This is a genomic window from Aquitalea pelogenes (assembly GCF_001515305.1).
GTDB classification, from domain to species: Bacteria; Pseudomonadota; Gammaproteobacteria; order Burkholderiales; family Chromobacteriaceae; genus Aquitalea; species Aquitalea pelogenes.
Genome location: NZ_LNQV01000009.1, coordinates 56,857 through 112,669, shown reverse-complemented (window position 1 = coordinate 112,669; position 55,813 = coordinate 56,857). Strand labels below are relative to the sequence as shown.

52 protein-coding genes, 4 tRNA genes and 3 pseudogenes (1 of these 59 cut by a window edge) are annotated in these 55,813 nt (G+C 60.6%); 22 read left to right on the top strand and 37 right to left on the bottom strand.

Annotation, left to right across the window (positions count from 1 at the left end; genetic code table 11):
* Together AWT75_RS05880 and ubiB are read left to right on the top strand one after the other, a co-directional pair.
* Positions 1–303: pseudogene (locus AWT75_RS05880) on the top strand (sterol-binding protein); the annotation flags it as partial.
* Positions 304–322: 19 nt separating this feature from the next.
* Entirely contained in the window at positions 323–1,849 is a 1,527-nt protein-coding gene (ubiB, locus tag AWT75_RS05875; protein ID WP_045845479.1) for a ubiquinone biosynthesis regulatory protein kinase UbiB, read from the top strand.
* 79 nt (positions 1,850–1,928) lie between these two features.
* Here ubiB and AWT75_RS05870 read toward each other — a convergent pair whose 3' ends face one another.
* From AWT75_RS05870 to AWT75_RS05850, 6 genes and pseudogenes are all read right to left on the bottom strand, one after another.
* Positions 1,929–2,609, bottom strand: coding sequence for a CoA transferase subunit B (locus tag AWT75_RS05870; protein WP_062788139.1), 681 nt, complete (start codon positions 2,607–2,609; stop codon positions 1,929–1,931).
* 2 nt (positions 2,610–2,611) lie between these two features.
* Positions 2,612–2,791, bottom strand: a complete 180-nt coding sequence (locus AWT75_RS23940) for a CoA-transferase (protein ID WP_275575689.1) — start codon at positions 2,789–2,791, stop codon at positions 2,612–2,614.
* 104 nt (positions 2,792–2,895) lie between these two features.
* Positions 2,896–3,324, bottom strand: a pseudogene (locus tag AWT75_RS23935) (CoA transferase subunit A); the annotation flags it as partial.
* Positions 3,325–3,343: 19 nt separating this feature from the next.
* Positions 3,344–4,120: a 3-hydroxybutyrate dehydrogenase gene (locus AWT75_RS05860; protein WP_062788137.1), complete on the bottom strand. Its 777-nt coding sequence runs from the start codon at positions 4,118–4,120 to the stop codon at positions 3,344–3,346.
* A 61-nt stretch (positions 4,121–4,181) separates the two neighbouring features.
* Positions 4,182–5,573 (bottom strand): GntP family permease, encoded by a 1,392-nt coding sequence (locus tag AWT75_RS05855; RefSeq protein ID WP_045845482.1) that lies wholly within the window; start codon positions 5,571–5,573, stop codon positions 4,182–4,184.
* Positions 5,574–5,866: 293 nt separating this feature from the next.
* Positions 5,867–7,282, bottom strand: a complete 1,416-nt coding sequence (locus tag AWT75_RS05850; protein WP_275575688.1) for a sigma-54 interaction domain-containing protein — start codon at positions 7,280–7,282, stop codon at positions 5,867–5,869.
* 132 nt (positions 7,283–7,414) lie between these two features.
* On the opposite strand from AWT75_RS05850, the gene AWT75_RS05845 reads away from it, so the two are divergent.
* Positions 7,415–7,774, top strand: coding sequence for a carboxymuconolactone decarboxylase family protein (locus tag AWT75_RS05845; RefSeq protein ID WP_062788132.1), 360 nt, complete (start codon positions 7,415–7,417; stop codon positions 7,772–7,774).
* A 75-nt stretch (positions 7,775–7,849) separates the two neighbouring features.
* Here AWT75_RS05845 and AWT75_RS05840 read toward each other — a convergent pair whose 3' ends face one another.
* The gene (locus AWT75_RS05840) at positions 7,850–8,218 is read right to left on the bottom strand and encodes an Mth938-like domain-containing protein (protein ID WP_045845718.1); all 369 of its coding nucleotides are present in this window, start codon (positions 8,216–8,218) and stop codon (positions 7,850–7,852) included.
* A 245-nt stretch (positions 8,219–8,463) separates the two neighbouring features.
* Here AWT75_RS05840 and AWT75_RS05835 point away from each other — a divergent pair, with 245 nt between their 5' ends.
* The 9 genes from AWT75_RS05835 (at position 8,464) to AWT75_RS05795 (ending at position 17,281) form a co-directional block, all read left to right on the top strand.
* The gene (locus AWT75_RS05835; RefSeq protein WP_062788162.1) at positions 8,464–9,693 is read left to right on the top strand and encodes a pyridoxal phosphate-dependent aminotransferase; all 1,230 of its coding nucleotides are present in this window, start codon (positions 8,464–8,466) and stop codon (positions 9,691–9,693) included.
* Between the two features lie 136 nt (positions 9,694–9,829).
* On the top strand, positions 9,830–11,140 hold the full coding sequence (locus AWT75_RS05830) for a homoserine dehydrogenase (RefSeq protein WP_045845485.1): 1,311 nt from the start codon (positions 9,830–9,832) through the stop codon (positions 11,138–11,140).
* Positions 11,141–11,192: 52 nt separating this feature from the next.
* On the top strand, positions 11,193–11,540 hold the full coding sequence (locus AWT75_RS05825) for a hypothetical protein (protein ID WP_131355684.1): 348 nt from the start codon (positions 11,193–11,195) through the stop codon (positions 11,538–11,540).
* A gap of 67 nt (positions 11,541–11,607) precedes the next feature.
* Positions 11,608–13,017, top strand: coding sequence for a threonine synthase (gene thrC / locus AWT75_RS05820; protein ID WP_062788128.1), 1,410 nt, complete (start codon positions 11,608–11,610; stop codon positions 13,015–13,017).
* Positions 13,018–13,189: 172 nt separating this feature from the next.
* Positions 13,190–13,864 carry a flagellar basal body P-ring formation chaperone FlgA gene (flgA, locus tag AWT75_RS05815; protein ID WP_062788126.1) on the top strand — a complete coding sequence of 225 codons (675 nt, stop codon included), beginning with the start codon at positions 13,190–13,192 and terminating at the stop codon, positions 13,862–13,864.
* A gap of 70 nt (positions 13,865–13,934) precedes the next feature.
* Positions 13,935–14,234: a flagellar biosynthesis anti-sigma factor FlgM gene (gene flgM / locus AWT75_RS05810; RefSeq protein WP_062788124.1), complete on the top strand. Its 300-nt coding sequence runs from the start codon at positions 13,935–13,937 to the stop codon at positions 14,232–14,234.
* Between the two features lie 24 nt (positions 14,235–14,258).
* Complete coding sequence (locus tag AWT75_RS05805; RefSeq protein WP_045845490.1) at positions 14,259–14,723, top strand: flagella synthesis protein FlgN; 465 nt, start codon at positions 14,259–14,261, stop codon at positions 14,721–14,723.
* A 98-nt stretch (positions 14,724–14,821) separates the two neighbouring features.
* Positions 14,822–15,742: a CobD/CbiB family protein gene (locus AWT75_RS05800; protein ID WP_045845491.1), complete on the top strand. Its 921-nt coding sequence runs from the start codon at positions 14,822–14,824 to the stop codon at positions 15,740–15,742.
* A gap of 120 nt (positions 15,743–15,862) precedes the next feature.
* The gene (locus AWT75_RS05795; RefSeq protein WP_062788121.1) at positions 15,863–17,281 is read left to right on the top strand and encodes a DEAD/DEAH box helicase; all 1,419 of its coding nucleotides are present in this window, start codon (positions 15,863–15,865) and stop codon (positions 17,279–17,281) included.
* A 121-nt stretch (positions 17,282–17,402) separates the two neighbouring features.
* Here the strand turns inward: AWT75_RS05795 and AWT75_RS05790 are convergent, their stop codons facing one another.
* The 4 genes from AWT75_RS05790 to AWT75_RS23395 all read right to left on the bottom strand — a co-directional run bounded on the left by AWT75_RS05790 (position 17,403) and on the right by AWT75_RS23395 (position 21,548).
* A complete protein-coding gene (locus tag AWT75_RS05790; RefSeq protein WP_062788119.1) occupies positions 17,403–17,969 on the bottom strand; it encodes a LutC/YkgG family protein in 567 nt (188 codons plus the stop codon).
* A complete protein-coding gene (locus AWT75_RS05785; RefSeq protein WP_062788117.1) occupies positions 17,966–19,366 on the bottom strand; it encodes a lactate utilization protein B in 1,401 nt (466 codons plus the stop codon). The genes AWT75_RS05790 and AWT75_RS05785 overlap by 4 nt, the downstream gene beginning before the upstream one ends.
* Entirely contained in the window at positions 19,363–20,118 is a 756-nt protein-coding gene (locus AWT75_RS05780; RefSeq protein ID WP_045845495.1) for a (Fe-S)-binding protein, read from the bottom strand. Before AWT75_RS05780 ends, AWT75_RS05785 begins: the two co-directional genes overlap by 4 nt.
* Before the next feature lie 104 nt (positions 20,119–20,222).
* Entirely contained in the window at positions 20,223–21,548 is a 1,326-nt protein-coding gene (locus AWT75_RS23395; protein WP_204376887.1) for a methyl-accepting chemotaxis protein, read from the bottom strand.
* A gap of 402 nt (positions 21,549–21,950) precedes the next feature.
* Here AWT75_RS23395 and AWT75_RS05770 point away from each other — a divergent pair, with 402 nt between their 5' ends.
* A complete protein-coding gene (locus AWT75_RS05770) occupies positions 21,951–22,415 on the top strand; it encodes a hypothetical protein (protein ID WP_131355670.1) in 465 nt (154 codons plus the stop codon).
* 207 nt (positions 22,416–22,622) lie between these two features.
* Here the strand turns inward: AWT75_RS05770 and AWT75_RS05765 are convergent.
* From AWT75_RS05765 to AWT75_RS05755, 3 genes are all read right to left on the bottom strand, one after another.
* Positions 22,623–22,717: transfer RNA gene (locus tag AWT75_RS05765), tRNA-Sec, on the bottom strand.
* Positions 22,718–22,739: 22 nt separating this feature from the next.
* Positions 22,740–24,653, bottom strand: coding sequence for a selenocysteine-specific translation elongation factor (gene selB / locus AWT75_RS05760; RefSeq protein ID WP_062788113.1), 1,914 nt, complete (start codon positions 24,651–24,653; stop codon positions 22,740–22,742).
* Positions 24,650–25,588: a cation diffusion facilitator family transporter gene (locus AWT75_RS05755; RefSeq protein ID WP_062788110.1), complete on the bottom strand. Its 939-nt coding sequence runs from the start codon at positions 25,586–25,588 to the stop codon at positions 24,650–24,652. The genes selB and AWT75_RS05755 overlap by 4 nt, the downstream gene beginning before the upstream one ends.
* Positions 25,589–25,756: 168 nt before the next feature.
* Between AWT75_RS05755 and AWT75_RS05750 the strand changes: the two genes are divergently transcribed.
* Entirely contained in the window at positions 25,757–26,101 is a 345-nt protein-coding gene (locus AWT75_RS05750) for a GlpM family protein (RefSeq protein ID WP_476726746.1), read from the top strand.
* Here the strand turns inward: AWT75_RS05750 and selA are convergent.
* Both selA and AWT75_RS05740 read right to left on the bottom strand, forming a co-directional pair.
* Positions 26,098–27,516 carry an L-seryl-tRNA(Sec) selenium transferase gene (gene selA, locus AWT75_RS05745; protein WP_062788107.1) on the bottom strand — a complete coding sequence of 473 codons (1,419 nt, stop codon included), beginning with the start codon at positions 27,514–27,516 and terminating at the stop codon, positions 26,098–26,100. The two genes, AWT75_RS05750 and selA, sit on opposite strands and share 4 nt — an antisense overlap.
* 9 nt (positions 27,517–27,525) lie before the next feature.
* Positions 27,526–27,753, bottom strand: a complete 228-nt coding sequence (locus AWT75_RS05740) for a hypothetical protein (RefSeq protein WP_062788105.1) — start codon at positions 27,751–27,753, stop codon at positions 27,526–27,528.
* Between the two features lie 97 nt (positions 27,754–27,850).
* Between AWT75_RS05740 and AWT75_RS05735 the strand changes: the two genes are divergently transcribed.
* A complete protein-coding gene (locus tag AWT75_RS05735; protein ID WP_062788103.1) occupies positions 27,851–28,843 on the top strand; it encodes a serine/threonine protein kinase in 993 nt (330 codons plus the stop codon).
* A gap of 21 nt (positions 28,844–28,864) precedes the next feature.
* On the opposite strand, the gene AWT75_RS05730 is transcribed toward AWT75_RS05735, so the two are convergent.
* The 13 genes from AWT75_RS05730 to fdnG form a co-directional block, all read right to left on the bottom strand.
* Positions 28,865–30,076 (bottom strand): EAL domain-containing protein, encoded by a 1,212-nt coding sequence (locus AWT75_RS05730; protein WP_062788157.1) that lies wholly within the window; start codon positions 30,074–30,076, stop codon positions 28,865–28,867.
* A 14-nt stretch (positions 30,077–30,090) separates the two neighbouring features.
* Positions 30,091–31,152, bottom strand: coding sequence for a protein-glutamate methylesterase/protein-glutamine glutaminase (locus AWT75_RS05725; protein WP_062788101.1), 1,062 nt, complete (start codon positions 31,150–31,152; stop codon positions 30,091–30,093).
* The gene (locus tag AWT75_RS05720) at positions 31,149–31,664 is read right to left on the bottom strand and encodes a chemotaxis protein CheD (protein WP_045845504.1); all 516 of its coding nucleotides are present in this window, start codon (positions 31,662–31,664) and stop codon (positions 31,149–31,151) included. Before AWT75_RS05720 ends, AWT75_RS05725 begins: the two co-directional genes overlap by 4 nt.
* Before the next feature lie 68 nt (positions 31,665–31,732).
* Positions 31,733–32,251, bottom strand: coding sequence for a chemotaxis protein CheW (locus AWT75_RS05715; RefSeq protein WP_062788099.1), 519 nt, complete (start codon positions 32,249–32,251; stop codon positions 31,733–31,735).
* Complete coding sequence (locus AWT75_RS05710) at positions 32,244–32,819, bottom strand: chemotaxis protein CheW (RefSeq protein ID WP_082695974.1); 576 nt, start codon at positions 32,817–32,819, stop codon at positions 32,244–32,246. Before AWT75_RS05710 ends, AWT75_RS05715 begins: the two co-directional genes overlap by 8 nt.
* A gap of 10 nt (positions 32,820–32,829) precedes the next feature.
* Positions 32,830–34,440 carry a methyl-accepting chemotaxis protein gene (locus tag AWT75_RS05705; RefSeq protein WP_082695973.1) on the bottom strand — a complete coding sequence of 537 codons (1,611 nt, stop codon included), beginning with the start codon at positions 34,438–34,440 and terminating at the stop codon, positions 32,830–32,832.
* A complete protein-coding gene (locus AWT75_RS05700) occupies positions 34,437–36,575 on the bottom strand; it encodes a chemotaxis protein CheA (RefSeq protein ID WP_153013251.1) in 2,139 nt (712 codons plus the stop codon). Before AWT75_RS05700 ends, AWT75_RS05705 begins: the two co-directional genes overlap by 4 nt.
* Positions 36,562–36,852 (bottom strand): STAS domain-containing protein, encoded by a 291-nt coding sequence (locus tag AWT75_RS05695; protein WP_062788087.1) that lies wholly within the window; start codon positions 36,850–36,852, stop codon positions 36,562–36,564. Before AWT75_RS05695 ends, AWT75_RS05700 begins: the two co-directional genes overlap by 14 nt.
* A gap of 9 nt (positions 36,853–36,861) precedes the next feature.
* The gene (locus AWT75_RS05690) at positions 36,862–37,230 is read right to left on the bottom strand and encodes a response regulator (protein WP_062788085.1); all 369 of its coding nucleotides are present in this window, start codon (positions 37,228–37,230) and stop codon (positions 36,862–36,864) included.
* Between the two features lie 239 nt (positions 37,231–37,469).
* On the bottom strand, positions 37,470–38,399 hold the full coding sequence (fdhE, locus tag AWT75_RS05685; protein WP_062788082.1) for a formate dehydrogenase accessory protein FdhE: 930 nt from the start codon (positions 38,397–38,399) through the stop codon (positions 37,470–37,472).
* Positions 38,396–39,025: a formate dehydrogenase subunit gamma gene (locus AWT75_RS05680; protein WP_045845510.1), complete on the bottom strand. Its 630-nt coding sequence runs from the start codon at positions 39,023–39,025 to the stop codon at positions 38,396–38,398. Before AWT75_RS05680 ends, fdhE begins: the two co-directional genes overlap by 4 nt.
* Positions 39,022–39,897, bottom strand: a complete 876-nt coding sequence (gene fdxH, locus AWT75_RS05675) for a formate dehydrogenase subunit beta (RefSeq protein ID WP_062788080.1) — start codon at positions 39,895–39,897, stop codon at positions 39,022–39,024. The genes AWT75_RS05680 and fdxH overlap by 4 nt, the downstream gene beginning before the upstream one ends.
* An 8-nt stretch (positions 39,898–39,905) precedes the next feature.
* The gene (fdnG, locus tag AWT75_RS05670) at positions 39,906–42,962 is read right to left on the bottom strand and encodes a formate dehydrogenase-N subunit alpha (RefSeq protein ID WP_153013250.1); all 3,057 of its coding nucleotides are present in this window, start codon (positions 42,960–42,962) and stop codon (positions 39,906–39,908) included.
* Between the two features lie 194 nt (positions 42,963–43,156).
* Between fdnG and fdhD the strand changes: the two genes are divergently transcribed.
* The 5 genes from fdhD to AWT75_RS05640 all read left to right on the top strand — a co-directional run bounded on the left by fdhD (position 43,157) and on the right by AWT75_RS05640 (position 45,722).
* On the top strand, positions 43,157–43,981 hold the full coding sequence (fdhD, locus tag AWT75_RS05660; protein WP_062788073.1) for a formate dehydrogenase accessory sulfurtransferase FdhD: 825 nt from the start codon (positions 43,157–43,159) through the stop codon (positions 43,979–43,981).
* Between the two features lie 201 nt (positions 43,982–44,182).
* Positions 44,183–45,409: an aspartate kinase gene (locus tag AWT75_RS05655; protein WP_045845515.1), complete on the top strand. Its 1,227-nt coding sequence runs from the start codon at positions 44,183–44,185 to the stop codon at positions 45,407–45,409.
* A gap of 59 nt (positions 45,410–45,468) precedes the next feature.
* Positions 45,469–45,562, top strand: a tRNA-Ser gene (locus tag AWT75_RS05650).
* 6 nt (positions 45,563–45,568) lie between these two features.
* A tRNA-Arg gene (locus AWT75_RS05645) sits at positions 45,569–45,645 on the top strand.
* A gap of 2 nt (positions 45,646–45,647) precedes the next feature.
* Positions 45,648–45,722, top strand: a tRNA-Glu gene (locus AWT75_RS05640).
* A 150-nt stretch (positions 45,723–45,872) separates the two neighbouring features.
* Here the strand turns inward: AWT75_RS05640 and AWT75_RS05635 are convergent.
* Complete coding sequence (locus tag AWT75_RS05635) at positions 45,873–47,087, bottom strand: DUF1615 domain-containing protein (protein ID WP_062788071.1); 1,215 nt, start codon at positions 47,085–47,087, stop codon at positions 45,873–45,875.
* Positions 47,088–47,240: 153 nt separating this feature from the next.
* Here AWT75_RS05635 and AWT75_RS05630 point away from each other — a divergent pair, with 153 nt between their 5' ends.
* Positions 47,241–48,164 (top strand): 2-hydroxyacid dehydrogenase, encoded by a 924-nt coding sequence (locus AWT75_RS05630; RefSeq protein ID WP_062788069.1) that lies wholly within the window; start codon positions 47,241–47,243, stop codon positions 48,162–48,164.
* Here AWT75_RS05630 and AWT75_RS22660 read toward each other — a convergent pair.
* Positions 48,158–48,448, bottom strand: coding sequence for a M23 family metallopeptidase (locus tag AWT75_RS22660; protein ID WP_239689479.1), 291 nt, complete (start codon positions 48,446–48,448; stop codon positions 48,158–48,160). The genes AWT75_RS05630 and AWT75_RS22660 overlap by 7 nt on opposite strands.
* A gap of 486 nt (positions 48,449–48,934) precedes the next feature.
* Here AWT75_RS22660 and AWT75_RS05620 point away from each other — a divergent pair, with 486 nt between their 5' ends.
* Positions 48,935–49,180 (top strand): CDGSH iron-sulfur domain-containing protein, encoded by a 246-nt coding sequence (locus tag AWT75_RS05620; protein WP_045845519.1) that lies wholly within the window; start codon positions 48,935–48,937, stop codon positions 49,178–49,180.
* Between the two features lie 58 nt (positions 49,181–49,238).
* Here the strand turns inward: AWT75_RS05620 and ettA are convergent, their stop codons facing one another.
* The 6 genes and pseudogenes from ettA to AWT75_RS05590 all read right to left on the bottom strand — a co-directional run.
* Positions 49,239–50,906, bottom strand: coding sequence for an energy-dependent translational throttle protein EttA (gene ettA, locus AWT75_RS05615; RefSeq protein WP_062788067.1), 1,668 nt, complete (start codon positions 50,904–50,906; stop codon positions 49,239–49,241).
* Positions 50,907–50,988: 82 nt separating this feature from the next.
* Positions 50,989–51,473, bottom strand: a pseudogene (locus AWT75_RS05610) (DUF456 domain-containing protein).
* Between the two features lie 87 nt (positions 51,474–51,560).
* Positions 51,561–53,618 (bottom strand): polyphosphate kinase 1, encoded by a 2,058-nt coding sequence (ppk1, locus tag AWT75_RS05605; RefSeq protein WP_062788065.1) that lies wholly within the window; start codon positions 53,616–53,618, stop codon positions 51,561–51,563.
* Between the two features lie 68 nt (positions 53,619–53,686).
* On the bottom strand, positions 53,687–53,959 hold the full coding sequence (locus AWT75_RS05600; protein ID WP_045845523.1) for an oxidative damage protection protein: 273 nt from the start codon (positions 53,957–53,959) through the stop codon (positions 53,687–53,689).
* 96 nt (positions 53,960–54,055) lie between these two features.
* A complete protein-coding gene (argA, locus tag AWT75_RS05595; protein WP_045845524.1) occupies positions 54,056–55,363 on the bottom strand; it encodes an amino-acid N-acetyltransferase in 1,308 nt (435 codons plus the stop codon).
* Between the two features lie 153 nt (positions 55,364–55,516).
* A protein-coding gene (locus AWT75_RS05590; protein ID WP_045845525.1) for a S41 family peptidase crosses the window boundary here: on the bottom strand, positions 55,517–55,813 show its 3' portion. It continues 1,116 nt past the right edge of the window; the window shows 297 of its 1,413 coding nt (coding positions 1,117–1,413); its start codon lies off the right edge, out of view — the gene reads right to left on this strand; the stop codon is at positions 55,517–55,519.

The window sequence follows — 55,813 nt, the reverse complement described above, 5'->3', positions numbered from 1 at the left end:
GGTGGGCCGCTTGCTGGCCGCCTGCGCTGGGATGCCGGTGAGGATTTGTCCCGGCTGGTGGGCGATGTCGCCGCCAATCGCCTGCAGCGTGTGGCGCGTGCCTCGCTGGGCTTCAAGGGTGAGATTGCCTGGCGCCTGCTGGAAAACTGGGTGGAGCACCTGCGGGAAGAAGCCCCCATGCTGGCCAGCCGTCAGGCAGTAGGCGGCTTTGTGGCCGCAGTGGATGGCCTGCGTGACGATGTGGCGCGCAGCGAAAAACGACTGGCGCTGCTGGAAGCGGCGCTGGCGCAAACCAAGGAATAAGGGCAAGCCCGTTCTCATTATGCGGATTTCGCGTTTTTTCAAGATTGTTTCCACGCTGTACCGCTATGGCCTGGATGATTTTTTCCAGGGCCATTCCCGGCTGGGCTTTGTCCACAGTTTGCTGAAACTGTGCCCGGTGCCGCGCGATGTCAGTGCACCGCTGCCTGAGCGGGTCAGGCTGGCGCTGGAAAGCCTGGGGCCGATTTTCGTCAAGTTCGGCCAGGTGCTGTCCACCCGGCGCGACTTGTTGCCGCCGGACTATGCCGACGCGCTGGCCCATTTGCAGGACCGTGTCGCCCCGTTTGATGGTGCACTGGCGCGGCAGGTGATCGAACAGAGCTTCGGCCAGCCAGTAGAAAATTTGTATGTCGATTTTGAGATCACCCCGGTGGCCAGTGCCTCGGTGGCTCAGGTACACAAGGCCTGGCTGAAACAGCCGGATGGCAGCCGTGGCCGCGAAGTGGCGGTGAAGGTATTGCGCCCCGGCATCCAGCCGGTGATCGAGCAGGACCTGGCCTTGATGGCCACCCTGGCGGGCTGGGTGGAACGCTTTTTCATCGACGGCAAGCGGCTGAAGCCGCGCGAGGTGGTGGCCGAGTTCGACAAATACCTGCACGACGAACTGGACATGATGCACGAGGCAGCCAATGCCTCGCAGCTGCGCCGCAACTTTACCGGTTCGGACATGCTGATCGTGCCGGAGGTGTTTTACGACTACAGCAACCGGCAGGTGCTGACGCTGGAATGGATGCACGGCACGCCGGTGGGCCAGATTGAGCGCCTGCGCGAGCAGGGCGTGGACCTGCGGAAGCTGTCGCGCTTCGGGGTGGAAATCTTCTTCACCCAGGTATTCCGTCACGGTTTTTTCCATGCAGACATGCATCCGGGCAATATCTTCGTGGCGGAAGATGGCCGCTATATCGCGCTGGATTTCGGCATCGTCGGCAGCCTGACCGACGAGGACAAGCATTATCTGGCGGTCAACTTCCTGGCTTTCTTCAACCGTGACTACCACCGGGTGGCCACCGCGCATATCGAATCGGGCTGGGTGCCGAAAGAAACACGCGCCGAAGAGCTGGAGGCTGCGGTGCGCACGGTGTGCGAACCCATCTTTGAAAAGCCGCTGTCGCAGATTTCCTTTGGCCTGGTGCTGCTGCGCCTGTTTGAAACCAGCCGCCGCTTCAATGTGGAAATCCAGCCGCAGCTGGTATTGCTGCAGAAAACCCTGCTCAATATCGAGGGCCTGGGCCGCCAGCTGGATCCGGAGCTGGACTTGTGGGACACCGCCAAGCCCTTCCTCACCAAGTGGATGAACGAGCAGATCGGCTGGCGTGGCATGTTGCGCACACTCAAGCAGGAGGCCCCGCAATGGGCCACCACCCTGCCCACGCTGCCGCGCAAGCTGAACGAGGCCTTGTCGGCAGCCAAGAGCGATTTGCTGGTGGAGGGTTATATGCATCTGATGCGCGAGCAGAAACGGCAGAACTTCCTGCTCAGCCTGATTGCCATCCTGCTGACCGCCTTGCTGGTCAAATCCTTGCTCTAGCCCTTACGGGCCGGCAGTAAAAAAAGCACGCCTCTGGCAATCAGACGCGTGCTTTTTTCATGGCTGATGTGAAGCTGACTCAGCCGGCGATGGCGCTTTCCCTTGCGTGCAGGGCGGCCGGCACATGCAGTGGGGCGGCGGTGCGGGCGCGGATATCCACCACGCTGACATCCGGTGCCAGCTCTTGCAGATGCAGGCCGTCTGCTTCCACCCGGATCACGCCCAGATCGGTGATGATCAGGCTGACTACCCCCACGCCGGTCAGGGGCAGGGTGCAGCGCTCCAGCAGCTTGGCTTCTTCCGTGCCGTCCTTTTTCTTGGCCGTGTGTTCCATTAGCACCACCACCTTGCCGACACCGGCCACTAGGTCCATAGCCCCGCCCATGCCCTTGACCATCTTGCCCGGAATCATCCAGTTGGCCAGGTCGCCATGCTGGCTGACCTGCATCGCGCCGAGGATGGCCAGATTGATCTTGCCGCCGCGAATCATGCCAAAGGAGTCGGCCGAGCTGAAAATGGCCGAGCCGGGCAGGGTAGTGATGGTTTGCTTGCCAGCGTTGATCAGGTCCGGGTCTACCTCGTCCTCGGTCGGAAACGGGCCAATGCCCAGCAGGCCGTTTTCCGATTGCAGCCACACTTCCATGCCGTCCGGCACATGGTTGGCCACCAGCGTGGGCAGGCCGATGCCCAGGTTCACATAAAAGCCATCCTGCAATTCCTGTGCTGCCCGTGCAGCCATTTGTTCGCGTGTCCAGGCCATGTTCATGCCTCCGTCAGGGCGGCAGCGCGCACGGTGCGCTGCTCGATGCGTTTTTCGGGATGGGCATTCAGCACCAGTCGCTGCACGAAAATGCCGGGGGTGTGGATGGCGTCAGGGTCCAGCATGCCGTTTTCGACAATTTCTTCCACTTCGGCCACGGTGATGCGTCCGGCCATCGCCACATTGGGATTGAAATTGCGCGCGGTGCGGCGGTAAACCAGGTTCCCGGCCCGGTCGCCTTCCAGGCCTTGACCAGGGCAATGTCGGCAAACAGGGCTTGTTCCAGAATGTGCGGGTGACCGTTGAATTCGCGCACCTCCTTGCCTTCGGCCACCAGTGTGCCGTAGCCGGTGCGGGTGAAGAAGGCCGGAATACCGCTGCCGCCGGCGCGCAGTTTTTCTGCCAGCGTGCCTTGCGGGGTGAATTCCAGTTCCAGTTCGCCGCTCAGGTACTGGCGTTCGAACTCCTTGTTCTCTCCGACATAGGACGACACCATCTTGCGGATTTGCCGGGTTTGCAGCAGCAGGCCCAGGCCAAAGCCGTCCACCCCGGCATTATTGGAAATGGCAGTGAGATTGCGCACGCCGCTGTCGCGCAGTGCAGTGATCAGCGCTTCGGGAATGCCGCACAGGCCGAAGCCGCCCACGGCAATGGTCTGGCCGTCGGCCACAATGTCCGTCAGTGCGCTGGCGGCATCCGGGTAAAGCTTGTTCATCGTATTGTCCTTGCTTTGCTTATTGGGCAGTCCAGCCGCCATCCATGGCCCAGGCGGCACCGCGTACCTCATCGCCAGCCGGGCTGCACAAAAACACCGCCAGTGCTCCCAGTTGCGCCGGGGTGACAAACTGGCCGGAGGGTTGTTTTTCGGCCAGCAAATCGTGCTGGGCTTGTTGTGGGCTGATGCCCTGTGCGCTGGCGCGGTCGGCAATCTGCTGTGCCACCAGCGGGGTGAGCACCCAGCCGGGACAAATGGCATTGCAGGTGACCGGGCTGTGGGCAGTTTCCAGTGCCACGGTCTTGGTGAGGCCCAGCACGCCATGCTTGGCTGCCACATAGGCGGACTTTCCGCTGGAAGCCACCAGCCCGTGGGTGGAGGCGATATTGATGATGCGGCCCCAGCCGCGCTGGCGCATCAGCGGCAGCAGCAGGCGGCTGGTATGGAATACCGCGCTCAGGTTGATGGCCAGCACCTTGTCCCACTGGGCGGGCGGAAAGGCTTCGATCGGGGCTACATGCTGGATGCCGGCATTGTTCACCAGAATGTCCACGCCGCCGGTTTCGTGCGCGGCAAAGGCGCACAGCGCGTCAATCTGGGCCGGATCGGACAAATCGGCCGGATGATGCCAGGCCTGCACGCCATGGCTGCGGATCAGAGCCAGAGCAGCTTCGATGTCGCCAAAGCCGTTGAGCACGATATCGGCCCCCGCTTCGGCCAGTGCCAGGGCAATGCCCAGACCGATGCCGCTGGTGGAGCCGGTAACCAGCGCAGTTTTGCCTGCCAGTGTTGTCATGTTGATCGTCCTGTCTGGCCCTGCGTAGTGCAGGGCCGGTGGATGGGATTACCTGATGGAATCAGACCAGCCCGGTGAGATAGAAAACGGTAATCACAAAGAACACCGCCAGCGTCTTGATCAGGGTGACGGCAAAGATGTCGCGGTAAGCCTCGCGGTGGGTGAGGCCGGTGACCGCCAGCAGGGTGATCACCGCGCCGTTATGCGGCAGCGTGTCCATACCGCCACTGGCCATGGCCACCACCCGGTGCAGTACTTCCAGCGGAATGCCCGCCGCCTGGCAGGCGCTGATGAACTGTTCGCCCATCGCTGCCAGCGCAATGCTCATGCCGCCGGAAGCCGAGCCGGTGACGCCGGCCAGCGTGCTGACCGTGACCGCGGCATTCACCAGCGGGTTGGGAATGCTCTGCAAGGCATGACCAATCACCATGAAGCCGGGCAGGGCGGCAATCACCGCACCAAAGCCGTATTCCGAGGCGGTGTTCATGGCGGCCAGCATGGCACCGGCAATCGCTCCCTTGCTGCCTTCGGCAAAGCGCTCCTTGATGGCGGGCCAGGCGGTGAGGGCGACAAAGGCAATGCCCAGCAGCAAGGCGGCTTCCACCGACCAGATGGCGGTGACGGTGGAAATCTGGGTGGTGACCGGCTTGGCCATGCCGGCCAGATGCAGTTCGTGACTGCTGCCGTACCAGGCGGGAATCCAGCGGGTAAAGGCAAAGTTGCTGATGCCGATCAGCAGCAGCGGGGCAATGGCCAGCCAGGGCGAGGGCAGGCTGCTGGTGTCGATGTGTTCCGGCTCGTTGCGCAAATCGGTGCCATAGCCTTCGCCCTTGGCCATCAGGCTGCGGCGGCGCCATTCCAGATAAGCCAGCCCCACCAGGGTGATGAACACCGCACCGCAAATACCCAGTGCCGGGGCCGCCCAGGCGGTGGTCTTGAAAAAGGTGGTGGGGATGATGTTCTGGATTTGCGGCGTGCCGGGCAGGGCGTCCATGGTGAAGGAAAACGCGCCCAGGGCCACGGTGCCGGGAATCAGCCGCTTGGGGATATTGCTCTGGCGGAACAGTTCGGCGGCAAAGGGGTAGACGGCAAACACCACCACGAACAGCGATACCCCGCCATAGGTCAGCAGTGCACATACCGCCACGATCACGGCGATGGCGCGCTTTTCACCGATAAAGCGGATGACGGCGGCAACGATGGATTTGGAAAAGCCGGACATCTCCACCAGCTTGCCGAATACCGAACCCAGCAAGAACACCGGGAAGTACAGCTTGATGAAGCCCACCATCTTGTCCATGAACAGTCCGCTGAATGCGGGTGCCACAGCGGAGGGGTCGGTCAGCAGCACTGCGCCCAGGGCGGCCAGTGGTGCCATCAGGATAACGCTGTAGCCGCGATAAGCGGCCAGCATCAGGAAGAACAGGGCCAGCAAGACCACGATAAAGCTCATGGTGTTTCTCCTCAATCATTGTTGTATGGCCTGTGCAAGACCGGACGATCATGGGGTTGCCCCATGTCGGTGCGTTGATATTGCAGGAAGCGTGCCAGATTTGCTGTTTGTTTTAAATCAATGACTTGCCGTGATTTCAGGGCGGGAGGCTGGCTTGTTGTCTCGATTTGGAGACGAACTGGACGGTACTGCACGGCAGGAAAGCCTTGTGGCAGCAGGAAAAGCGGGGAAGTCTCGATTTGTAGACGCCGTCTCTGTTTGGAGACGGCTAGCGGGAATGGTCGGGTTGTGTTTCAGAAATCACTTGGGTTGATGCCCAGTGCAGCCAGCTTTTTGTACAAGGTGGCGCGGCCCATGCCCAATTGCCGCGCGGCGCTGGGCACATGGCCCTGACAGGCTTGCAAGGCCTGGCGTAGCAGCTGGGCTTCATAGTGGGCCATTTGCTGCTGGTAGCTGGCACCGACCGGGGCAGCAGCAGTGCTCGGCTTGCCCAGCAGGGCGTTGATGTCTTCTTCGTCCAGCAGGCTGCCGCGCCCCAGCATGCTGGCACGTTCCAGAATATTGCGCAGTTCGCGCACATTGCCGGGCCAGTGATAGGCGGCCAGCCTTTGCAGGGCGGCATGGCTGATCTGCTGGCGCGCCACATGGCCGTGCCGCGCCAGCTGGGCGAGCAACGACTCGGCCAGTTCCGGCAGGTCTTGCAAATGGGCGCGCAAGGGCGGCAACTGGATGGTGAGTACGTTCAGCCGATAGTAAAGATCGGCACGGAAGCTGCCAGCAGCCACTTTTTCTTCCAGCCGGGCCGAGGTGGCGGCAATGATGCGGATGTCCGCCCGCAGCACGCGGTTGGCACCCAGCTGTTCGAATTCCTTGTCCTGCAGCACGCGCAGCAGCTTGGCTTGCAGGCTGGCCGGCATGTCGCCTATTTCATCCAGAAACAGCGTCCCGCCATCGGCCAGTTGCAGCTTGCCGATGCGGCCTTTCTTGTCCGCGCCGGTATAGGCATTGGGGCTGGCACCAAACAGCTCGGCTTCCAGCAGGGTGTCGGGAATGGCCGCCATATTGAGGCTGACCAAGGGCTTGCCGGCGCGGGGCGAGGCAGCATGAATGGCATGCGCCAGCACTTCTTTGCCGGTGCCGGTTTCGCCCAGCAGCAATACCGCACCTTCCAGCGGGGCGGCCAGCATGGCCTGACGCCGGACTTCGCTGATCTGGCTGCTGTGGCCGACAAAATCGTCAAAACTGTATTTGGCACGCCGCGCCTGCGCCAATGATTCGCGCGTGGCCGCCAGCTCCTCGCCCAGCCGGGCAAACTTGGCCACCAGCGGTGCCAGTGATTGAATCTGGTCGAACAGGGCAAAGCCCACCGCACCGATGATCTTGCCCTGGCCATCCTTCAGCGGCAGCCGCATCACCACCAGCTGGTCCTTGCCGGTGGGCATGATGTCCAGCAGCATCGGCACGCCGGTTCTCAGCACTTCGCGCATCTGGCTGTTGGGGATGACGTTTTCCACCGGCTGGCCCAGCGCAGCGGCCGGGTCGGCAAAGCCAAAGCGCTCGGCATAACGGGCATTGATCCAGATGATGCGCGCCTGATCGTCCACGATGACCGTGCCCTGATAGCTGTCGTCCATGTGCTGGAACAGCGACTGCATTGCCCATTGGCGTACATGATCGTAGTCGGCCAGTGCGGTGGGAGTGTGGGACACGGGTCATCCTCGGGCGAGTGCAAGGCAGCCAGATTACCATGCCTGCATTTTGTGCTGGCGCGGTTCCAGCATGCCTTGCAATGATATATAAAAATATATAATATTAATTTGTAACTTATTGGGAGAGCAATAATGAGCCACGATTACACCGCACTGGCACAAGACTTGGGCAGCAAGCTGGCCGAATTCCGTCGCGAAATTCCTGACACCATGAAAGGCTTCGGCCAGATGAGCCGCGCCGCCCATACCGAGGGTGCGCTATCCAACAAGACCAAGGAGCTGATTGCGTTGGCCATCGGCATTGCCAGTCGTTGTCAGGGCTGTCTGGCCTTCCACAGCAAGGCACTGGTGGAGCTGGGCTGTACCCGGGCGGAATTCATGGAAATGCTGCAAGTGGCGGTATACATGGGCGGGGGTCCGTCCTTGATGACGGCTGCCGAAGCCTTGCAGGCGTTTGAAGAGTTTGGCGGCGAGAAAGCTGCGGCTGCCTGAATCCAGCTGCTTGCCAGATACAAGCAAAAGCCCCGCATGACAGCAATGCGGGGCTTCTTTTATGGCAGGACCGGTTCAGATGGCCAGAATGGCGGCAATCACCCGGCGGTCTTCCGCCATCAGGATATTGAAGGTGCGGCAGGCGGCCTGGGTGTCCATCACATCCACACCGATACCGGCATTGGTCAGGGCTGCCATCAGTTTGGGGTGGAAAAAGCGCAGGCTGGCGCCGGAGCCGAACAGCACCACCTCCGGCTGCATCTCCAGCAGCATGCTGAAATGCTGTTCCGTCAGGCTGGCAAAATCGGCCACGCCCCAGGGCTGCACGCTGTCCGGGGTGACAATCAGGTTGCCGTCATGGCGTTCGGCATTGATCAGCACATGGCCTTCGCCGTAGCCGGTAAACAGGTTTTTGCCCAGTCCCAGGGCCTGATGCATTTTCATGGAGTGGATTTCCCGCAAGGAATAAAAATCAGCACGCAGCGCTGTTGCAGCCATGCCGGTATGGCGCGCACGTCGTCATGCAGTGCAACACGGATTGGGATAGCATTATACCCTGACCAGCCGCCAAGGTACGCTTTGCCCGTGGCCGGGACAGACAAGGGACTCCAATGAAAGACAACAAGCCGCGCCGCCGCCAGCACACCGCCAAAGCCGGGGCGCGGTCCGTGACGGAAAAACAGGCCACCATGCAGCCAGTACACAAATCGCAGAAGCTCGCCAATGTCTGCTACGACATCCGTGGCCCGGTGCTTGAGCATGCCAAGAAGATGGAAGACGAAGGCCATCGCATCATCAAGCTGAATATCGGCAACCCGGCGCCGTTCGGTTTCTTTGCACCGGATGAAATCATCGAAGACGTCATCGTCAACCTGCCATCCGCCTCTGGTTATTCCGACTCCAAGGGCCTGTTTGCCGCGCGCAAGGCCATCATGCATTACGCGCAGGAAAAACACCTGCCCAATGTCAGCATGGACGACATCATCATCGGCAACGGCGTGTCCGAGCTGATCGTGATGGCCATGCAGGCCTTGCTGGACAATGGCGATGAAGTGCTGGTGCCGGCACCGGACTACCCGCTGTGGACGGCTGCAGTCAGCCTGGCTGGTGGCAAGGCGCTGCACTATGTCTGTGACGAAGAGCAGGGCTGGTTCCCCAGCATCGACGACATCCGCGCCAAGATCACCCCCAATACCCGTGCCATCGTGGTGATCAACCCCAACAACCCCACCGGTGCGGTGTATCCGCCGGCGCTGTTGCAGCAGATTGTCGATCTGGCGCGCCAGCACCAGCTGATCATCTACGCCGATGAAATCTACGACAAGGTGCTGTACGACGAAGTCAAGCACACCTCCATCGCCTCGCTGGCGCCGGACCTGCTGGTGGTCACCTTCAATGGCTTGTCCAAGAACTATCGCGCCTGTGGCTACCGCGCCGGCTGGATGATTCTGTGTGGCGAGAAAAATCACGCGCGCGACTACATCGAAGGCCTGAACATGCTGGCCTCGATGCGCTTGTGTGCCAATGTGCCGGCACAGTTTGCCATCCAGACCGCCCTGGGCGGTTACCAGAGCATCGACGACCTGGTAGCGCCAAGCGGACGCCTTGCCCGCCAGCGCGACCTGGCGCACAAGCTGCTCACCGACATTCCGGGTGTGACTTGCGTCAAGCCGCAAGGGGCCTTGTACCTGTTCCCGCGCTTGGACCCGAAAATCTACCCCATCAGCGACGACCAGCAGTTCATCCTGGAACTCTTGCAGGAAGAAAAAGTGTTGCTGGTGCAGGGCAGCGGGTTTAACTGGATTGCGCCGGATCACTTCCGCGTGGTATTCCTTCCTAACTCGGATGACCTGATCGAAGCGATAGGCCGCATTGCCCGATTCCTGGCGCGTTACCGCCAGCGTCACGGCACCGCCTGATGCTATCCAGCCGACGGATACACATCCGTCGGCTGGGTTTTTCAGAGTGAAGACCTCCTGGCAAGCCGGCTAGCGCCGTTTTGCCAAGAGGCCGTCGGCCCGGGACAAAACACTAGAGACAGACATGGAGAATGTTATGAAGCCGATCAATATTGGCCTGATGGGAGTGGGGACAGTCGGTGGCGGTACCGCCACCGTACTCAAGCGTAACGCCGAGGAAATCAGCCGCCGCGCCGGTCGCCCCATCCGCGTATGCATGGCCGCCAACCGCGATGTAGCCCGCGCCCGCGAAGTACTGGGCGAAGGCGTGCCGGTGGTGGATGACGCCATGCTGGTGGTCAACAATCCGGAAGTCGACATTGTGGTCGAACTGATCGGTGGCGACACCATCGCCAAGGAGCTGGTGCTCAAGGCCATCGAAAACGGCAAGCACGTGGTGACTGCCAACAAGAAGCTGCTGGCCGTGCATGGCAATGAAATCTTTGCCCGCGCCCAGGAAAAGGGCGTGATGGTGGCTTTCGAAGCTGCAGTTGCCGGTGGCATTCCCATCATCAAGGCGCTGCGTGAAGGCCTGTCGGCCAACCGCATCGAATGGATTGCCGGCATCATCAACGGCACTTCCAACTTCATCCTGACCGAAATGCGCGACAAGGGTGCCAGCTTTGCTGACGTACTGGCCGAGGCGCAGCGCCTGGGCTATGCCGAAGCCGACCCCACCTTCGACATTGAAGGCCACGACGCCGGTCACAAGCTCACTATCATGGCCGCGCTGGCCTTTGGTATCCCGATGCAGTTTGACAGCTGCTATCTGGAAGGCATCAGCAAGCTGGATGGCCGCGACATCAAGTACGCCGAAGAACTGGGCTACCGCGTCAAGCTGCTGGGCTTTACCCGCCGCACCGATGCTGGCGTGGAATTGCGCGTGCACCCGACCCTGATTCCGGCCAGCCAGCTGATCGCCAACGTCAACGGCGTGATGAACGCGGTACTGGCCAAGGGCGATGCTATCGGCCAGACCCTGCACTACGGTGCCGGTGCCGGCGCACTGCCGACAGCTTCTGCCGTGGTGGCCGATATTGTCGACGTGACCCGCCTGCTGACCGCCGACCCGGAACATCGCGTGCCGCATCTGGCCTTCCAGCCGGACCAGCTGAAAAACCTGCCTATCCTGCCGATTGATGATGTGTACAGCTCCTACTACCTGCGCATCGGTGCTGCCGACCGCGCCGGTGTGCTGGCCAATATCACCGGCCTGCTGGCAGAAAACGGCATTTCCATCGAAGCGCTGATCCAGAAGGGTTCGGCCAGCGAGGGCAATGCCGAAGTGGTGATCCTCACCCATCGTGTGCAGGAACGCGCCATCAATGCAGCCATCGCCGCCATCGAAGCGCTGGAAAGCGTATCGGGCAAGGTGGTGCGTCTGCGCATGGAAGAACTCAACGACTAAAGCAGTTGCCATCCCCGCGCCTGGGCGCGGGGTGGTGACAGGATGGCTGCAAATGGCAAGGTACTGGATGAATGGAGTGGGCATGGCCTGTGCGCTGACTGCATCGGCCCTGCACGCAACACCACTGACACCGGGTCAGCATAATCTGCTGCAGGGTTTCCTGATGCGCAGCTGTATCAAGCGCACGCCGGCATCGGATGGTGCCAGCGAGCGCTCGGATGTCCAGATCCAGAAGTACTGCCAGTGTGCCAGCGAGCATCTGGCCAATACCTTCAGCTCCGAAGAAGTCATGGGCGTGCTGACCGGGCAAATCCGCAAGGACGACCCGCGCGGCAAAAAGCGCCTGGCCGAAGCTTCCGCTGCTTGCAGTCATCATCTGGAGGCCAGTGCCGCCGATTGAGGCTCATCTGTCCGCGGCCATCCTTCTTGCAACGTCTTCTGCATTCGTACAGGTTGAATCACATCACATGAAGTACATCAGCACACGTGGCGGCATGCAGCCGCAAAGTTTCAGCGACATCCTGCTCATGGGTCTGGCTCCCGATGGTGGCCTGGCGCTGCCGGAAAGCTACCCGCAGATCAGCCGCAGCCAGCTGGATGCCTGGCGCGGTCTGTCCTATGCCGACCTGGCGTTTGAAATCATCCGCCTGTTCGCTACCGATATTCCCGAGGCCGACCTCAAGGACATCGTCAGCCGCACTTACACCGCAGCCGTGTTTGGCAGCGAAGCCATCACCCCGGTCAAGCGCCTGTCCGATGGCCTGGTGATTCTGGAGCTGTCCAATGGCCCGACGCTGGCCTTCAAGGACATGGCCATGCAGTTGCTGGGTAATCTGTTCGAATACGTGCTGGGCAAAAAAGGCCAGTCGCTGAACATTCTGGGTGCCACCTCCGGGGACACCGGCAGCGCCGCCGAATATGCGATGCGCGGCAAGCGAGGCATCAGCGTGTTCATGCTCAGCCCGGATGGCCTGATGAGCCCCTTCCAGCGCGCGCAGATGTTCAGCCTGCAGGATGCCAACATCCACAACATCGCCATCAAGGGCATGTTCGATGACTGTCAGGACATCGTGAAAGCGGTGCAGAACGACCACGCCTTCAAGGCCAAGTACCAGATCGGCACCGTCAACTCCATCAACTGGGCACGCGTAGTGGCGCAGGTTGTGTATTACTTCAAGGGTTATTTCAACGCCACCAGCAGCAATGACGAACAAGTCAGCTTCTGCGTGCCGTCGGGTAACTTCGGCAATGTCTGCGCCGGTCATATCGCGCGCCAGATGGGCCTGCCGGTGCAGCGCCTGATCGTGGCCACCAATGAAAACGACGTACTGGACGAATTCTTCCGCACCGGTGCTTACCGTCCGCGCGGCACTGCCAACACCTATGTCACCTCCAGCCCGTCCATGGACATCTCCAAGGCCTCCAACTTCGAGCGTTTCGTGTTCGATCTGGTCGGTCGTGACGGTGCTGCCGTGAAGGCATTGTGGGCCGATGTGGATGCCGGCAAGGGCTTTGATCTGTCGGCCAGACTGGCCGAGGCAGCGGACAAGTTCGGTTTTGTTTCCGGCAAGAGCAGCCATGCCGACCGTCTGGCCACCATCCGTGCGGTGGACGCGACCGATGGCGTGGTGGTGGATACGCACACCGCCGATGGCATCAAGGTGGCACGCGAGCTGCGTCTGCCGGGTGAAACCGTGGTCTGCCTGGAAACCGCGCTGCCGGCCAAGTTTGCCGACACCATCCGCGAAGCGCTGGATCGTGACCCGCCGCGCCCCGCCGGCTTTGATGGTCTGGAAGACCTGCCGCAAAAAGTGGTGGTATTCGATGCCGATGCCGCCAAGGTCAAGGCATTTGTCGAACAGACACTGGCGCAGTAAGCGCTGGTGTTGTTGAAAAAACAGGCCCGTGTGGCCTGTTTTTTATCTGTCGGCGCAACTGTCGGCGGATTTCTCACTCAGAATGCTGTGCTTGCAAGGCCGTCCCGCCTGGCAGTCACCGCATGGGCCGGTAGCGATACGCAGGCAGGATCGTAGCGGATACAATGGCAGGATGAAATTCTCCCCTCTGATGTTGGCCTGGCTGCTGCCCGGCCTTGTGCAGGCAGCCGCTAGCCAGGATATGGCCGCGCTGGAAAAACTGGCCGACCGTTTCATGCAGCAGGAAATGGCTCCGCGTCAGGCTACCTACAAGCTGGGCAAACTGGACCGGCGGCTGGTGTTGCCAGCCTGCGCATCGCCACGGGTGGACTGGTCCAATGCGGCGCAGACCACCGGCAACACGGCTTTGGTGATTGTCTGTCCGGATAGCGGATGGAGCATACGCCTGCCAGTCAGCATCAACGAAAAGCAATTGGGTGTGGTACTGACCCGCTCGGTGAGCGCCGGTGAAGTGTTGCAGGAAGGGGATGTCAAACTGGTGGAGGTGGCCAATCCGGCCATGGCGCGCAATGTGCTGACCAGTCCGGCTCTGGCGATTGGCCAGACCATGCGCAGCGGTGCACCTGCCGGCAGTTGGCTGCGCAGCTTCATGGTTCATGCCCCTTATGCCATTCGTGCCGGCCAGCCGGTCAAGGTGGTGGCGGGGGGAGACGGCTTTAGCGTGTTGTCAGAAGGCATTGCCAATAACAATGCTGCGGTTGGTGATGCGGTGTCGGTGCGGCTGTCCAGCGGACGTGTGGTGCGCGGCATGGTGCAGCCGGATGGCAGCGTCAGTCTGAGTTACTGATAAATATTTCAAGAGTTTGCTTTTTCAGCCGATAATAGAGAAACCCCTAGCTAGTTTGGAAGGCCACGCCATGAAAATCGACAACTCGGGAAGTGCCGTTGGCGCCTATGCCAGTCAGAGCAAGCTGGCCCGGCGCGATACCAGCGCTCCGGCTGCCGGATCCGGGTCCACCCCGACCGATAGCGTGAAGATCAATCCGCTGGCCAGCAGCATCAGTGCGCTGTCTGCCCAGGCAGATACCACGCCTGCCTTTGATGCGGCCAAGGTTGATGCCATCAAGAACGCTATCGCAGCGGGCACCTTTTCGGTGAATCCGGACAAGATCGCCGACAGCCTGATCGCCTCCACCCAAGAACTGCTGAACCAGTAAGTACTGCAGATGGGTGTGGCAGCAATGACGCAAGAACAAGGTTTTGCCCAGCTGTGCCGTGCTGAAGCCGAGCAGGTGACACGCTTGATCGACCTGCTGCAACAAGAGCAGCAGGTGATGATTGCAGGCCAGGTGCACCGCCTGGAAGACCTGGCGGACAGCAAGAGCAAAGTGCTGGATGAACTGGCCATGCATTCGCAGTCTCGCGCCCGGCTGATGAAGACACTTGGCCTGTCCGACAGCGACACCGTATACATCTGGCTGGCCGACAAGCCCGAAGAACGCCAGGCCTGGCTGGCACTGGAAGATCTCATCCATCGTGCCCAGGGCATCAACCAGCTCAATGGTACTTTCATCGAGCAGCAGCTGGGCCAGGTAGAAGCTTCGCTGGCCGTGCTGCGTCAGGCGGCTGCTTCCACGCTCAGTTATGACCGTGGCGGACAGCAGCCGCAACCTGCTGGCGGACGCCGTTTTCTCGGCTCTGCCTGACTTGCCCATAGGGCTGGCCACATGCGATGTGGTGGGCGTACCTGTCCCTTTGTGGTATCTTCGCCACTGGGCCTGAGCAAACCACCATTCAAATTCTGATGACCCTGATTTCCCTGATCATTGCGCTGGCACTTGAGCAGCTGCGCCCACTGGGCAACCGCAACCGCGTTTGGCATGTTTTCACCCGTTATGCCAATCATCTGGAACGCAATCTGAATGCCGGTGCCAACCGGCATGGTGTCTTTGCGTGGATGCTGGCCATCCTGCCTCCGGTGTTGTTGAGCCTTGGGGTGTACTACGCCCTGTACGCGGCCAACCCGCTGCTGGCCATTCTGTGGAATGTGCTGGTGCTCTACCTCACCATGGGTTTCCGTCATTTCTCCAGTGCCTTTTCCGAGATATCGCTGGCCTTGACCGAAGGGCGTGACCTGGATGCACGTATGGCGCTGACACGCTGGACCGGGCATCCTTCTGCCGAATTGTCCGTTGGCGAGATCTCCCGCCTGGCAATCGAGCAGGGTGTGGTGGACAGTTACCGGCATGTGTTTGGCACCATGTTCTGGTTTGTCCTGCTGCCGGGCCCGTCCGGTGCCTTGCTGTACCGGCTGTGCAGCATGCTGGGGCAGAAATGGGGTAGCCGTCAGGGCGATGAAGACCGTTTTGGTCGTTTTGCCGGCAGTGCCGCTGCCTGGCTTGACTGGTTGCCGGTGCGTCTGACCGCTGCCAGCTTTGCCGTCATGGGCGATTTTGAAGATGCAGTCTACTGTTGGCGTTCCCAGGCCCGGACCTGGGGTAACTACGCCAATGGCATTCTGCTGGCCTCCGCTGCCGGTGCTCTTGGTGTCAAGCTGGGCGATCCGCTCAGGCAGGATTACACCATCAAGTTCCGGCCGGAACTGGGCCTGGGTGACGAAGCCGATCCGGGCTTCCTGAAAAGCGCAGTCGGCCTGGTCTGGCGTTCAGCCTTGCTATGGCTGTTTGTCATCCTGTTGCTCAGCGTTGCCAACCACATGGCCTGATGCCTGCCTGCCGCCGCCCCTGATGGGCGCGTTGCCATTTGGGCCAGGCCATGTTCATGAACAAGGGGATGCGTGGCATGCTGCGATGTCATCGCCCAACCGAATTGCAGGAGCACACACATGCTGTTTTCCGAACTCGGGCTGTCGCCCGAGATTCTTCGTGCCATTGAAGAACAGGGCTATTCCGAGCCCACACCGATCCAGGCCAAGGCCATTCCGCTGGTGCTGTCCGGTCGTGACTTGCTGGCTGCCGCTCAAACCGGTACCGGCAAGACTGCCGCCTTCATGCTCCCCATCCTGGAGCGGCTGAAAAAGTTTGCCAATACCAGTGTTTCTCCGGCCATGCACCCGGTGCGGGCGCTGGTACTGTCGCCCACGCGCGAGCTGGCCGACCAGATTGGCGTGAATGTAAAAACCTATACCAAGTATTTGCCTTTGCGTGCCACTACCGTGTTTGGCGGCATGAACATGGACCCGCAGACTGCCGAGCTGCGTCGTGGCATGGAAGTGGTGATTGCCACCCCTGGACGTTTGCTGGACCACATCCAGCAAAAAAGCATCCAGCTGAACAAGGTGGAAGTGCTGGTGCTGGACGAAGCCGACCGCATGCTGGACATGGGCTTTATCCAGGATATCCGCAAGATCATGAGCATGCTGCCCAAAGAGCGGCAAACCCTGCTGTTCTCGGCCACCTTTGCGCCGGAAATCAAACGGCTGGCTGCAGACTTCATGAAAGACCCGCAAACGGTGGAAGTGGCCCGCCAGAATGCGACCAACGAGCAAGTCGAGCAACTGGTGTATTCCGTCGATGCCGGTCGCAAGCGTTATCTGCTGAGCCATCTGATCAAGAGCCGTGACATGAGCCAGGTCATCGTGTTCTGCAAGACCAAGCTCAGCGCCGACCAGCTGGCGCGTGACCTCAAGCGCGACGGACTGGTGGCCGAAGCCATTCATGGCGACAAGGCACAGGCCTCGCGCCTGGAAATTTTGTCGGCATTCAAGGAAGGCAGCCTGCGTGTGCTGGTGGCTACCGACGTGGCGGCCCGTGGCCTGGATATCAGCGAACTGCCCTTTGTGGTGAATTACGAGCTGCCCAACTCACCGGAAGACTATGTACACCGCATTGGCCGTACCGGTCGTGCCGGTGCCAGCGGTGTGGCCATTTCGCTGATGAGCCCGGCAGAAACCCGTCAGCATGAAGCCATTGAAAAGCTGACGCGCCAGACGCTGACGCCGCAAGTGATGGCTGGCTTTGAGCCTGGTTCGACTGCGCCGCGCGAGGAGTCTTCCCATCGTCGTGAGCGGGATCGTGACCGTGATGCTGGTCGTGAACAGAGTCGTTCGGGCACCCGTACTCCGGCGCGTGAAAGCCAGCGCGATCCGATGTCGGTACCGGCATCGGCCCTGATGGCGGGCAAGTCCGGCGAAGGCCTGAAAACCATCAAGCCTGCCGGCAGCAGCCGCCGCAGCCGCAAGGCGCAGCGCGAAGTGCCGGCCCTGTTGCTGCCGCCGCGCTACAAGGTGGAAGTCAGCCGCTGATCGCCTGATAGCAGTGACACCACAAAACCGCCTGTCTTCGGACTGGCGGTTTTTTCATGGTGGCGTGCCATAAAAAAAGGCCCCGTAGGGCCCAAGGAAGCAAATGCTCCATACGTAGAAATCAGACAAATATCACCAGGGCCGCCATGGCACCATGGGCACCCATTACCAGGCTTTGCTCGATGTCCGCAGTACGTGACGAGCCGGAAATGAAGGCACCAAAGCCATGTTCTGCCAGCTGGATACGGGCATAGGCATCACGCATGGTGTCCACCATGGCCTCACGCGGCACCACCAGTACCAGCTTCTGGGTGAGGAAGTAAATCGAGCGGAAACGGTTGTCCGGATGGCTGACCCACACCGTGGCATTCTCCGCTACGGCTAGCTGGCCGGGGACGATGGCGATGTCTACATCGTGCCAGGCGTGCGGATCATCCACTTCCTCGTGCTGTGCCACGGTCAGGTCGACGGTGCGACCGGCATCCGGCCAGCGTGCGGCCACCACATCGGCCACGCTCTGGCCATCCTGCAACTGGACTGCGTCGCCACCGAGATTGCGGATTAGCGTGGCAAAAGCCTCGAACTGGTTGTCGTATCGGATGAACGGTACGGCGTGAATATCCGGCAGGGCCGATGCTTGCGGCCGGTTCTGGCGAATGCGGGCCAGTATCTTGTCACGGGCGCTCATTGTTGGCCCTCCTTGTCCTTCTTGTCCTTACTGCGCTGTTGGTACAGCTCCTTGAAGCTTTGGCTCGGCATGGGTGGCACATCGCGCCCGGCACGACTCCAGGCGCTGTGGCGGGTAAGGCTTTCCGGAATGATGGGCACTACCTTGCGCATCACCTTGCCGCCCAGGTCAAACAGCGCCGGATGCTGGGTGAGGAAGCGCATGGCCAGCAAGCCCATTTTCTTGCCGGCGGGCAGCAGGTTCTGGTCAAACGCCTTCTTGCGATGCAGGACCAGTTGTTCGTGCAGGTTGATCTTGACCGGGCAGACATTGGAGCAGGAGCCGCAAGTACTGCAGGCAAAGGCCATACTGCCGTGCTTTTTCATGTCGCGGCTGGGGCCCAGGGTGGAACCGATGGGGCCGGGAATGATGTAGCTGTAGCTGAAGCCGCTGCTGCGCCGGTAGACCGGACAGGTATTCATGCAGGCACCGCAACGGATGCAGCGCAGGCTCTGGTAGAAGTCTTCATTGCCCAGAATCTCGCTACGGCCGTTATCCACGATGACAATGTGCATCTCGCCACCGGGCCGGGCCTGATGGAAGTGTGAGGTATACGTGGTGACCGGCGAGCCGATGGCCGAGCGGGCCAGCAGGCGGGTGAATACGCCCAGGTGCTCCAGCTTGGGAATGATTTTTTCCAGCCCCATGCTGGCAATGTGAATGGGCGGCAGGCTGGTGCCCAGGTCGGCATTGCCTTCATTGGTGCACACCACCACGCCACCGGTTTCGGCAATGGCAAAGTTCACCCCGGTCAGGCCGGCATCCGCCGTCAGGAAGTGCTCGCGCAGATTGGCCCGTGCCGCGTGGGTGAGATAGGTGGGGTCGTTATTGCCGGCCTCGGTGCCCAGCTCCTTGTGGAAAAGCTCGGAAATCTGTTCTTTTTTCAGGTGGATCGCCGGCATCACGATGTGGCTGGGGGCTTCGTGGCGCAATTGCACGATGCGCTCGCCCAGGTCGGTATCCACCACTTCGATGCCATGCTGTTCCAGATAGGGGTTGAGCCCGCACTCTTCGGTCAGCATGGACTTGGACTTGACCAGCTTCTTCACCTGTTTTGCTGCCAGAATGCCGTGCACGATGCGGTTGTGCTCGTCGGCATCGGCTGCCCAGTGTACGGTCACGCCATTTTTTTGCGCATTGGCTTCAAACTGGGCCAGGTAGTCGTCCAGCTGCGACAGGGTATGGGCCTTGATTTCGCGTGCCAGTCGGCGCAGCTCTTCCCATTCCGGCAGTTGCTTGGCCTGGGCATCGCGCTTTTGCCTGACCCACCAGATGGCGCTGTCGTGCCATTTGGCCTGGGCGCGGTCCTTCAGGAATTCAGCCGCTGCCTGCGGGTGTTTTACGCTATCGTCTTTCATGCGCCTGCTCCCCGGCCGGTGAGGATTTCCACGATGTGCAGCGGGCGGATGGTCTTGCCCTGATGACGGATGATGCCGCCCATGTGCATCAGGCAGGAGGGGTCGGCGCCGACGATGTATTCCGCGCCGGTGGCTTCGTGCTGGGCAATGCGGTCTTCACCCATGGCGGTGGACAGTTCCGGTTCATCGACACAGAAAGTGCCGCCAAAACCGCAGCATTCGTCACGGCGTTCCGGCAGCAGGACTTCCACGCCGTCCACCAGCTTGAGGATGGACTCCAGGCGCGAGTGATAGGGCATCATCAGTTCGGACGGACTGGCGTGATGCAGCTCGCGCAGGCCGTGGCAACTCTGGTGGATGGAAACCTTGTGCGGGAAATACACCGGCTTGGGCAGCTTTTCCAGCTTCAGGACATCCTGCAGGAATTCGATGATTTCGTAGACCTTGGGCTTGAGTTGCTGGTAGGCACTATCTTCCGCGATGTACCAGTCGTAATGATGGGTCACGTGGGACACGCAACTGCCAGAAGGGGCAACGACATAATCGTAGCGCTGAAAGACATCGGTGAAGCGGCGTGCAGCATCGCAAGCGCCTTTGCTGTCACCGTTATTGGCCAATGGCTGACCGCAACAGGACTGTTCCATCGGAAATTCGACTTCGCAGCCCAGGCTTTCCAGTAGCTCCAGGGTTGCCATGGCGACATGGGGGAACAGTTCGTTGATGAAACAGGGAATGAACAGGCCGATTTTCATGGGGCAGGGCCTCCGACAGGCAGGAGCAGGGTTCAGGTCCGCATTAGATAATGATCGCCCTGCTGCTGCCAATTCGGATTTACCCTTGCGCGCAGACAGTTGTTTCAGGCGGCCTGCGATTTCATCTCGGCAAAACGGCTGACACTGCTTACCACGCCCTTGGCTTGCTGGTTGATCTGGCTGATGGTTTCCCCCACCCGCTGGGACAGGCCGACATTGCCATTGGCCTGTTCCAGCAGGTGTTCCATGCTGGAAACCGCATGTCCGGTATGGTTCTGGATGTCATGCACCATGCGATTGATTTCCACCGTCGAGCTGGCCGTGCGCTCCGCCAGCTTGCGCACTTCGTCGGCCACCACGGCAAAGCCACGACCCATCTCGCCTGCGCGGGCGGCTTCGATGGCGGCATTCAGTGCCAGCAGATTGGTCTGGTCGGCAATGTCCTTGATGGTTTGCACGATGGAGCCGATTTGCTGCGAACGCTCGCCCAGTTGTACAACCTGCTGGCTGCCACGTTCGATATCACTGGCCATGGTCATGATGTTGTCGATGCTCTGTTCGATATCAAATACGCCGGCGTTGGCCAGCGCCTGGGTTTCCTGCGCCGTGGCGTAGGCTTGCAGTGCGGAGTCACGCTCCATGGTTTGTTGTTCGACCTGGGCGGTGATGTCGGTGGCAAACTTGATGACGCTGCACACGTGGCCGCTTTCATCCAGTACCGGGTTGTAATTGGCTTCCAGCCAGATGGTTCTCCCGTCACGTGTGCGGCGACTGATGCGCCCGCTGTAGTACTGGCCGCTGCGCAGCCGCTCCCATAGCGCGGCATATTCCGGGCTGTTGGCAAAGGCAGGGTCGCACAGGATGCGATGCTGCTGGCCGATCAGGCTGGCACGGCTGTAGCCGGTGGCCTGCAGGAAGTGGTCGTTGGCTTCAAGAATCTGGCCATCGGCTGAAAATTCGATACACGCCATGGCCCGGTTGATGGCTTGCAATATGGCGTTGTTACGTGCCGCATTCATCACGCTGTCGGTAATGTCCGTCGCCAGTTTGATGATGCTGCCAACCCGGCCGGTGGCATCCAGTACCGGGGAGTAAGTGGCCTGCAGCCACACGACGTGTCCGTCGCGGGCGACGCGTTTGACCCGGTCCCGATAAAACTCGCCGCGGCGCAGTTGCTCCCAGAAACGGCGGTATTCCGCGCTGCCGGAGTAGGCCGCCTCGCACAACAGGCTATGCGGCTTGCCTTGCAGCTCTTCACTCCCCTGATAACCCATGGTGTCGAGAAAGTTCTGATTGGCTTCCAGAATCTGGCCATCGGGGCTGAAGCGAATCAGCGCCATGGAGAGATCCAGCGCCTGTTCCAGTTGCCGTGCCGCCGACAGTTGTTGTTCCAGTGTGGCAATTCGCTGTTTGAATTGTTGATTGAACATGATTCTTATCCCCAGGCTAACGCTTTTTTGTATGTTTTGTTATAGAAGCTGGCCAAGTGGAGAGAAAGCAGGTTCTTCTGCCGGCGCGGCGGGTGATACGCTTTTATTGTCAAAAGGCTTGCTGCAGTCTACTTGGCGTTTATCCATGCTCAGGCATTTGCCAGCCAACAAGCACATCGGAAGACAAATAATTTAAATGAATCAGTTTAATTGTGCCGATATGACTTATAACTAGAAAAATCAGGTCAAAGCGGAAAACCGGCTGCCACGCGCACTTGGCAAGTGGTGCCGGAGTGATATGCTTGGCAGAACCTGTGTGATGGCAAGCAATGAGACCACCGTCTGTTGCCCTGTCCGGTCTCAAGCAGCGCCCCCACCGCTTGCTCTCCGGATATGGCTGTCATGCTGGAAATCCATGTCCTGCATTCCATGCAAGCCTTTGCCTGTGCAGGGCATGTGGTGTTAGAGGCAATAGTCAGCGAAAGTCAGTGTGGCATCATGATCAATATCAAACAAAATATGACGATTTGCTGTGCAGCGCTGTGTTCCGGAAAAGCAGACGAAGATAAGATCATCCAGACCATTGCCCTGTTCAAGGCCTTTCATGTCCTGTATGTCAATGTGCATTCACCTGAGGCAAAACTGATACAGCATGTGATTGAAAACCTGAAGTCGGTGTTTTCGGTTTATCAGTCCCGCGATGAGATCGTGTTGATGCCTTACGAGGTCCGTGAGCTGAATGCTGCACGGCAAGCCTGCATGGCAAAGTCCGGTCGTCGCAGTGTCAGCGTGCTCAATCACCTGTACACGGCTTATCTGGACTACTATCGCCATCGTCTTATTGGCGAGGGCAACCCGCCGGGTTGACTGGCCGTTTGCCCTTGCACAGCCCGTTTCACCCTGCCAAACCCGCTGCTGCGGGTTTTTCATTTTGGCGGGCTGGCTTTGCTGTGACGGCGGAATGAGCGTGGAGCAAGAGTGCGCTACAGCTTGCTGAACGTCATTCGCTTGGGAGCTGGGCAGGAGAGCTGCGTGTTGCGCAAGATCTGCGCCTGCGCGGACGGGCGGTGTTGATGGCGGAAGAGAATGGGAGTCGAACCCACCCGGGACCGCTGGCGGCCCCTTCTGGTTTTGAAGACCAGCCACCCCACCGGGAGTGCCTCTCTTCCGTGAGGGCTGATTATAGCGGTTTCACTGCGGGCCTGCAGCGGGGGCGTCCGCCTGCAGGCTGGCACTGCCAAACAGCATGCTTTCCCGTAACAGGTGCCTGTCCGCCAGACGACGGGTAAAGCCGCTGCGGTCATAAAACTCCAGAATCTGGATGGCCAGCTTGCGACCGCAGCCCAGCTGGTCGCGAAAGCTGGCGGCATCGGCATGTCCGTGCTGCTCGCACAATGTACGGATGATGTCGGCCATGTGGTGCACGTGATGGGTGGCGAAATAGCGGTCCTGCACCACGGCGACCACGTGTCCAAGCCGGGCCGCCTTGTGTAGCAGGCGACGCATGTCGGTTTCTTCCATGGCGAGCAGGCGGGCCAGGTCTCGCACCCATTGCGGTTCGCTGCCGGCAAAGCAGGGGGCCAGGCGCTGCCATTGTTCCTGTTCCTGTGCGGTGAAGCTAAGCACATGTTCCGGCAGGTGCAGCCAGCCACGCGTCTGGCACAGCAAGCCTTGTTGCAGTAGCTGGTTCAGCAGCAGGTTGACGGCGGCTTCAGGCTGTCCGGGCAGGGCCAGTCGTCGCAGCCGTCCCCGGCTGGCACCCAGTTGATCCGGTTGTTGCTGATGCAGCATGGCCAGCCGCTCCAGCACGCTGTGCTGCATCGACTGCCAATGTGCCGGGTGATAGAGCCAGCCTTCTACTTGTTGACCCGGGCAGGTACTCAACAGCGCCTGCATGGCCTGGCTGTCCAGCTGCTTGGCCCAGGCAAAGGCATCCAGCGCCACGGCCTGCTGTTCGCTTTGCCTTTGCAACTGCTCGGCCAGAGGCTGTGCCGGACCGGACAATTGCCGCAGATAGTCCAGTCGTGCGCTCTGACGCTTGCCCCGTTCCGGCACTTGCAGTTCCAGTACCTTGGCACCGGCAATGGTGTGGCGGGCGCTGGCATCGCGCAGGATCAGCCTGTCGCCATCGGCCAGCCACAAGGGCTGGTCCAGCACCAGTTCGGCCAGGCCGCTTTCCGAGACTGCCAACTGGCTGTGATCCAGCAGGCACACTCGCCCGGTGATGTGACGTGCAGCGTGGTGGATATGCACTGCTTGCCAGTGTGTGAGTGCCTCAATGGCATGCAGCTGAACGGCGATGCGCTGGCTGGGGGCGGGCGGCTGGGTGTCGAATAGCCAGTCGCCGCGCTGGATGTCCTGCTTTTGCACGTCACCCACCAGATTCAGCGCAATACGCTGTCCTGCCTGACCAGATTCGGCAGCGGTATTCTGTACATGCAGGCTGCGTACCCGGACCTGGCTGTCTCGTCCGCTCAACCACAGTCTGTCACCCACCGCAACCTGGCCGTTCAGTGCTGTGCCGGTGACCACCAGCCCGGCACCGCTCAGGCTGAATGCCCGGTCGATCGCCAGGCGAAAGCGTTGTCCTTGCGGCAGACCGGAAGGTTGCAGGTTGTCCAGCAGATGCTGGCGCAGTTGGGCAATGCCCAGGCCTTGCACACTGGAGACCGCAAACAGCGGCGCATCCGGCCAGGGACTGTCCTGCAGCCAGTGGCGCACTGCGCGGCTTTGCGCCTGCAAGGTGGTTTCATCCACCAGGTCGCACTTGCTGATGACCACGGTGAGCCGGGGAATGCCGCTGAGTTGCAGGATGGCAAGGTGTTCGCGGGTTTGCGGCATGATGCCGTCGTCCGCCGCAATGACCAGCAGGGCATGCGGAATGCCGGAAAGACCACACAGCATGTTGGCCAGAAATTTTTCATGGCCGGGGACGTCAATGAAACCGGCAATGCGTCCATCGTCCAGCGGCAGGTAGACATAGCCCAGGTCTATGGTCATGCCGCGCTTTTTTTCTTCCGGCAGCCGGTCGGCATCGTGGCCGGTCAGTGCGGTCAGCAGGGATGTCTTGCCATGGTCGACATGGCCGGCCGTGGCAAAAATCATGCGACTGAGCGGTCTGCCGGATGCTCCAGACCAACCGGGTCGATATGGGTCATCACATTGAGTACCGGATGCGCGCGCATGACTTCATCGCGTGCGCGCTCCGCAATATCGTGGGCTTCAAACACATTCATGTGGCCATCCACTTCCAGATGGACATCAACCAGAATCAGGTCGCCCATTTTGCGGGTGCGCAAATCATGCAGGGCCAGCACCCCCTTGGTCGCCAGCAGGGTCTGGCGGATGGCGGCGGTTTCTTCCGCATCGGCAGCACGGTCCATCAGGTCGTGCAGCGAACTCCAGGCAAAGCTCCAGCCCATTTTTCCCACGATGAAGCCAACGATCAGCGCTGCTACCGGGTCCAGAATCGGATAGCCCATCAGGTTGCCGATGATGCCAATGGCTACCACAAGCGAGGAGGCTGCATCGGAACGTGCATGCCAGGCATTGGCCACCAGCATGCTGGAGCGGACGCGTTGCGCCACCGCCAGCATGAAGCGGAACAACAGCTCTTTGCAGACCAGTGCCGTGATGGCTACCCACAGGGCGATGCTGTGCACGGTGGGAATGGTCGAGGGGTCGTGAAACTTCACTGCGGCGGACCACAGCATGCCGATGCCGACAGCCAGCAGGAGCAGTCCCAATACCAGCGAGGCAGCGTTTTCGTAACGCTGGTGACCATATTGGTGATCCGCATCCGGTCCCTTGCGGCTGTGGTGCCCGGCCAGCAGGACGACAAAGTCCGACAACAGGTCGGACAGCGAGTGGACACCATCGGCCACCAGCGCCTGGGATTTGGCAAACACGCCAATCAGCACCTGGGCGGTGGCCAGCACGATATTGACCCATACGCTGACCATGGTGCTGCGACGCGCAGCCTTGTTGCGCGTGGCTTCGTCGGTGCTTTCCTGGGGAGAATGACTGGTGTGCAGGGTCATGGCTGTCTGTTTCAAATCAGGTGGGTTGTGCAGTATGCCATAGCTGCCTTAAGTTTTTCTTAATTGAATGTTATTGTTTGGTAAATAAAAACAATAATAAGAATAATGTGCATTCAGCTGCTGCGATGGTTCATGTCAGAATAGCGATTGTCTGCATTTATTTCTGGAATGATCTTGGCACTGTTGCTCAAGTCTTTGCTGGGTGCACTGGCGGTGGTGTTGATCAGCCTGTTGTCCCGCTCGCGCAATTACTATATCGCTGGCCTGGTGCCCTTGTTTCCCACGTTTGCCCTGATCGCCCACTATATTGTCGGCAGCGAACGTGGCGCACTGGCTCTCAAGACCACGGTGCTGTTTGGCATGTGGTCCTTGCTGCCGTATTTCGTCTACCTGTTCAGCCTGTATTGCCTGCTGGACCGTCTGCGCCTGCCGTGGGCGCTGGCGGCGGCCACTTGCAGCTGGGGTGTGGCCGCCCTGGTGCTGATATTGGGCTGGAGCCGCTGGCACGGTTAACGGGGCTGACTGGCACCGTCTGCTGGCTGCAGGTTGGCAAGAAAAGCGCTTTCATCTTCCAGACAGCGCAGGTCCAGCCACAACTTTCCGTCGTATAACCGCCCGATCACCGGAGAGGGCAGGCTGCGCAATTGCTGGGCCAGTGCTTCCAGCGTGCTGCCGCGTCCATCCCGCGGGCTGAAGGTGATGGCCCAGCTGGGCAGGCGGTCCACCGGCAGGGAACCACTGCCGATTTGCGACAGGCAGGCGCTGCTGCCAAGGTCAAAACCGCTACCGGCGTAGCTACTCAGTGCCGGTAGCAGACGCTCCGCGAGCTGACGGATTTCAGCCTGCGGTCGGGTGAGGCGGCGCAGGGTGGGCAGCTGCTGTACCAGCTTGTCCGGCTGCAGGTACAGGCGCAAGGTGGCTTCCAGTGCTGCCAGCGTCATTTTGTCGCAGCGCAGGGCACGCTTGAGTGGGTGCTTCTGGATTTTGTCTATCCAGCTTTGCTTGCCGATGATCAGCCCGGCTTGTGGTCCACCCAGCAGTTTGTCGCCGGAGAAACTGACCAGATCGACGCCCTGCGCAATCATCTGCTGCGGCATGGGTTCGGCTGGCAGGCCATAGGCGGAAAGGTCCACCAGTGCGCCCGAACCCAGATCGGTGGCCACCGGCAAGCCATGCTCGCGGGCCAGCGTGGCCAGTTCGGCTTCGCTCACGCTGTGGGTGAAGCCTTCTATCTGGTAATTGCTGGTATGCACCTTCATCAGCAGGCCGGTGTCCGGTGTGATGGCCTGGCGGTAGTCGCGCAGGTGGGTGCGGTTGGTGGCACCTACTTCCACCAGCTGGCAGCCGGCTTGCCGCATGACGTCCGGCATGCGGAAGGCCCCACCGATTTCCACCAGCTCGCCACGCGACACAATCACTTCGCGCCCGGCCGCCACCGTAGACAGCATGATCAGCACGGCCGCAGCATTGTTGTTGACCACGCAGGCGGCCTCGGCACCGGTCAGCTCTTGCAGCAACGCGCTGATGACGCTGTCGCGGTGACCGCGGCCTGCGCCGTCCAGATCGTATTCCAGTGTCACTGCTTCGCGCATGGCGTTGCTCACGGCAGCAACGGCTTCTTCTGCCATCGGCGCACGCCCCAGATTGGTGTGTAGCACCGTGCCACTGAGGTTGAACACCGGTCGCATCTGCACCTGCTGGCGCGCACAAACCCGCTGACTGGCGGCATGCGCCAGCTGTCCTTCGTCCTCAGCCCATTGCGGCAGGCTGTGTGTGTTGCGGATATGCTGGCGTGCTTCGTCCAGGGTCTGGCGCACGGCTTCGGTCAGTGCGGCATTGCCATGCCGGTCAATCAGCTTTTCCACCAGCGGGTGGTTGAGCAAGCGGTCTACAGATGGCAGGCGCGAATACAGGGTTTTCAGCGGCATGATGGGTGTTCAGAAACGGGAAAAACGATAGAGCAGATACAGCAGCCCTACCAGGACCAGGTTACCGGCCAGCCAGCGCAGCAGATGATGCCAGCGTGCCGATTGCGTGTCGGGTGCTTCGCAACGTTGCCGGTGCAGGGTGTTGGCAATGCATTGCCAGCCGCTCCAGGTGGATTCGGCAATATCGGCAGGCAGTGACAACAGGTTTTTTGCGTGACGCGGGTTGCTGGTGTGCATGGCAGTCTCCTGCGATTGGGTGGTCTTGCATTCTGGATACTAGCCGACTCCGAGCAGACATGGATAGCGATGACTGATCTGCACGTATAATGCGCCCATGACACAAGAAACCACGCCCCCGTTTGCCGGCCTGACGCCGGATGTGCTGCTGGATGCGGTAGAAAGCCTGGGCCTGCGTGCTTCAGGCAGCCTGCTGGCACTCAATAGCTATGAAAACCGCGTTTACCAGCTGGGCATGGAAGACGGCCCGCCGCTGGTTGCCAAGTTTTATCGGCCGGCACGCTGGAGCGATGCGCAGATTCTGGAAGAACATGCGTTCAGCCTGGCGCTGGCCGAGCGGGAAATCCCCGTGGTGCCGCCCATGCTGTTTGACGGGGCCAGCCTGCATGATTACCAGGGCATTCGTTTTGCCCTGTTTGCCCGGCGTGGCGGGCGTGTGCCGGAGCTGGGCGACGGCAATACGCTGGAGTGGATAGGCCGCTTTCTGGGGCGCATTCACGCGCTGGGCCAGGTGCAGCCTTACCAGCAACGTCCGGTGCTGGATATCTTCAGTTTTGGCGAGGAGCCGGTGCAGTATCTGCTGGATGCCGCGGTGGTGCCTGCGGATTTGCGCGAGGTCTATCGCGGTGTGGCGTCGCAGGCGCTGGATGGCGTGCGACGCTGTTTTGACCGGGCTGGCACGGTGCGCCAGTTGCGCCTGCATGGCGATTGCCATCCGGGCAATATGCTGTGGACGGACGATGGCCCGCACTTTGTCGATTTTGACGACAGCCGCATGGGGCCGGCAGTGCAGGATATCTGGATGCTGCTGTCCGGCTCGCGCGAAGAGCAATCCGGCCAGCTAGCCGATGTCCTGGCCGGTTACGAGGATTTCTGCGACTTCAATTTGCGCGAACTGTATCTGGTGGAGGCGCTGCGCACGCTGCGCTTGCTGCACTATGCCGCCTGGCTGGCCCGGCGCTGGCATGATCCGGCTTTCCCGCTGGCCTTTCCCTGGTTCGCAGCCCCCCGTTTCTGGGAGGAACAAATCCTGTCACTACGCGAACAGATTGCGTTGATGGACGAGCCGCCGTTGTGGACGCTGCCCTAGACTGAGCGGCGGCGTTAGCGTTCAGCCCGGTGTGCGTTGCGTCAGGTTCAGGCCGGGCTGATGCTGTTTGGCCCAGGGCAGCAACTGGGCAGCCGCCATCGGGCGGGCTATGAAATAGCCTTGTCCCAACTGGCAGCCACGCTGCTGCATGATGTCCAGGTCTTGCTGGGTTTCGATGCCTTCGGCCACGGTGCACAGCTGCATGCGGTTGCCCAGTTCGATGATGCTGTCGGTGATGGCCTGCAAATGCGGCTTGTCGGCAATGGCCGTCACCAGCGACTGGTCTATTTTCAGTTCGGTAAACGGAAAACGGGTGAGCTGCTGGAAGGTGGCAAAGCCGGTACCGAAATCATCAATCGACAGGCCGATGCCGGCCAGCCGCAAGCGCGCGGCAATGCCGATGGCGTCGGTCAGGCTGTCGGAGATGGCGGTTTCGGTAATTTCAAAGGTGATGTAACGCGCGGGTACCTTGCCGCGTTGCAAGCGCTTCTCCACTGCCTCGCTCAGGCTGCTGCCATGCAAGGAGCGGCCGGACAGGTTGATCGACAAGGGCAGGCGCAAGCCTTGCCGCGTCCATTCCTGCCACTGGTGCAATCCCTGATCCAGCATGGACAGGGTGAGGTCGGTATCCCAGTCCTGTTGTTCGATGACCGGAATGAAGCTCGCCGGCGGAATCAAGCCGCATTCCGGGTGCTGCCAGCGGGCCAGCATTTCAGCACCCTTGATGTGTCCGGTTTTCAAGTCGATCTTGGGCTGGTAGTAGGGAATGATGTGTCCCAGATCCAGCGCCTCGCGTACGCGGGCCGGTTCGTACAAGGGGCAGGCTTCACGGTTTTTCCCGGCTTGCGGGCAGAGGCGTTGCAGCAAGTCCTGCAGCTGGTTCTTGTTCAGGGGTTTTTTCAGCCCGCCCAGCACGGGCAGGCCCAAACCGGCACCCATCAGTTCCAGGGTGGATATCAGCATGTAATCCTTGCCGGAGGTCAGGACGATGTGCGGCGTCAGCTTTTCAGCCGCCAGCTGCTGCATCACCTGCACCCCGTCCATGAGCGGCATCTCCAGATCAAGCAGCAGCAGGTCCGGCACGCACTGGCGCATCATGGCCATGCCTTCTTCACCGTTGCTGGCATGGCGAACGCTGGCAAAGCCCAGTTGCTGGCAGATTTCGCTGGCCAGTTGTCGGTGCAAGTTGCTGTCTTCCACGATCAGGACATCTTGCATGTCGGCAGGCTGCATGCTGGGCGTCTCCTTCAGCGGCATATGGCCTTGGCGATATTGTCCAGTGGCATCACTTCGTCGGCAGCGCCCAGTTTGATGGCTTCCTTGGGCATGCCGAACACCACACAGCTGTCTTCATCCTGGGCAATGGTTTTGGCGCCTGCATCATGCATTTCCTTGAGTCCGCGTGCGCCGTCATCGCCCATGCCGGTCATGATGATGCCCAGTGCGTTGCGTCCGGCAAATTTGGCGGCCGAGCGGAACAGTACATCGACGGATGGCTTGTGGCGGCTGACCAGCGGCCCGTCCACCACTTCCACCTGGTAGTAGGCCCCGCTGCGCTTGATCATCATGTGCTTGCCGCCGGGGGCAATCAGTGCCCGGCCCGGCAGGATGCGGTCGCCGGTGGCGGCTTCCTTCACTTCGATTTCCGACAGGCGGTCCAGCCGTTCGGCAAATGATGCGGTGAATTTCTCCGGCATGTGCTGCACGATGGCAAGGCCGGGACAGGTGCGTGGCAGGGTGGTCAGAATGGCTTCCAGTGCCTGGGTGCCGCCGGTGGAGGTACCAATGGCGACGATGCGCTCGGTGGTCTGGAACATCTGCTGCCCGGTGGGGGCGGCCAGCACCGCATCGGCCGACAGTTTGGGGCGGGTTTCCATCGGAGTGGGCGGCAGGGTGCGCATGCGGCTCATGCGGGCGGTGGCGGCCGCCTTGACCGCCTGCACCAGCAGGTTGTTGCTGTCCTGCAAAAACTGCTTTACCCCGGCGTGGGGCTTGGCAATCACCTCGACTGCCCCGGCGGCCATGGCCTGCACGCTGATGTCGGCCCCTTTCTGGGTGAGCGAGGAGCAGATCACCACCGGCGTCGGTCGGCTGGCCATGATCTGCTTGAGAAAGGTGATGCCGTCCATGCGTGGCATTTCCACGTCCAGCACGATGACATCCGGCCAGTGCTGCTTCATTTTTTCCATCGCCACAATGGGGTCGGTGGCGACGTCCATCACGGTGATGCCGCTGCTGGCGGTAAAGATTTCGCTCAGTACCTGACGTACCACGGCGGAGTCGTCCACGATCATGACATTGATGCTCATGCTTTTTTCCTTTTTGTTGTCAGCGCTGGCAGCTCGCTTTCCTGGGACAGGCGAACCCGGACCTCGCCTGTTTGCACATCCAGAACCACCAGGCGAGGACAGCAACCGCCCAGGTTTTCCGATTGCACCTGCAAACCAAGTTGTCGTGCCATCTGGCGTGCCTGCTCGATATTGTGCCCGGCCACATCGTGCTGATGATCGCCATCGGGATGGGCCAGTACCGATGCCCCGCCCAGCAGGTGGCACTGGAATTCATGTAGCGGCCTGCCACAGCCCAGTACGGCGCGCAGCAGCAACAGCATGGCCTCTTCGCCGTAGCGGCCTGACAAGGTATCGCTCGGGCCATTGCGCCTGGCCAGCAGGTAATGACACATTCCGCCCAGTTGCAGCTGTGGATGCCACAGCACAATGGCCACGCATGAGCCCAGCAGGGTGCTGATGCGGACATGGCCTGCTTCAAATGCCCACTCCCCGGGATGGAGGAAAATCTCCTTGTCAGCAATGTTCGGCATGATGTTCTGACCGGTGGCTATCTCGCCCTGCCAGGCAGGGTGGGTTGCAACAAACTGCTTAACCCAATCTAGTTCACCGCACCGGTGATTGCCGCCTTTATCTGCTCAACACCCGGTTTCGCCAGATCGATCATTTCCTCCAGCGACAGCACTTGTTCCATGTTCAACAGCAGGATATGGCGGCCATCCTGCATGGCCATGCCGGCGATGAAGTCCGGCCGGATCGGGTTGCCAAACGGCGGTGGCGGCATGATGTCTGCCGCAGGCAGGCTGATGACTTCATGCACCGCATCCACCAGCAATCCCAGATCCTGGCCGCTGCTGGCGGTTGTTTCCACGATGACAATGCAGCTGCGGCGCAGCACGCGACCGCTGCCATGCCCCAGCCGCTGCGCCAGGTCGATGACCGGCAGCACGCTGCCACGCAGATTCATCACCCCGTGAATGAAGCCCGGCATTTGCGGGATGGTGGTGGGGCGCTGGTATTGCAGGATTTCACGCACTTGCAGGATGTTGCAGGCGAAGTATTGCGTGCCCAGCTGGAAGCACAAATATTCGGTATCTGGCGATGTGTGTTGTTCAGTCATCGGCGGCTCCGCAGTCCGGCTCGGGGATGATGGCGGTCACATGCCGGGCCAGTGTGCCCAGGGTGTGGCTGCTCAGCAGCCGGTTGGCATCCAGCAACAAGGTGAAGCCCGTCGTTTCGCGGACCATGCCGGCCAGCATGCCGGTGGACATCAGGGGCTCAAGGGCCGGTGCCGCTTCAATGTCGTCGCGCTGGATGTCTTCCACCATCATCACTTCATCCACCAGCATGCCCAGTTCGCGAATCTGCAATGGCAGGGCCAGTTGCAGGATGATGATGCAGCTGCGCCGTTGCGGTTCGGTGGCGGGCAAACCCAGTCGCTGTGCCAGATCAATGATGGGCACGGCGCTGCCGCGCAGGTTGAGCAAGCCGCACAGCGGAGCCGGCATGGTGGGGAAGGGTGTAAGAGGCTGGTATTCCAGCAGTTCGCCTACCTGATTCAGCAGGATGCCAAGCCGGGCATCCGCACAGCGAAAGCGCAGGTATTGCAGCGCGACCTCGGCAGGGGCCGGGCTCTGCAAGTGCGTTGTCGTGGCTGGTGTTTGTCGCCAATGACGTGGGGCTCCCATGCTGTCCTGCCTAGTAAGTGCTGAAGCCGGAGGCTTGATGACGGGCGCGGGCAATGGCCGTGGCACCGTGCGGCTGCGCAGGCTGTGCAGCCGTCTCGTCAAACTGGAAAAAACGCATCAGCGCCAGCAGATGCTCTGCCTGACTGCTCATTTGCTCGGCAGTGGAGGCCAGCTCTTCGCTGGCGGAGGCGTTTTGTTGGGTGCTGCTGTTTTGTTGCTGCACCGCGCTGCTGATCTGGTTCACCGCTGTGGCCTGCTCGCTGGAGGCCGCGGCGATTTCCTGCACCAGGTCGGCGGTGCGGCCGCTGGAGCGCACCATGCCATCCAGCAGTTTTCCGGCCTCGTCGGCCAGCTCCACGCTATTGGCGGCAACCTGGCTGATTTCCTGGGCGGCAACCTGGCTGCGTTCTGCCAGTTTGCGCACTTCACCGGCAACCACGGCAAAGCCGCGGCCATGCTCGCCGGCGCGGGCGGCCTCGATGGCGGCATTGAGCGCCAGCAGGTTGGTCTGGTAGGCAATGTCATCGATGATGCCTATCCGGTCGGCGATCTGGCGCATGGCTGCGGTGGTATGGCGTACCGCATCGCCGCCTTGCCGCGCTTCGCGGGCGGCCTGTTCGGCCAGCCCTTCGGTCACCCGTGCATTGTCATTGCTATGGCTGATGGCGGCGGACATTTCCTCGATGGCTGCGGTGGTTTCCTCGATGCCGGCGGCCGATTCGCTGGCCGATTGCGCCAGGGATTCGGACGTGGCATTCAGCTGCTGGGCAGCCGAGGCCAGGTTGGCGGCACCACTTTTCACTTCCAGAATGATGTCGGTGAGGGTTTGAACCGTACTGGCGATGGCATGCATCATGCTGTGCTCATCCCCCTTGCGCAGCGGCAGATGCACATCCAGCTTGCCGGCAGCCAGCTGATGCATGATGTGGGCCACTTCCTGTGGTTCGCCGCCCAGGGTACGGCGCAAGGAGCGAACGGTCAGCCAGGCGAGCAAGCCTCCCAGCACGATGGCGGCAACAGACAGCAACAGCATGATGTGGTGAGCCTGCTGCATCTCGCGCTCACTTTCCTGCCGCGCCTGTGCGTTCAGTCGCAGCTCGGTGTCGTACAACTGGCGCAGCACTTCCATCAGCTGACTCATGGCGGGGGCCACTTCAGCCTGCATGATGCGGGTGGCTGCTTCCTTTTCATTGATGGCGGCTTGCGCTTCGGACTTGTCCATCAGGTTGAAGGCGACCGGTCGTACCCTGGCCAGCTGGTTCAACAAATCACGCTCCCGCTGGGTCAGCCCCGGTTCGGCCAGCATGTCGCGCTGGGTAAGCTGTTCGGTGTCCAGATAGCGCTGTTTTGCCTGATTGTATTGCTGGATCGCCGTGTTGATGGCGTGCAGGTCGGGGTAAATGATGATGTTGCGATAGCTCACCCGCAGCTCCTGTGCCTGCTCGATCAGTGAGGAAACCCGGGTGGCATCGCGGTCGTTGATTTGCATGTCGGCCAGCATGGCGCTGTTGCGGGCAAAGCCGTTGAGTGCAACCAGCACGCACAGGACCAGCAACAGCAAGATGCTGCCAAAGCCCAGACTCAACCGTGTGGTGACCCGCATGGATTTGGTTGATTTCATGTTGTTTTCCCCACAGACAGAATGGTTGAGGGCGGATGGCCCAAGGCCGTTTGCTGATGCTGTGCGTATTCCAGGCTGCGCGCGTGCTCGCTCAGCGCCAGCACATCCAGAATGAGCGCCACTTCACCACTGCCCAGTATGGTGGAGCCGCTGATGGCTTTCAGATGCTGGAACAACGGGCTGAGCGGCTTGATGACGGTCTGGTATTCGCCATGCAGTGCGTCCACCAGCAGGCCCACCTTGTATTCGCCGGTCTGGATGATGACCACGTTCTGGCGGCGAGCCGGCTGGCCGTCCAGCCCCAGAAAACGGCGCAGGCACAGCAGGGGCAGCATTTCGCCGCGCAAGTTGAACTGCCCTGCGGCCGCGGCGGTTTGCCAACCTTGCGGCAGGGCAATGCATTCGGCGATGCAGTCCAGCGGAACGACAAAGGTGGCCGCACCCACCGTGACCAGAAAGCCGTCAATGATGGCCAGCGTCAGCGGCAGGCGCAGGCGGAAGGTGGTGCCAAGTCCGGCTTCGCTTTCCACTTCCACTGTGCCGCGCAGCCGGGCAATGTTCTGTTTCACCACATCCAGGCCTACTCCACGGCCGGACAGATTGCTGATGGTGGCCGCGGTGGAAAAACCGGGCTCGAAGATCAGGCGGTAGATTTCCTGTTCCGCCAGTTCCCGGTCGCCGGTGATCAGGCCGCGTTGTCGTGCTTTTTCCAGGATGGTGTGCTGGTTCAGGCCACGGCCATCATCGGCCACTTCAATCACCACGCTGCCGGATTCGTGATACGCATCCAGCCACAGGCGACCGGCTTCCGGCTTGCCCGCTGCACGGCGCTGCGCCGTGTCCTCGATGCCATGGTCGATGGCATTGCGCACCAGATGGGTCAGCGGATCGGTCAGCTTGTCCACCATGGACTTGTCCAGCTCGGTGTCCGCACCGCTGACAAACAGGCGGATGTCCTTGCCCAGTGCCTGGCTCACATCGTGCACCACGCGGCCAAAGCGGCTGAAACATTCGCCGATGGGCACCATGCGCATGCCCAGGGTCTGGCTGCGTATCTGTTCGATCAGTCCGGCCAGCACCGAGGTGGATTCCAGCAAGGGCGCATTGCCATGCTGTCTGGCCAGCAGATGGCTGGCTGCACCGGCAATCACCAGTTCGCCCACCAGGTTGATCAACTGGTCCAGCTTGGCCGCTTCCACCTTGATGAAGCGGCTTTCGTTGCTTTTGCCGGTTTTGGGCGTGTCTGTTGCCGTCACGGCTGCCGGCTGTACTTCATCAGCCCCGCTTGCGGACGGGCTGGCTGCCGGGGGCTGCCACAGGCCCCATTGCTGCCAGATTGCACTGGCCGCCTGTTGCTCGGCGGCATCCCCGGCGGACAGCGCCTGTTGCAAGTGGCTGTCCAGTTGCTGGCGCGGGCTGATGATGAACTGGCCATCTTCGCTGGCAAAGGCAAACACGCTTTCCAGCTGTGCTGCATCGACCGGGCCTCGGAATTGCACTTCCACCCGCAGATAGTTGCGCTCCGGATCAAACCGGTCCTCCTCGCCTTCTGTCGCCAGCCCCGGGCAGCAACTGGCAATGGCCTGGATTTCGCCCAGGGTGTCCAGATAGCGGATGAAGGACGCCGGGTCCATGCCATTGCGCAGTACATCGGGCCCGAAGCGCAGTGACAGCAGCCAGTCGCTGCTGGGTTGCTGGGCCGCGGGCGGTTCCAGGTGCTCGCCGGACGCATACAGCAGTGTGTCGCTGCCGTGCTGCATCATCGCGGCGATATCGGCCAGTATGCTGGCCTGTTCTTCGCCAGAGGGCGGAATGCCGCCATCCAGTGCCGCCAGCTGGGCCTTGACGTGGTCATGACAGCGCAGCAACAGGCCATCCAGTTCGGCGTCCAGCTGCAAGCTGCCCTCCCTCAGCTGGTCGAGCAGGTCTTCTACCTGATGGGTGAAGTGAACGATGTCCTCCAGCCCGAACAGGCCGGCCGAACCCTTGATGGTATGCATGGCACGGAACAGTGCACCCAGCTGCTCTGCCGTGATGTTGTCGGCTTCGGCATCCAGCAGGATGCCTTCCATTTCCTCCAGCAGTTCGGCGGACTCCTGCAAGAAGGATTGCCGTGCCTGTTCAAGATTCATCATTGCTCTCCAGGCAGGCTTGCAATGCGCCAAGGCCCATCAGCCGGATAAAGCTGCGCACCGTCTGGCTGGGCTGGCTCAGCCGCAATGTGCGTTGCTGCCCTTGCTGCCGGGCCAGCAGCCATAACAGCACCTGGGCTGCAGCACAGTCCATTTCGCTGACCCGGGACAAGTCCAGTACCAGGTCGGCAGCGTCGCGGCTGGCCTCCAGTAGCTGCTGATGCAGGCTTGCTGCCTGATAGAGGGTCAGCTCAGCACCCAGCGTGATGCACTTTTCCATGAAAGGCTGTTACCGCGTCGTGAGCCGGGCAATGGCTGCCAGCAGATAGGGTGGTTCGAAGGGTTTGATGATCCAGGCACTGATGCCTTGTTGCTGGCCGCGCAGTTGCAAGTGGCGGGCATCCTGTGTGGTCAGCATGATGACGGGGGTGGCGGCATACTGCGGGTGCTGGCGGATGTGCTCCAGCAAGCCCAGGCCGTCGAGTACCGGCATGTTGAGATCGGACAGGATCAGGTCGATCTGACGGCCATCCAGCATGTCCAAAGCTTGTTTGCCGTCGGCCGCCTGCAACACGGTGTGGCCTGCGCCTTCCAGTGTCATTTTCACCACCAGGCGCAGGCTGAGCGAATCGTCGACGATCAGGATGGTTTTGCTCATGGCCTCCCTCTTACCCGGTTCAACAGCCGCTGTGCGCCAATGGTTGCTGCTGCGGCTTGTTCATTCATGCCTGCATGCCTGACGGCCGCGCATGAACTTGTTATTTTTTCTTTCTAGTTGCTCGCCCGATTGAATGCAAACCGCAAAGCGGTCTGCAGTTGCAGGCGGATGACTGCTAGCGGAGGATGCCTGGTCGGTCGCAGGCCAAAAAAAACGGCCACACGGGCCGGTTGCAGCTGTCAGGCAGTATTGCCGGGAAATAACAGCGGGTTCAGCCCGCTGCGGGCAAAGCCCTGTTCCTCCAGCGCGGCATCCAGCGCCAGGCTGGCCAGGTCGTCGGCCACCGCTTCGGCCTGCTGGTCCTTGTCCAGCGACAGGATTTTCAGATAGCTGCCGCAATCGCCGCAGGACTCGCCGCGCACGGCAGCATGCGCATCCTGCAGCGACCAGTAGCCGATGTCGCGGGTGGCTTCGCAGTTGCTGCACTTTGCCCGCACCAGATGCCACTCGCTTTCGCACAGGCTGCAATGCAGATAGCGCAGGCCGGCTTCATTGCCCTGGCGCACGATGCTCGCTACCGGGGCACTGGCGCATACCGGACACAGATGACGCGCGTCGCCCGGTTCGGCCACCGCGGCGATTTGCAGCTGGCTGGCCAGCTGGCTGAAGTACACCGACAAGGCCGCCCAGATGAAGGGTGCCTGCGCACTATCCACCGCTGCCAGATCCCCCGACAACAGCTTCTGGGCTGCCGCTTCCAGCTGTGCCGGAGCGCTGTCGAGAAGTCCGTTCAGCACACCGGCCAGCAGCGGACTGGCACCTTCCGCCAGCTGTGCACACAGGGCAAGCAGCAGCTGTTGCCACTGACTGTCGCGTTGCCAGGCCATGGCTCCCAGGGGGGGCAGGCCGTGCTCGGCACAGTGCCGGAAGTAATCCTCCCGCACCGGCAGCAACACCGGCTGGCTGTGTACTAGCTGGTGTTGTGCCTCAGCAATGCGGCTGGCCAGTTGCAGGTAATCGGCCATCACATGCCCCGCTGCCAGTTGCTGCAGCCGCTCGGCACGCTGACGATACAGCGTTGCAGGCTGCGGCAGCAGCAGCGGGGTGATGTCAAGGCTGGCTGCCTGACGTTCGGCCAATTGCTCGGCCGGAACAATGCGGATGCTCATGGCTTGTGCTTGTCTCCAGTCATTTCACGGTACCAGCGCGGATGGTGCTTCTTGGCCCAGGCATGGGTGACCACGCCTTCCACCATGGCGCGGATGGTGCCGCGCACCCAGATGGCGGCGTACACATGCACCACGATGCCGGCAATCAGCGCAAGTGCGCTCCAGGCATGCAACAACAGGGCAATGCGCACCACATCAATAGGGAAGGAGTAGGCAAAGTAGGGCCGCCAGATGACGACACCGGTGCAAATCAGCACCAGCAGGCAGCCCGTCATCAGCCAGAACATGCCTTTCTGACCACCGTTGTACTTGCCGGTATCGCCCACCTCATGCCCGGCCAGCACCGACTTCACCGATTTCATCCACTTGATGTCTTCCTTGTCGATGAAGTTGTGATGCCAGTAACGGAAGAACTGGCGGGCAAAGCCGACAAACATCAGTACCCCGACAAAGGGGTGGATGATGCGTGCCAGCTGCGGCGTGCCGAACACCCCGGTGAGCCAGAAGAAGGCCGGGTAGAAAAAGGCCAGGCCGGAGATGGCCAGCAGCACGAAACACACCGCCACGATCCAGTGGTTGATGCGTTCCGCCGCGCTGTAGCGCTTGATCAGCTTTTCCTTGCTCATGCCTTGTCCTCCTCTTCGTCATCTTCGGCCTTGTTGGGGCCGACGCCGATGTAGTGGAAGAAGCCGAACAGCACCGAAGCGGCCAGGCCGATGGTGGACAGCGGCTTGAGAATGCCCTTCCACAGGCTGACCACCGGGCTGATCTGCGGATCCTTCTTCAGCCCGTGGTACAGCTCGGGCTGATCGGCATGGTGCAGCACGTACATCACATGGGTGCCGCCCACGCCTTGCGGATCGTACAGACCGGCATTGGCGTAGCCACGGGTTTTCAGCTCGTCCACCCGTACCTGTGCGTATTCCTTCATGTCCTCCTTGCTGCCAAAGCGGATGGCGCCGGTGGGACAGGTTTTCACACAGGCCGGCTCTTGCCCCACGCTCACCCGGTCGGAACACAAGGTGCACTTGTAGGCCTTGTTGTCCTTCTGGTTGATGCGCGGCACATTGAACGGGCATCCGGCAATGCAATAGCCGCAGCCAATGCAGTGCTCGGACTGGAAGTCCACGATGCCGTTGGCGTACTGGATGATGGCACCGGGCGAAGGACAGGCTTTCAGGCAGCCGGGGTCGGCGCAGTGCATGCAGCCGTCCTTGCGGATCAGCCATTCCAGCTTGCCGTTCTGCTCCACTTCGCTGTAACGCATCACCGTCCAGCTTTCGGCTGTCAGGTCGGCCGGGTTGTCGTACACCCCGACATTGCTGCCGATTTCGTCGCGCAGGTCATTCCACTCCGAACAGGCCACCTGACAGGCCTTGCAGCCAATGCAGGTGGACACGTCGATCAGCTTGGCCACCTCCGCCTTGTGCTCGCGCGCAATCGGCGGCTGGGTGGGGCTGGCGGAGCGGCGCAGGATATCTTGCGATTGCAGTGACATGGTCGCTCCTATGCTTTCTCAACGTTGACGAGGAAGGACTTGAACTCCGGCGTCTGGGTATTGGCATCCCCGACAAACGGCGTCAGCGTGTTGGCGATAAAGCCTTTCTTGGTGAGGCCCTCAAAGCCCCAGTGAATCGGCACGCCAATATGGTGTACCAGCTGGCCGTTCACCTTCAGTGCCTTGATGCGCTTGGTCACCACTGCCTTGGCCTTGATATAGCCGCGCCGGGACGACACTTTCACCATGTCGCCGTGGGCAATGCCTTTCTCCCTGGCCAGTTCTTCGCCGATTTCCACAAACTGTTCCGGCTGCATGATGGCGTTCAGCCGCGCATGCTTGGTCCAGTAGTGGAAGTGCTCGGTCAGGCGGTAGGTGGTGGCCGCATAAGGGAACTGCTGATGCTGACCCAGTTCGGCCTTGTCGTCCTTGAACAGGCGGGCGGCCGGATTGGAGATCACCTTGGGATGCAGCGGGTTGGTGCCCAGCGGTGTTTCGAACGGCTCGTAATGCTCCGGGAACGGCCCTTCGGCCATCTTGTCCAGCGCAAACAGGCGTCCCAGCCCTTCGGCCTGCATGATGAAGGGGGCCATGGCGCTGCCCGGCGGTTCGTCGGCTTTGAAGTCCGGCACGTCCACACCCACCCACTTCTCGCCGTTCCACTTGATCAGCGTGCGTTTCTTGTCCCATGGCGTGCCATCAGGTTTGCAGGAGGCGCGGTTGTACAGGATGCGACGGTTGGCCGGCCACGCCCAGGCCCAGCCCAGGGTGTTGCCAAGTCCGGACGGGTCGCTGTTGTCGCGCCGTGCCATCTGGTTGCCGGCCTGGGTCCAGCTGCCGGCAAAAATCCAGCACCCGGACGCGGTGCTGCCATCGGCTTGCAGCAGGGCAAAACCGGGCAATAGTTCGCCCTTCTTCGCCAGGAACTGGCCGGGGTTTTTCGGGTCCGGCAGATCAGCCAGCGCCTTGCCGTTCAGCTCCTTGGCCAATTCTTCCGGCTTGGGCTCGTGCGGGTCGCCATACGCCCAGGACAGGCTGTTGATGGCATCCGGGAACTTGCCGCCATCCTTGGCATACATGGCCTTGAGCTTGAGGAAGATACCGGCCAGGATTTGCGGGTCGGTCATGGCTTCGCCTGGGCCTTCCGCGCCTTTCCAGTGCCATTGCAGCCAGCGACCGGAATTGACGATGGAGCCGTCTTCCTCGGCAAAACAGGTGGTGGGCAGGCGGAATACTTCGGTCTGGATCTTGGCCGGATCGACATCGTTCTGCTCGCCGTGGTTCTGCCAGAAGGTGGAGGTTTCCGTCACCAGCGGGTCCATGATCACCAGGAACTTCAGTCGCGACAGCGAAGCCACGATCTTGTTCTTGTTGGGGAAGGACGCCACCGGGTTGAAACCCTGGCAGAAGTAGCCATTCACCTTGCCCTGGTGCATCAGCTCGAAGTACTGCAGCACGTCGTAGCCCTTGTCCCACTTGGGCAGCCAGTCATAGCCCCAGTTGTTGTCCGCCGTGGCCTTGTCGCCCCACATCGCCTTCATGAAGGAGATGAAGAACTTGGGGTAGTTCTGCCAGTAGTTCATCTGGCCGTCTGCCAGCGGCTTGCTGGTGTACTTGGCCAGATAGCTGTCCAGCGTCGGCTCTTTATCCGACGGCATGGTCATGTAGCCCGGCAGGCTGGTGGACAGCAGCCCCAGGTCAGTCAGCCCCTGGATATTGGAATGCCCGCGCAGCGCATTGATGCCGCCACCGGCCATGCCCATATTGCCCAGCAACAGCTGGATCATCGCCATGGTGCGGATGTTCTGCGCACCAATCGAATGCTGGGTCCAGCCCAGGGCGTACAGGAAGGAGGTGGTCTTGTCCGGTGCACTGGTTTCCGCCAGATGCTCGCAAATGGCCTGGAAGGCTTCCTTGGGCGTGCCACAGATATTGGCCACCACATCGGCGGTATAGCGGGACACATGCTGTTTGAGCAGGTTGATCACGCAACGCGGGTCACTCAGCGTGTCGTCGCGTTTGGCCATGCCCTTCTCATCCAGCTGGTAGGCCCAGGTGGATTTGTCGTACTTGCGTTTTTCCGCGTCGTAGCCGCTGAACAGGCCGTCTTCAAACTTGAAGTCCGGGTGTACCAGCAGTGCTGCATTGGTATAGGCGAGCGTGTATTCCTTGTTGTATTTGCCGGTTTCCAGCAAATAGCGGATCACGCCGGACAGCAGGGTAATGTCCGTGCCGGTGCGGATGGGCGCGTAGAAGTCTGCCACCGAGGCAGTACGGGTAAAGCGCGGGTCGATGACCAGCAGCTTGGCCTTGTTGCGGGTCTTGGCCTCAATGGCCCAGCGGAAGCCAACCGGGTGTGCTTCGGCGGCATTGCCACCCATCACCACGATCAGATTGGCGTTCTTGATGTCGACCCAATGGTTTGTCATGGCACCGCGACCAAATGTTGGGGCAAGACTTGCCACCGTTGGTCCGTGTCATACACGCGCCTGATTGTCGACAGCCAGCATGCCCAGGCTGCGAGTGAATTTGTGGGTCAGCCAGCCAGCTTCATTGCTGGAGGCAGAAGCCGCCAGAAAGCCGGTGGACAGCCAGCGGTTTACCGTCACGCCATCGGCGTTCTTTTCGGTGAAGTTGGCATCGCGGTCCTGCTTGATGTGTTTGGCGATGCGTGCAAATGCTTCATCCCAGCTGATGCGCTTCCATTCATTGCTGCCTGCTTCGCGCACTTCCGGGTGCTTCAGGCGGTTGGGGCTGTGGATGAAATCCACCAGGCCAGCGCCTTTGGGGCAGAGCGCACCACGGTTGACCGGATGATCCGGGTCGCCTTCGATATGGAAAATTTCGGACTTGGCGTTCTTGGCGCCATCGCCCAGGCCGTACATGAGAATGCCACAGCCTACCGAGCAGTAAGGACAGGTATTGCGCGTTTCACTGGCGCGCAGCAGCTTGTAGCTGCGCACATCAGCCATTGCCGTTGCCGGCAGCAGCCCCAGGGTTGCAATGGTCGAACCTGTCATACCCCCGGCACACAGTTTGAAAAACTGTCGCCGATTGACCTGCATGAAGGGACTCCTTGTTGAACAAGAATGAAATGATGGGCTCCGGGATGTCATCCGGCCAGTCCAGCCCCATGGTACTCACGACAATAAGGACTGGCCTGACCCATCAGACGGTTGTAGCCTTAACGCATTATCGTCAGCAAAATGCTTAAGCTCAAATAGCCGATGTCAATTCAACTATTGAAAATCTCAATCAGATGAGCACAGAACCCGATTCGTCGTTTCCGCTGCATCAGCATGTCCAGCGTTGGCAATGGCGGGATGACAAGGCATTGCAGGCAAGTGAGGACGTATTGGCCTGCGAAGTGCCGGCGGCGCTGGTCTACAACGGGCTGGCGCATGTGGTGATGATGGTCAGCCCGCAGCAGCTGGAGCAGTTTGCCCGTGGTTTCACCCTGGCCGAAGGTATTGCCCGCTCGGTGGCCGACATCTTCGACATCGAAGTGCGTGAAGCGGCCAGCGGGATTGAAATTCATGTCGAGCTGGCCAGCGCCTGCTTTGCCGCACTCAAGGAAAGGCGCCGTCAGCTGGCCGGGCGCACCGGCTGTGGCCTGTGTGGGGTGGAGCAACTGGCCGAAGTATTCCGCCCGCTGCCGACCCTGCCGCACAGCGTGCGCCTGGCCTTGCCGGCCTTGAATCAGGCGCTGGAAAGCCTGCCGGTGCAGCAGGTGTTGTCGCAGGCTACCGGCTGCGCGCATGCGGCGGCCTGGCTGACGCTGGATGGACAGTTATTGCAAGTGTGCGAGGACGTGGGGAGGCACGTGGCGCTGGACAAGCTGATTGGCTGCCGTGCGCTAGGCAACTGGGGCGCGGGTGTGGCGCTGGTAACCAGCCGTGCCAGTTATGAAATGGTGCAAAAGGCCGCCGCTGCCGGGATTGAAATCCTGGTGGCGGTGGCAGCCCCCACCGCGCTGGCCGTACAAATGGCCGAGCAATACGGGCTTACCTTGCTGGGTTTTGCCCGCCCAGGCCGGGTGAATGTGTACACCCATCCGCAGCGCCTGTTGACCGAAGCTGTCTGAGCGGCCGCAGCCCATGGGCTGAAACGCTGCAAGTGGTGCTCCGGCTGTATTCATTCCCAATAATCCGGCCGGGCAGAGGACTGCTTTTGTTGCATTGCGCAAAGGCGGATGGGCATTGTCGAACAATGGCCTTGCTTTTGTGGCAAGGATCGGGTCAGAATCGAAGTCCGACATATCAACCTTTCTATATAAGAAGCAAGCATGGCACTCATCGTACAAAAGTACGGCGGTACCTCGATGGGCTCTCCGGAGCGCATCAAGAACGTGGCCCGCCGTGTCGCCAAATGGAAAGCGCAGGGACATGATGTCGTGGTGGTGGTATCTGCCATGAGTGGCGAAACCAACCGACTGATTGCCCTTGCCAAAGAGATCCAGGCTTATCCGGACCCGCGCGAGCTGGACGTGATCATTTCCACCGGCGAGCAAGTCACCATCGGCCTGTTGGCCATGGCGCTGAAGGAAATCGGCGTCGACGCCAAGAGCTACTGTGGCTGGCAGGTTCGTGTCACCACGGACGACTCCCACACCAAAGCCCGTATTCAATCCATCGACGAAGCCGCCATGCGGACAGACCTCTCTGCCGGTTCGGTAGTGGTGGTGGCCGGCTTCCAGGGTGTGGATGAAAACGGCAACATCACCACGCTGGGCCGTGGTGGTTCCGATACCTCCGCCGTGGCACTGGCTGCCGCACTCAATGCGGATGAATGTCAGATCTACACCGACGTGGATGGTGTCTACACCACCGATCCGCGCGTGGTGCCGGAAGCCCGCCGTCTGAAGACCATTACCTTCGAGGAAATGCTGGAAATGGCTTCCTTGGGTTCCAAGGTATTGCAGATCCGTTCGGTAGAGTTCGCAGGGAAATACAAGGTACGTCTGCGCGTCCTGTCCAGCTTCGAGGATGAAGGGGAAGGCACGCTGATTACGTTCGAGGAAGATGAAAACATGGAAAAGGCCGTCGTTGCAGGCATCGCATTTGACCGTAATGAAGCACGCATCAATGTAAAAGGCGTGCCGGACAAGCCGGGTATCGCTTACCAGATTCTCGGCCCCATCGCCGATGCCAACATCGAAGTCGACATGATCATCCAGAACGTGGGCGAGAACGGTACCACCGACTTCTCCTTCACCGTACCGCGTGGCGAGTTCCACCGCGCCATGGATATCCTGCGCGAAGTGCAAACCCACATTGGCGCTGCCAAGATTGACGCGGACGAGAAGGTTGCCAAGATCTCCATCGTCGGCGTTGGCATGCGTTCGCACTGTGGCGTGGCTTCCACCATGTTCCGCACCCTGGCAGAAGAGGGCATCAACATCCAGATGATCTCCACTTCCGAAATCAAGGTATCGGTACTGGTTGACGAGAAATACCTGGAGCTGGGCGTGCGCGTGTTGCACAAGGTATTCGGCCTGGATCAGCCGGCGTAATTTTTTACGCAAATGCTTGACAGGGGGCGCTGCCTTGCTTAATATGGCGCTCTCTGAACGGAGAAATGGCCGAGTGGTCGAAGGCACTTCCCTGCTAAGGAAGCATACGGGCTTAAACCTGTATCGAGGGTTCGAATCCCTCTTTCTCCGCCAGAATCTGCACCCGTAGCTCAGTTGGATAGAGTATTTGGCTACGAACCAAAGGGTCGGGCGTTCGAATCGCTCCGGGTGCACCAAAGTCCCTATAGTTTAGCGGTTAGAACACCGCCCTTTCACGGCGGTAGCCGGGGTTCGATTCCCCGTGGGGACGCCAGGATTCAAGATCAAGCCCAGTCGCAAGACTGGGCTTTTTCGTTTCTGTCCGGTTTGCTCTTGCGGTGCACATCGCCATGATGTGCCCGGCCTCGCCACAAGCAGGCCGTCCCCAGCCCGCTTGTCCAATCGTTTCACGGTCTTTCTATTGCTATTGTCTTGCCATGCAGGCCTGATAGCGCCCATTCACCTTGTCAGCAAACCATTGTGTGGTCAGTTTGCGGCTGATTTTCGGGCTGTGCAGGTCGATCTGCGGCATGCGTTCGCGTGCCAGCGGTTTTCCCGCTTTGCTGTCTGCCAGCGCAAAAACCTTGCGATACAGCTCGGTTTGCGCCAGGGCGCTGTTTTTCTCCTGCTGCAAATCCCTTTCAATGGCGCTCTGGCTCATGTCCAGGCGGCTGCGCAAGCTGAGCAAGGCCTGGTATGTGCTGCCGCTGGCCTGCTTGCCGGTATAACTGAGCAAATCACCATCCAGCGCCAGCTTGCGTCCGGTCAATTGGCTGATGGCGGCTTGCAGGGCTGCATTGCGGCTGCTGTAACGCCCGGCATTGAAGTCGGCAAATCGGTAGATCATGTCCTGATACGGCGCCGGGTATTGCAGCAGGATGGCGCTGCCGAAATAAATACCGCCACGGCGGGTAAACACATCATTGCGGATGCTGTTGCCGCTTTGGTAAGGGTAGGGCCAGATTTTGACGTGCGCTTCGGCAAACTCCACGCTCACCTGCATCGGACCGCCGGTGCGAATGGGGTTTTTCATATTCATCGGCAAGCCCAGCTTGCTGGCTTCGGCTGACATGTCCTCGAACAGCAGGTTCATTTCCCGTTCGGTACGCAAATTGTCGATGCGTGCCTTGTAGCTTTTGCCATTGGGCGATGTCTTGAGCAGCGCTGCCTTCACCACCGGCAGCGGCACCAGGTATTTGTTGGCACGTTCACCAATCTTTTCCCAGACAATGGCTGGCAGATTTGGGACTGTCGGATCTGCCTGCCAGCTGGATTCTTGCTCGATAACGGCGGCCACCGCACAGAAGTTATCGGCACGATACGGTATTTTCAATGCAGTAAAGGCAGTAACGATATCGTTGTTCCAGCCTTGGCGATCGCTGATGCGTGGTGGCAGCAAGCGGTCCAGCAAGGCCCGGCCTTGTGCTTCATTCAGTCCCGGTTTGCTGGTACTGACCGGTGGCTGCGGTGGCTGCGGAACCGGTACGACGGGCGGTGCTGTGCTTGCTGCAGTCGGGGTGGGGCTGCTGACTGCCGGGGTGCTTGCCGGGGCTGGCGTGGTGCTGATCGGTGGCGGTGCGACGGTAGTACATGCACTCAGGCTGCCCAGCAACAGGTAGAGGGGAAGATGACGGCTCATGCGTTTGTTGTTCCTGAATCCCAAGCCGTGATCTTGGCGCATTGTGCGGTTTGGGGCAATCCGGGATAAAACGCGTTGGGGCTGCCCAGGCAGGGCAGCATTATCTACAATGCATGACTCATGCCAGCGAGCTGGTCAAATCCGGAGATGCCAATGTTATACCTCTATACCCCGCAGGACATGGCGCGTTATCAGCATGCCTTGCAACAGGCCCTGCCACAGCAGGAGGTAAGGTGTTGGCCGGAAGAGGTGGTTGCCGGGCAGGTGAAATATGCGGTGGTGTGGAACCCGCCAGCCGGTTTTTTCAAGGACATGGTAAATCTGCAGGCCGTGTTTGTGCTGGGCGCAGGGGTAGACCGCATCCTGAAGCGTGACGATCTGGACCCGACAGTACCGATTGTGCGGCTGACTGATGCTGGCATGGCGCAGCAAATGCTGGAGTACGTGTTGTACGGTGTGCTGCATGTACAGCGGCAGATGGGGCAATACCGCCGCCAGCAGGCGCTGCGACAGTGGCAAGCGCTTACTGCGCCATCGGCGGGGCAAATCCACATCGGTGTGCTTGGCCTGGGCGAGATTGGTGGCTGGGTGGCACAGTCGCTGGCCGCCATGGGCTATGCGGTGGCTGGCTGGAGCCGTGCTGGTCGGCAATTGCCGGGCGTGCAGGACTACATCGGCCAGGCTGCGCTACCGGATATGCTGGCGCGTAGCGATATCCTGGTGAATCTGCTGCCTGCCACAGCACAGACGCGTGGCCTGCTTGATGGACGTATGTTGTCGCACTTGCCGTCCGGTGCGGCAATCATCAATGCCGGGCGTGGCGAGCAGGTGGATGAAGCGGCCTTGCTGGGCCTGCTCGATAGCGGGCATCTGCTCTTTGCCATGCTGGATGTGTTCGAGGTGGAGCCACTGGAAAGCGTGCATCCCTTGTGGAGTCACCCCTCGGTGCTGTTGACCCCGCACATTGCTGCCATGACCCTGGTGGAGCCTGCAGTGGAGCAGATTGCCGCCAATGTGCAGGCCATCAGTCAGGGGCGGTTGCCGCAAGGCCTGGTAGAGCGCGAGCGGGGCTATTGAGCGGGGAGCGCGCTCAGCGGGTCGATGGCCTGCCCCTGACGGCGCAACTCGAAATGCAGCATGTCGCGATTGCTGCCGGTATGGCCCACGGTGGCAATCTGCTGGCCGGCCTGTACGGTTTGGCCTTCCTTCACCAGCAAGGTCTGGTTGTGGGCATAGGCGGTCAGGTAGTCATTGCCGTGCTTGATGATGAGCAGATTACCGTAAGCACGGATGCCCTTGCCGGCATAGGCCACCGTACCGCTGGCTGCCGCCCGTACCGGGTCGCCCGCCTTGCCGGCAATATCGATGCCCTTGTTGCTGTTGCCGTTGAACTTGCCAAGCAGGGCACCACGAATGGGCCATTGCAGGCTGATGCCAGGTGCAGCCGGGCGAGTGGCTGGGGGGTGGTGTGGTTTTGACCGTGGTAGCAGGAGGGGTTGTCTTGGCCGGAGCGGTGCTTGCCGGGCTGACGCGCAACAACTGTCCGGCCGTGATGCTGGACGGGTCTGCCAGCTTGTTCCACGCCACCAGTGCGTTCACGCTTTGATGATGATTGAGCGCAATGCGGTACAAGGTATCCCCGGGGCGTACACGGTAATACCCTGCCGGGGCGGGCGAGGTGTCGGGCAGGGTGCTGCAGGCTGCCAGCAGCAGGAAGGACAGGCAAACGAGGTAGCGCATGCCTTGCATTTTAACATTTCCCTGATTGCCTGCATGAGGCAGGCTGGCGCAGCGGGCAGTGGTCTTCTAAGCTGAAAGCCCGGGTGTGGTTCTGCAAGGAGTGTCGCATGGCTGATCAACCGTTTTCACCGCAGAGTTTTCCCTATGCAGTTGAAGTGGAGGCCGGCAAGCATTATTGGTGGTGCGCTTGCGGGCAGAGTGAAAAGCAGCCGTTTTGTGATGGCAGTCATGCCGGTTCCTGTTTCAGTCCGGTCGAGTATGTGGCGGACAAAAGCGGCCTGGTGTACTTCTGTGGCTGCAAGCTGAGCGAAGGTCAGCCCTTGTGCGATGGTTCGCACAGCCAGTTGTCCTGAACCGTTGATACCGTAAAGAAAAACCCCGCCAAGGCGGGGTTTTTTTGTGACTGGCCGATCAGCGGGTAATCGGCTTGTAGCGGATACGCTTGGGCTTGGCACCTTCTTCGCCCAGTCGTTTTTTCTTGTCGGCTTCGTATTCCTGATAGTTGCCGTCGAAGAAGGTCCATTGCGATTCGCCTTCCGCTGCCAGGATGTGGGTGGCGATACGGTCGAGGAACCAGCGGTCGTGGGAAATCACGAACACGGTGCCGGCGAATTCCAGCAGCGCATCTTCTAGCGCACGCAGGGTTTCCACGTCAAGGTCGTTGGACGGTTCGTCCAGCAGCAATACGTTGCCGCCCTTGAGCAGGGTCTTGGCCAGATGCAGACGGCCACGCTCACCACCGGACAGCATGCCTACCTTCTTCTGCTGGTCGGCACCCTTGAAGTTGAAGCGGCCCAGATAGGCGCGGCTGGACATTTCAAAACGGCCCACGGTCAGCAGGTCGGCACCGCCAGATACGTCGTCAAATACGGTCTTGTCGTCTTCCAGGCCTTCGCGGCTTTGTTCGACAAAGGCCATCTGCACGGTCTGGCCGATTTTCACCGTACCGCTGTCCGGCTGTTCCTTGCCGGCAATCATCTTGAACAGGGTGGATTTACCCGCGCCGTTGGGGCCGATGATGCCGACGATGGCACCAGCCGGTGCCTTGAACGACAGGTTGTCGATCAGCAGGCGGTCGCCAAAGCCTTTGGATACGCCATCGAATTCGATGACTTCGTTCCCCAGGCGCTCGGCCACCGGGATGAAGATTTCCTGGGTTTCGTTACGCTTCTGGGTTTCGTAGCTGGACAGTTCTTCAAAGCGGGCGATACGCGCCTTGGACTTGGCCTGGCGGCCCTTGGGGTTCTGGCGTACCCATTCCAGTTCCTGCTTCATCGCCTTCATGCGGGCGCCTTCGCTCTTGGCTTCCTTCTCCAGGCGTTCTTCCTTCTGCTCCAGCCAGCTGGAATAGTTGCCTTTCCACGGAATGCCTTCGCCACGGTCCAGTTCCAGAATCCATTCGGCGGCGTTGTCGAGGAAGTAGCGGTCGTGGGTAACGGCCACTACGGTACCGGGGAAACGCACCAGGAATTGTTCCAGCCACTCTACCGATTCGGCGTCCAGGTGGTTGGTGGGTTCGTCCAGCAGCAGCATGTCCGGCTTGGACAGCAGCAGCTTGCACAAGGCGACGCGGCGTTTTTCACCACCGGACAGCGGGCCGATCTTGGCATCCCACGGCGGCAGGCGCAGCGCGTCGGCAGCCAGTTCCAGTTGCAGTTGTACATTGTCGCCGGCACCGGCAGAGATGATGGCTTCCAGCTTGGCCTGTTCTTCGGCCAGCGCGTCGAAGTCGGCATCCGGGTCGGCATAGGCGGCATACACTTCTTCCAGTCGCTTTTGCGCACCCATCACGTCGCCCATGCCGCTTTCCACTTCTTCGCGCACGGTCTTCTCCGGGTCCAGCTGCGGCTCCTGCGGCAGATAGCCGATTTTCACGCCAGGCAGATGCTGTACTTCGCCGTCGTATTCCTTGTCCACATTGGCCATGATGCGCAGCACGGTGGATTTGCCGGAACCGTTCAGGCCCAGCAGGCCGATTTTGGCACCGGGGAAGAAGGACAGGGAGATGTCCTTGATGATCTGGCGCTTGGGCGGCACCACTTTGCTCACGCGGAGCATGGACATTACGTATTGAGCCATGAGGGACCCTGCTGAAGATAATCGTTAAGCGGTAGATTCTACCAAAAGCGGGCCGGCTGCGCTGTGCTGCCCGTGTTTGTCCTTACCAGAACCAGGCAAACAGGGCAGTGGCCAGCATGGCAAAGGCACAGCCAATCTTGGCTATTGTGCCGATCAGGAAACCGGCCAGTGTGCCCAGGCCCACACGCCCGGCCTGCCAGGCATCACGCCGGGCCAGCAGCTCGCCGATGGCCGCTCCCAGCAGCGGCCCCAGAATGACACCGATCAGTCCCAGCGGCAGGCCGACAATGCTGCCGATAAAAGCTCCCCACAATGCCTGCTTGCTGGCACCAGTCAGTTTGGCCCCAAGCAAGCCGGCGACAAAGTCGATCAGCAAGCCCAATACAGTCAGCAGTGCCATGATGAGCAGGGCGCTGTGCCCAGATGGGCGAAGTGATCGGCCCAGGCCAGCAGCAGAAAGCCACCCAGCATCAGCGGCAGGCCGGGCAGGGCGGGAAACAGGGTGCCGGCCATGCCCAGTACGATTAGCAGGGCAGCAAGCAGGGTAAACAGGATTTCCACAGACATTCCTTGATAAGGTGGCTGCCATAAGAAAACGGCCAGTGGGTGGAAGTTCCACCGACCGGCCGCGGGCATGCAGACAAGAAATACCTGTCAGCGCGCGTATTCTTCCAGCAGCAGGTTCTGGGCGCAGCGTTCCTTGCCGCGGCTGGGGCGACGTTTGTAGCTGCCGTCTGCCTGCATGTCCCAGGCGTTGACGTTGTCTTCCAGATACAGGCGCAGTGCTTCCTTGATCACCCGGCGTTTGACCTTGGGGTCCAGAATCGGCACGCAGGTTTCGATACGGCGGAACAGGTTGCGACCCATCCAGTCGGCACTGGCGATGTACAGGTTTTCCTGCTTGTCGTTGTAGAAGTAGTAGACGCGCGGATGTTCCAGGAAGCGCCCCACCACCGAACGCACGGTGATGTTGTCCGACAGCCCCGGCACACCGGGGCGCAGCGCGCAGACGCCACGCACGATGAGCTGGATCTTCACCCCGGCCTGGCTGGCGCGGTACAGCGCGTGGATGACCTGCGGTTCCAGCAGTGCGTTCATCTTGGCGATGATCTGTGCCGGACGGCCTTGCTGGGCGTGCTCGATCTCCCGCTCGATGGAGTCGATCAGCAGGCTGTGCAGGGTGAACGGGCTTTGGTGCAGCTGCTTGAGCTGGCTGGCGCGGCCCAGACCGGTGAGCTGCACGAAGATGTCATTCACATCGCTGGCGATTTCTTCGTTGCAGGTGAGCAGGCCAAGGTCGGTATAGAAACGGGCGGTGCGCGGGTGATAGTTGCCGGTGCCCAGGTGCACGTAGCGGCGCAGGCGCTTGTCCTCGCGACGGATCACCATCAGCATCTTGGCATGCACCTTATAACCGAACACGCCATACACCACGTGGGCACCTGCATCTTCCAGATGGCTGGCCCAGCTGATGTTGGCTTCTTCGTCAAAGCGCGCCATCAGTTCCAGCACCACTGTCACCTGCTTGCCGGCGCGGGCGGCAGCAATCAGCGATTCCATCAACACCGAGTCGGTACCGGTGCGGTATACCGTCATCTTGATGGCGACCACCTGCGGGTCGGTCGCGGCCAGGTTCAGCATGTCAATGACAGGCTGGAAGCTCTGGAAGGGGTGGTGCAGCAGGATGTCACCCTTGCGGATGGCGTCGAACAGCGGCACTTTCTTGCTCAGCTGGTCTGGCAGCGAGGGTACGAAAGGCGGGAATTTCAGGTCCGGCCGGTCAACCAGGTCCGGCACCTGCATCAGGCGTACCAGGTTCACCGGGCCGTTGACGCGGTATACGTCCGGCTTCTTCAGGTTGAACTGGGTCAGCAGGAACTCTTCCATGTGCGGTGGGCAGGTGTCGGCAATTTCCAGCCGTACCGCATCACCAAACTGGCGCTGACTCAATTCGCCTTGCAAGGCGGTGCGCAGGTTTTTCAGGTCTTCATCTTCCACGGTCAGTTCGCTGTCACGGGTGACGCGGAACTGGTAGCAGCCCTTGACCGTCATGCCCAGGAACAGCTCGTGTACATGCGAGTGCAGGATGGAGGACAGGAAGACAAAGGTATGCGGGTGGCCGCTGCACACTTCCGGCGGCACCTTGATCACGCGCGGCAGAATGCGCGGTGCCTGCACGATGGCGATGTCGGACTGGCGGCCAAAGGCATCGCGGCCTTCCAGTTCCACAGCGAAGTTGAGCGACTTGTTCAGCACCTTGGGGAAGGGGTGGGACGGGTCCAGCCCGATCGGGGTGAGAATGGGCATCAGCTCGTTGCTGAAGAAGTCGTGCACCCATTCTTGTTGCTGTTCGGTCCATTCGTTACGGCGCAGGAAGATGATGTCTTCTTCACGCAGCGCCGGGAACAGGACATCACTCATCACCGCATATTGCTGGCGCACCAGTTCGTGCGAGGCGGACGAAATCCGCGCCATGATCTGCGCCGGTGTCGAGCCGTCTGCCAGAATGCGCCCCGGGGTGAGCTGGGCGGTTTCCTTCAGCCAGGCCATGCGCACTTCAAAGAATTCGTCCAGATTGGAGGAGACGATGCACAGGTATTTCAGGCGTTCGAGCAGCGGCAGGCTTGGGTCTTCTGCTTGGGCCAATACCCTGCGGTTGAATTCGATCAGGCCCAGTTCACGGTTAAGCAGCAACTCGTGGCTTTGTGACATACGGTTTCGCGCCAATGGTGATGAGGTGTGGAGACAAAAAAGCCCTCGCGCAGGAGGGCTTGAAACAATTACTGCTGCGGTGGCGTGTAGCCAGCCGGTGCATCGGCACCCTGACCGAAGAAGTAGGCATCCAGCTGTGCAGCCAGATACTGGCGCGCACGCGCATCCGCCAGGCTCAGACGGTTTTCGTTGATCAGCATGGTCTGATAACGCAGCCAGCCTTGCCAGGCTTCCTTGGAGACATTTTCATACACACGCTTGCCAAGCTCGCCCGGCAGGGGCGGAAAGTCCAGACCTTCAGCCTCGCGGCCCAGCTTGATGCAATTGACGTTTCTGGCCATTGCTAATCCTTGCAAAATTGAACTGAATATACTGCATTATTGTGTCACAACCATGACACCCTTCCAACCATGCCGCCGCCGGGGTGGTATGCCGGCTTACAATTCCTTGACGAAGATCTTGGAACGGCGCTGGTTGTTGTAAAAGGCCTGACGCGCCAGTGGCAGCTGGCCACGGCCGGCTTCGGCAAAACCGCGCTCAACAAACCAGTGGGCTGTCTGGGTGGTCAGCACGAACAGGGCTTTCAGGCCGCGGGTACGTGCCTGGTATTCCACGTGTTTGAGCAGGGTTTCGCCAAAGCGGCCTTCACGCCGTTCCGGTGCCACAGCCAGGCAGGCCAGTTCGGCCATGCCGGCTTCGGGAAACACATGCATGGCCACGCAACCGTAGATTTTGCCGTCATGTTCCAGCACCGAGTATTGGGAAATTTCCATTTCCAGATGCTCGCGGCTGCGCTTGACCAGGATGCCCTGTTCTTCCAGCGGGCGGATCAGGTTCAGGATGGGGCCGATGTCGTCCACACTGGCATTGCGCACCTTCACCAGACTGTCGCGGGCAATCATGGTGCCGGTGCCGCCATTGGTGAACAGTTCGGCCAGTAGCGAACCATCTTCGTGATGGCTGACCAGATGGGCACGCGGGATGCCATCGCGGGTGGCCTTGATGGCATAGGGCAGGTAGGCGGTGACGTCACGTTGCAGATGGCCTGCCTGCAACAGGTCTTCTGCCTGCTGCGCGGTGAGCGAGCTGACATGCTGGCCCAGCTCATTGGTGACACCACGCCCTTCAATCACGAAGATCAGCTTTTCGGCTTTGAGGGCTGACGCCAGCTGGGCGGCCATTTCTTCCATGGTGAGGTTGAAGGCTTCGCCGGTCACCGAATAGCCTACCGGCGAGAGCAACACCAGTTCACCGGCGGATAGCCGGGTATTGATGCCGTCCACGTCGATGCGCCTTACCTGGCCGGTGAACTGCATGTCCACACCATCCAGCACACCCAGCGGCTGGGCAGTGATGAAATTGCCGCCGGCCACGCGCAGATGGGCACCGAACATGGGCGAGTTTGGCATGCCCATCGACAGCTGAGCCTCAATGCCGTAGCGGGTTGCCCCACTGGCTTGCTTGACGATTTCCATGGTGCTGGCATCGGTCACTCGTCGGTCGCGGTGAAACAGCCGGTTCAGGCCGAAGCGTTTGAGCAAGGCTTCGATCTGGGGGCGGATGCCATGTACCAGCACCACGCGCACGCCCAGGCTCACCAACAGGTTGATATCCTGTGACAGATTGTGAAAACCGCCTTCCATCACGGCTTCGCCACTGACTGCCAGTACGAAGGTTTTCCCGCGGAAGGTATTGATGTAGGGGGCGGCTTCACGGAAGGAGAGGACAAATTCCCGGTTCAGCATTGTTGGATTGGCTCCCGCCAGATAAATACGTCAGAAGCGACAAGCCTAGCAGGAATACAAGGGGATGGGCAGGGCTTTTGCCGCTTGCCGCGCGGTAGCTGCAAATGAAAACAGCCACCCCATCGGCTGACGGGGTGGCTGTCGCAACAAGGCTCAATTGCCTTGTTTGATCAGGATTTGCTGCACTTTCAGGATGTTCAGGCCCTGGGACAGCTGGTAGTCCTTTTGTGGGTTTGGCTCGCGCGGATTGTCCGGGCTGGCGTTCTTGTCATCCTGCGGCTTGGGCGTTTCCTGTTTGATCACAGGAGGAGTCACCGGCTTGGCTGGCTTGGCCGATTTGGACGGGGTTTCTTCGCCATTCGGATTGGCCAGATGGTTTTCCAGATCAGCCTCGCGTACGCGTAGAGCCTGGTCTGCCGCGGTGACGGTTGCGTCTTCCACCACCACATC

Excerpts from the sequence above, each read along its gene's own strand:
- ubiB (WP_045845479.1), top strand. The coding sequence starts at position 323 with ATGCGGATTTCGCGTTTTTTCAAGATTGTTTCCACGCTGTACCGCTAT.
- AWT75_RS05870 (WP_062788139.1), bottom strand. The coding sequence starts at position 2,609 with ATGGCCTGGACACGCGAACAAATGGCTGCACGGGCAGCACAGGAATTG.
- AWT75_RS05860 (WP_062788137.1), bottom strand. The coding sequence starts at position 4,120 with ATGACAACACTGGCAGGCAAAACTGCGCTGGTTACCGGCTCCACCAGC.
- AWT75_RS05855 (WP_045845482.1), bottom strand. The coding sequence starts at position 5,573 with ATGAGCTTTATCGTGGTCTTGCTGGCCCTGTTCTTCCTGATGCTGGCC.
- AWT75_RS05845 (WP_062788132.1), top strand. The coding sequence starts at position 7,415 with ATGAGCCACGATTACACCGCACTGGCACAAGACTTGGGCAGCAAGCTG.
- AWT75_RS05840 (WP_045845718.1), bottom strand. The coding sequence starts at position 8,218 with ATGAAAATGCATCAGGCCCTGGGACTGGGCAAAAACCTGTTTACCGGC.
- AWT75_RS05835 (WP_062788162.1), top strand. The coding sequence starts at position 8,464 with ATGCAGCCAGTACACAAATCGCAGAAGCTCGCCAATGTCTGCTACGAC.
- AWT75_RS05830 (WP_045845485.1), top strand. The coding sequence starts at position 9,830 with ATGAAGCCGATCAATATTGGCCTGATGGGAGTGGGGACAGTCGGTGGC.
- AWT75_RS05825 (WP_131355684.1), top strand. The coding sequence starts at position 11,193 with ATGGCAAGGTACTGGATGAATGGAGTGGGCATGGCCTGTGCGCTGACT.
- thrC (WP_062788128.1), top strand. The coding sequence starts at position 11,608 with ATGAAGTACATCAGCACACGTGGCGGCATGCAGCCGCAAAGTTTCAGC.
- flgA (WP_062788126.1), top strand. The coding sequence starts at position 13,190 with ATGAAATTCTCCCCTCTGATGTTGGCCTGGCTGCTGCCCGGCCTTGTG.
- flgM (WP_062788124.1), top strand. The coding sequence starts at position 13,935 with ATGAAAATCGACAACTCGGGAAGTGCCGTTGGCGCCTATGCCAGTCAG.
- AWT75_RS05805 (WP_045845490.1), top strand. The coding sequence starts at position 14,259 with ATGACGCAAGAACAAGGTTTTGCCCAGCTGTGCCGTGCTGAAGCCGAG.
- AWT75_RS05800 (WP_045845491.1), top strand. The coding sequence starts at position 14,822 with ATGACCCTGATTTCCCTGATCATTGCGCTGGCACTTGAGCAGCTGCGC.
- AWT75_RS05795 (WP_062788121.1), top strand. The coding sequence starts at position 15,863 with ATGCTGTTTTCCGAACTCGGGCTGTCGCCCGAGATTCTTCGTGCCATT.
- AWT75_RS05790 (WP_062788119.1), bottom strand. The coding sequence starts at position 17,969 with ATGAGCGCCCGTGACAAGATACTGGCCCGCATTCGCCAGAACCGGCCG.
- AWT75_RS05785 (WP_062788117.1), bottom strand. The coding sequence starts at position 19,366 with ATGAAAGACGATAGCGTAAAACACCCGCAGGCAGCGGCTGAATTCCTG.
- AWT75_RS05780 (WP_045845495.1), bottom strand. The coding sequence starts at position 20,118 with ATGAAAATCGGCCTGTTCATTCCCTGTTTCATCAACGAACTGTTCCCC.
- AWT75_RS23395 (WP_204376887.1), bottom strand. The coding sequence starts at position 21,548 with ATGTTCAATCAACAATTCAAACAGCGAATTGCCACACTGGAACAACAA.
- AWT75_RS05770 (WP_131355670.1), top strand. The coding sequence starts at position 21,951 with ATGCTGGAAATCCATGTCCTGCATTCCATGCAAGCCTTTGCCTGTGCA.
- selB (WP_062788113.1), bottom strand. The coding sequence starts at position 24,653 with ATGATTTTTGCCACGGCCGGCCATGTCGACCATGGCAAGACATCCCTG.
- AWT75_RS05755 (WP_062788110.1), bottom strand. The coding sequence starts at position 25,588 with ATGACCCTGCACACCAGTCATTCTCCCCAGGAAAGCACCGACGAAGCC.
- AWT75_RS05750 (WP_476726746.1), top strand. The coding sequence starts at position 25,757 with ATGATCTTGGCACTGTTGCTCAAGTCTTTGCTGGGTGCACTGGCGGTG.
- selA (WP_062788107.1), bottom strand. The coding sequence starts at position 27,516 with ATGCCGCTGAAAACCCTGTATTCGCGCCTGCCATCTGTAGACCGCTTG.
- AWT75_RS05740 (WP_062788105.1), bottom strand. The coding sequence starts at position 27,753 with ATGCACACCAGCAACCCGCGTCACGCAAAAAACCTGTTGTCACTGCCT.
- AWT75_RS05735 (WP_062788103.1), top strand. The coding sequence starts at position 27,851 with ATGACACAAGAAACCACGCCCCCGTTTGCCGGCCTGACGCCGGATGTG.
- AWT75_RS05730 (WP_062788157.1), bottom strand. The coding sequence starts at position 30,076 with ATGCAGCCTGCCGACATGCAAGATGTCCTGATCGTGGAAGACAGCAAC.
- AWT75_RS05725 (WP_062788101.1), bottom strand. The coding sequence starts at position 31,152 with ATGAGCATCAATGTCATGATCGTGGACGACTCCGCCGTGGTACGTCAG.
- AWT75_RS05720 (WP_045845504.1), bottom strand. The coding sequence starts at position 31,664 with ATGCCGAACATTGCTGACAAGGAGATTTTCCTCCATCCCGGGGAGTGG.
- AWT75_RS05715 (WP_062788099.1), bottom strand. The coding sequence starts at position 32,251 with ATGACTGAACAACACACATCGCCAGATACCGAATATTTGTGCTTCCAG.
- AWT75_RS05710 (WP_082695974.1), bottom strand. The coding sequence starts at position 32,819 with ATGGGAGCCCCACGTCATTGGCGACAAACACCAGCCACGACAACGCAC.
- AWT75_RS05705 (WP_082695973.1), bottom strand. The coding sequence starts at position 34,440 with ATGAAATCAACCAAATCCATGCGGGTCACCACACGGTTGAGTCTGGGC.
- AWT75_RS05700 (WP_153013251.1), bottom strand. The coding sequence starts at position 36,575 with ATGATGAATCTTGAACAGGCACGGCAATCCTTCTTGCAGGAGTCCGCC.
- AWT75_RS05695 (WP_062788087.1), bottom strand. The coding sequence starts at position 36,852 with ATGGAAAAGTGCATCACGCTGGGTGCTGAGCTGACCCTCTATCAGGCA.
- AWT75_RS05690 (WP_062788085.1), bottom strand. The coding sequence starts at position 37,230 with ATGAGCAAAACCATCCTGATCGTCGACGATTCGCTCAGCCTGCGCCTG.
- fdhE (WP_062788082.1), bottom strand. The coding sequence starts at position 38,399 with ATGAGCATCCGCATTGTTCCGGCCGAGCAATTGGCCGAACGTCAGGCA.
- AWT75_RS05680 (WP_045845510.1), bottom strand. The coding sequence starts at position 39,025 with ATGAGCAAGGAAAAGCTGATCAAGCGCTACAGCGCGGCGGAACGCATC.
- fdxH (WP_062788080.1), bottom strand. The coding sequence starts at position 39,897 with ATGTCACTGCAATCGCAAGATATCCTGCGCCGCTCCGCCAGCCCCACC.
- fdhD (WP_062788073.1), top strand. The coding sequence starts at position 43,157 with ATGAGCACAGAACCCGATTCGTCGTTTCCGCTGCATCAGCATGTCCAG.
- AWT75_RS05655 (WP_045845515.1), top strand. The coding sequence starts at position 44,183 with ATGGCACTCATCGTACAAAAGTACGGCGGTACCTCGATGGGCTCTCCG.
- AWT75_RS05635 (WP_062788071.1), bottom strand. The coding sequence starts at position 47,087 with ATGAGCCGTCATCTTCCCCTCTACCTGTTGCTGGGCAGCCTGAGTGCA.
- AWT75_RS05630 (WP_062788069.1), top strand. The coding sequence starts at position 47,241 with ATGTTATACCTCTATACCCCGCAGGACATGGCGCGTTATCAGCATGCC.
- AWT75_RS05620 (WP_045845519.1), top strand. The coding sequence starts at position 48,935 with ATGGCTGATCAACCGTTTTCACCGCAGAGTTTTCCCTATGCAGTTGAA.
- ettA (WP_062788067.1), bottom strand. The coding sequence starts at position 50,906 with ATGGCTCAATACGTAATGTCCATGCTCCGCGTGAGCAAAGTGGTGCCG.
- ppk1 (WP_062788065.1), bottom strand. The coding sequence starts at position 53,618 with ATGTCACAAAGCCACGAGTTGCTGCTTAACCGTGAACTGGGCCTGATC.
- AWT75_RS05600 (WP_045845523.1), bottom strand. The coding sequence starts at position 53,959 with ATGGCCAGAAACGTCAATTGCATCAAGCTGGGCCGCGAGGCTGAAGGT.
- argA (WP_045845524.1), bottom strand. The coding sequence starts at position 55,363 with ATGCTGAACCGGGAATTTGTCCTCTCCTTCCGTGAAGCCGCCCCCTAC.